Here is a 56,775-nt window from a genome sequence, read left to right on the forward strand (position 1 = left end):
CTGAAGGCGCATGACGGTTTCAAGACCGCCAAACATGAAAATCAACAGAAGGATTTTTACCGTTTCGCTTGCCATATCGACACCCGCGAAGGATTGCCGCGCCCTCAAGAGGCCCCTCTTAATATAGGAACGTAAAAGCCCGGCCCGTTCTTGCTCCAGATCAAATATTCGGCAAAAAAAAACATCGTCCCGCTGCTCACGCCACCGCCGCCTGTTTGGTTTCCTCCAGCGCCGCGGCAATCGCATCGTCGACGCGCTCGAGCCAGACGAATTCCAGCCGGTCGCGGGCGCCTTGCGGAATGTCGTCAAAATCCCGCCGGTTCCGCGCCGGCAGCATCACCCGCGTCAGGCCGGCCGCGGCGGCCGCGACCACTTTCTCCTTGATGCCGCCGACCGGCAGCACCAGGCCGCGCAGCGAGATCTCGCCGGTCATCGCGGTGTCGCTCCTCACCGTGCGATTGGTGAGCAGGGAGGCAAGCGCGGTGAACATCGCGACGCCCGCGCTCGGCCCGTCCTTCGGCGTGGCGCCGGCGGGGACGTGGACGTGGATGTCGCTCTTCTCGAACAGCGCGGGATCGATCCCGAGCTGGGCGGCGCGGCTCTTCACCAGCGTCAGCGCGGCCTGCACGCTTTCACGCATGACTTCGCCGAGCTGCCCGGTCAGGATGAAGGCACCTTTGCCGGGAACCCGCGTGGCCTCGATAAAAAGGATGTCGCCGCCGACCGGCGTCCACGCGAGCCCGGTCGCAACCCCGGGCACGCTGGTGCGCATGGCAATCTCGCCTTCGAAACGGGGCTGGCCAAGCACACCCGTGAGGTCCTTGGCCGTGATGGTGACCTTGTTCGACGAGCCCTCGGCGATCTGCACCGCGGCATGACGCAGCGCCTTGCCGATTTCCCGCTCCAGCGAACGGACGCCGGCCTCGCGGGTGTAACCCTTGATCATCAGCCGCAACGCTTCCGTTTCGATCTCGGCCTGTTCCGGCTTCAAGCCGTTGGCCTCGAGCTGACGGCGAACCAGATAGCGCCGCGCGATTTCGAGCTTTTCATCCTCGGTATAGCCCGCCAGGCTGATGATCTCCATGCGGTCCTGCAGCGGCCCCGGGATCGTGTCCAGCATGTTGGCGGTGGCGACGAACACCACGCGCGACAGATCGAAGGGAACGCCGAGGTAATTGTCGCGGAACGTCGAATTCTGCTCGGGGTCGAGGACCTCGAGCATCGCGGCCGATGGATCGCCCTGGATGCCGCGGCCCATCTTGTCGATCTCGTCGAGCATCATCACGCAGTTGCGCGCGCCAGCCTTCTTGATGCCCTGGATGATGTTGCCGGGCAGGGCGCCGATATAGGTGCGGCGGTGGCCGCGGATCTCGGCCTCGTCATGAACGCCGCCGAGGCTGACGCGGACGAACGGCCGGTCCATGGCGCGAGCGATCGACTGCCCCAGCGAGGTCTTGCCGACCCCGGGCGGTCCGACGAAGCACAGGATCGGCGCCTTGCCATGCGGCGCCAGTTTGCGGACCGCCAGATATTCGACGATCCGGCTCTTGATCTTCTCCAGGCCGAAATGATCCTCGTCGAGGATGCGTCGCGCCTCGGCGATATCGATGGTCTTTTCGGGCGGCAGCGCCCATGGCAGCTCGATCAGCCAGTCGAGATAGCTGCGGACCATGCCGGCCTCGCCGGCTGCCTCCGGCATCCGCTCGTAGCGGCGCACTTCCTTGCGCGCCTGGCTTTCCGCCTCCGAAGGCATCCCCGCCTTGGCGATCGCCTCGTTCAGCTCCGCCACCTCCTGCGCCTTGCCGTCGCCTTCGCCCAGTTGACGCTGGATGGTCGCCATCTGCTCGCGCAGGATGGCCTCGCGCTGACGTTCATCGAAGGTGGCCCTGGTCTTCTGGCCGATCTCGGCCGTCAGCCGCAGCACTTCGAGCCGCTCGGCGAGGTGCCGCGAAACCTTCTCTATGCGCTGCGCAAGGTCGATGGTCTCCAGGATCTCCTGCTTGTCCTCCGGCTTGATGTCCATATAGGCGGTCGCGAGATCGGCCAGCGCGGCCGGCGAGGTGGTCGACTGGAACGCGGCAAGCAGCTCCGGCGGCGCCTGCGGCAGTAACTGGATGGTCTCGATGGCCAGCCTTTGCAGGTTGAGGAAGCGCGCCTCGATTTCCGGCGAGCTCGTGGTGGGCTCGGGAATATGCAGCACCCGCCCCACTGGGAACGGTGTGCCCGGAAGGAAATCGAGAATGCGGGCGCGCTGAATGCCCTGGCAGATGATGTGGTGGGTTTCATCCGGCGCGGTAATGTAACGGACGATATTGGCGATCGTGCAGATGCGGTGCAGTTCGTCGGGAGCAGGATCGTTCGCCTCGGGGTTTCGCTGCAATACGATCCCGACCGGCCGCTGTTCGCGCAACGCCTGTTGCGCAGCGGCGATCGATTTCGGCCGGCCGATGGTGATGGGAGCGACGACCCCCGGAAACAGCACGGTATTACGCACGGGAACGATGATCAGGGCATCGCTCGGGATCGGCACCGACTCCGCCGGGTTGGCGGTGGACGACGACGTTGAGGCGGGCTCTTCGTTGGCTGTCGACATGACGACCCTCTTTACACAGACTTTGTCTTCACAGAGCCTTGGCCAGGCGCAATACGATGCATCCATTCACGGCGAAGCGGCTGACCGCGTAGCGTCCCGTGGGCAGTATAATGCGGCGTTCGAAGCGACCTTGTGGAAGCTCCAGCCGGTGAATCCGGGCGTTGCGCAGTTCGACGGGCAGCACCCGTTGTCCGCTCACGACAAGCGTTCCGTTTTCGATTACGGCTTCGACATGCTCCGGATCGACGCCGGGAAGCGCGACGAGAATCAGAATCTCCCGGTCGGTTTCCAGCACGTCGATCGGGGGTTCCCAGCTGGGCTCGCGGGAGCCTGCCCTCGACTGCAGGCTGAAGAACTGCTGGCGCAGCCGTTCGGCGCGCGCCAGTGAATCGATCGCCTCGGACAACATCCAGTTGACGGGGTCCTTTGTCGACATGGGCTCTCTCGCGTTTTACTCAAATTTCCGAAATGATCGCTAGGCGCCATCCTAGCGCCGATCAATGGCACCCGGTGGGTGCCGCTGGAATAGTTCTATGCTTGCGCCATCCCGTCAATCAGGCGCCAGGTCGGAATGGGAGGTGGCAGGGGGGTCACCTAGAAGGTGGGGGGAGATTCGGACCGCATTCCTGCGATAATGCCGGCGGCAATCTGCATGGTCGCGCCGATCGCCCAGCAGAAACTGATCAGGATCGCGGTTCCCGCGCCCGCCGTTTCGTCCAGAACAATGCTGGAAACCGAGATAACGGCAGCCACCGAGGCGAGAAAGGTCCCGGCCGCGCTGAGCAGCTCCACGGTATCCCAGCTGGAACCAAGTCCATGCCGCAGGAGCAGATGCATCTTGTGATCCGGGGGAACGCGAGGCAGGTCGATCCCGAGATAGAAGCCGGCGCCGCCGCATACCATCATGGCCAAGACGGTGGCGGCTGAACCGACCAGGTCGATGTTGGCCCTTCCCACATGCGCGACAACGAACAGACCGCACGAGGCCCCCCGTCAAGGCGAGCCCGATCCGTTCCAGAACGTGCGCCCATCAACTGACGGCGGAGCGCGTTTCCCATGGTTCCTTGCGCTTGTTCATGTGGTTTGGTTACCGAACCGGAACTGGGGCACCATTGACAAAGATCAAGCCCGTCCTTTCCGCGAAAGCATGGGGGGATTTCCCCGCATGCTTGACGAGCATCAAAGTGGACCGCTGGTTTCCGGCCAGTATCGCGCCTGGACGGCTTGACCGTCTTCCAGCCGGCCGGAGGGCAATTGACCCAAGCACAGACAACGAGCCGTAGCGAGGGCATGTCCTTGCGGCAGATGCTTCCCAGTGCCGTCGCAGGGTCGCTTGCCGGCGCAAGCATTCCTTCTTCGGCGGGCTCTATCAGAAAATCGTGATCCGGCGCTGAGGCGGTCGCGGGTCTAGGGTGCCCCCGCCGCCAGCCACGCCGCAATCTGGGTCCGCTCTTCGCCGGTCATCTCGGTGACGTTTCCCGGCGGCATCGCGCTCGACCACGCCGCGTTGCGTCCGATCAGGCGGGCGTTACGGCGAATATGTTCGGCATCATCGAGCAGAATGCCGCGCGGCGCGGTCACGATCGTCGCCCAGACCGGCTCGGCGCCGTGGCACATGCTGCACCGGGACAGCACGATCTCCTCGACATTGGCGTAGGTGGCCGGTGCCGCCAGCGCACTCGCTTTCGCGCCGCGGGGGCCGGCCGCGGACAGAAGCGCGATCGCGACCATGCCTGCCGCGGCGGCACCCCACACCCACCACGGCGATTTCCGTCCGGCGTGGCGCTCGTTGAAGAAATGCCGGATGATCGGGCCCAGCGCGAGCACGATTGCCACGATCAGCCAGTTGTAACGGGTCGCAAACAACAGCGGATAGTGATTGCTGATCATCAGCACGATGACCGGCAGCGTCAGGTAGTTGTTGTGAACCGAGCGCAGTTTGCTGGCCTTGCCGAGTTCCGGGTCGGGCGCCTGGCCGGCCAGCAGCGCCGCCACGATCTTTTTCTGGTTCGGGATGATCACCGCGAAGACGTTGGCGACCATGATGGTGCCGACGATCGCGCCGATCTGGTTGAACGCGCCGCGCCCGCTCAGCACGTGGGTGAAGGCGTAGGTGAGGCCGACCAGGAACAGATAGCCGCCGAAGGCGAACGGCAGCTCGTGTTTGGCGAGGCCTGTCCTGCAGGCGCCTTCGTATAGCAGCCACGCCAGCGCGAGGCTGCCGAAACTGAACAATCCGGCCTGCAGCGGCGTCAGGTCGATATTCGCCTTGTCGACCAGGAAGAGCTCGGCATCGAGATAGTAGACGACAACCATGAGAGCAAAGCCGGATAGCCAGGTCGTGTAGGCTTCCCATTTGAACCAGGTCAGTTCGTCCGGCATTTTCGCCGGCGCGACCAGGTATTTCATGATGCGGTAAAAGCCGCCGCCATGAACCTGCCACGCCTCGCCGGCAGCGCCCTCAGGCAACTCGCCGTGTGGCTTCAGGCTCAGGTCGAGATGAATGAAATAGAACGAGCTGCCGATCCATCCGATGGCAGCCACCACATGCAGCCAACGGAGGATCAGGCTCGCCCACTCCGTCAGTATGGACCCCCACATCACAGCCCCTTGCTTCCAACCGCCGTCGCAAAAACCCCGATTTTGCCCGATCGGACTTTAGGACTTGGGGTTGATCCACCGCAATGTGGAAGCTGCCACTTTTTGATGCAATTAAAGCGCAGATTTCGGCGGATCGGGTTATTCCCCAGCCAACGAAGAGCGTGAGCGCTCCGGCCCAGCACGTCGCAGGACCGGATCTGTCGACGGAAGAACGAGATCGGTCATGAAAAATCTGCCTCTCGCAAAAGTCTATCAGCTGCTGGAGCCGGGCCCGGTCGTGCTGCTGACGACGGCGCAGAAGGGGCGCGCCGACGTCATGACCATGTACTGGCACATGATGGTCGAGTTCGAGCCGCCGCTGGTCGCCTGTGTCGTCAGCAGCGCCGACTTCAGCTTTGCGGCGTTGAAGGCGACCAAAGAGTTCGTCATCGCCATTCCGGCGCTGCACCTGGCGCAGAAAGTCGTCGACGTCGGCAATAGCTCCGGCCGTGAGGTTGCGAAATTCGAAAAATTCGGCCTGACGCCGCGCAAGGCTGCACGCGTCGCAGCACCCCTGGTCGCCGAGTGTTTCGCCAATCTGGAATGCGCGGTGGTCCATACCCGCCTCGTCAACAAATATAATCTGTTCGTTCTCGAGGTGATGAAGGCGTGGAGTGACCCGAAGCAGCGAAACCCGAAAACCATCCACCACCGTGGCTACGGCAAATTCGTGGTGGATGGCTCCGTGATCAAGCTGAAGTCGAAAATGCGCTGACGGCTTCGTGCAAATCAGGCTTCACTGACCCGCGGGCGCCGACAGTCCGCCGTTCTGATAGCGCGACCAATCCTCATATCGCTGTTGTTGCGACCAGCCCGGTTGCATCGGAGCCGGCGCGGGATAATAGGCGTTGGAGTTGCGGTACTGATCGGCCGCCGGTGCAGGCGAGCGGTAAACCTTGTGCGCTTTGTGGTGCTCGGCGGCCGCGGCGATCTGGATCGTCGACGCAGCAAGCAGTGCCGAACCGAGAATTGTCAGGATTGTTCTTTGCATCGTAAATCTCCCATGGTCAGGCTTGTTGCGCAGCGGGCGAAGCCTGCTGCCTCAGTGCCTTCGTGCCCTGAGATAACGATGGGTCACCGGGATTCTTACACCTCCGACCATCACGAAACGGCGAGCAAATTTGTTGGTCAATGGTGTTTTGCGACCAAATATTCGGCAGGCGAAGGCGCGGAAGCTCTCTCGACTTCCCCCGGCCGATCCGCTTCAATGGATGCCGGACGTATCGTTACCCCTCGAGCGAAGTCGATGAACAAGCTGGTATTTGCCATTCTGGTGATCGTGGTGCCGGTGTCTTGGCCGGCTCTGGCGCAAACCAAGATCTTGCCCAAGAGCGTGACCTCGCGCGTCGACAATTGTGCGCCGATCGGCCGGACCGCGGACGGCAAGCTGGTTTACTCGATGAAGTGCGAGAACTTGCCGGTCCCGCCGGCGCCGCCGCAGGCTGAAGTCGCGCCGGCACCCGCGCCGCCGCCCGAGCCGGAAGTGCAGCGGAGCGGGATTTTCGGCTTGTCCTATGAAAGAAAGCGGCCGGACGAATAGCCGCCGCCGCAACCAAAAACGAATTATCCCGTTGCGACAGGTGGATCGGCCTTTGCCGGCGGCTGCAAAAGGCCGTAGAATTTTGCCGGTCTGGAATGTTCCTTGCTCTCCAAACGTTTCCTTCAACGCTCTGCGTTCACCATCACGGATATCCTGAATGAGCCAACTCATCGTCCACGCCGGCGATTTCACGTTCCAGGCCCGCTTCGAGGAGCAATTGGCGCCCAAGACCTGCGCGGCCTTTCGTAAAGCCATGCCGTTCGAGAGCCAGGCCATCCATGTGCGCTGGAGCGGCGAGGGGGTCTGGATGCCGCTCGGAGATCTCGATTTCGGCGTCAGTTACGAGAACCACACCAGCTATCCCGCGCCCGGCCAGATCATCCTCTATCCCGGCGGGATCAGCGAAACCGAAATTCTGCTGGCCTATGGCGGCGTGCATTTTGCGAGCAAGATGGGACAGCTCGCCGGCAATCATTTCATCACGCTGACCTCGAACCTGGAGAATTTGGCCACATTCGGCAAGACCGTGCTGTGGAAAGGCGCGCAGAAGATTCGCTTCGAGGAAGTGTAAGTGGCCGACGCCCGATATCCCCGGGATCTCCACGGCTACGGCCGCAACCCGCCCGATCCGCACTGGCCCGGCGACGCGCGGGTCGCGGTGCAGTTCGTGGTGAACTTCGAAGAGGGCGGCGAGAACAACATCCTGCATGGCGACCGGGCGTCGGAGGCGTTCCTGTCCGACGTGCTGGGCGCGCAGCCCTGGCTCGGTCAGCGCCACGCCAATATCGAATCGATGTTCGAATATGGTTCGCGTGCGGGCTTCTGGCGGCTGTGGCGGATATTTGCCGAGCGCAAGCTGCCCGCGACGGTGTTCGGCGTCGCGACCGCGCTGAAGCGCAATCCGCAGGTGGTCGCTGCGATGAAGGAGGCCGGCTGGGACATCGCCAGCCACAGCCTGCGATGGGTCGAGCACAAGGACATGTCGGAAACGGAGGAGCGCGCCGAGATCGCGGAAGCGATCCGCATCCATAGCGAGGCCACCGGTCAGCGCCCGCTCGGCTGGTACACCGGGCGCTCGTCCATCAATACGGTGAGGCTGGTGATGGAAGCGGGCGGCTTCCTCTATTCCTGCGATTCCTATGCCGACGATCTGCCGTACTGGATCAAGGGAGCGGCGGGACCGCACCTGGTCATTCCCTACAGCCTCGACGCCAACGACATGCGCTTTGTCAATCCGCAGGGGTTCGGTGGCGGCGACGAGTTTTTCACCTATCTGAAGGACAGCTTTGACGTGCTTTACGCGGAGGGCGAGACCGCGCCGAAGATGATGTCGATCGGCCTGCATTGCCGCGTCGTCGGACGTCCCGGGCGTGCGGCTTCCCTGATGCGGTTTCTCGACTACATCCAAAAGCACGAACGGGTCTGGGTGCCGACCCGGCTGCAGATTGCGCAGCACTGGCACGCCAATCTGTCCCATCTCGCCGCCGACGCCTTCGATATCGGACCGTGAGGGCGGAAATGTCGCAAAAGACGCTCGCCGATCTCAATGCCTGCAGCAAGGACGACTTCGTCGCCGCACTCGCCAATATCTTCGAATACTCGCCGTGGATCGCCGAACAGGCCGCCTCGGCGCGGCCGTTCGCCGGCGTGACATCATTGTTCGAAGCCATGAAGGCCGCGGTTGACCGCGCCGCGCCCGAGCTTCGCCTCGCTTTGATCAAGGCGCATCCCGATCTCGCCGACAAGACCCAGCGCGCCGCCGGCCTCACCGCGGAATCCGATGCCGAACAAAACAGCGTCGGCCTCGACCGGCTGTCGGACGCCGAATACCAGGCGTTCGAGCGCGTCAACAACGCCTACCGTTCGAAGTTCGGCTTTCCCTACATCGTCTGCGTCCGACGGCACACCAGGGATTCGATCCTGCGCGACTTCGAGCGCCGCTTGCCGAACGATGTGAGGTCGGAGATGCAGCGTTCGATCGCGGAGATCTGCCGGATTGCCGCGTTGCGCCTCGACCAGCTCGTGGCGGGCGATGACCGCCTGCACGTGCAAGGGCGGCTGTCGACCCATGTGCTCGACACCCACAGCGGCAAGCCGGCGGCGGGGATCAGGATCGAACTCGTCGAACTCTCCGAGCTCGGCTTGAGCCGCGTCGTGACGCGCACGATCACGAACTCGGACGGCCGCACCGATCAGCCGCTGATCGGCGGCCGACCGGTTCCGATCGGCCGCTACGAACTGAATTTCAGCGTAGGCAGGTATTTTGCCGCCCGCCAGGTGCCGATGTCGGATCCGCCGTTCCTTGATCAAATCCCGCTGCGCTTTGCCGTGAGCGAGCCCGAAGGGCATCTGCACGTGCCGCTGCTGGTGACGCCGTGGAGCTATGCGACGTATCGGGGAAGCTGAAGCTTCTCCACGTCATTGCGAGCGAAGCGAAGCAATCCATGGCAGTGAACGGCACACTGGATTGCTTCGTCGCTACCGCCCCTCGCAATGACGGCGGCATGGGTGCCGCGTCCGCGCCGGGCCTTTTCAGCCGAACTTCTCCTGCAGCAGCGGCCAAAGCCGGTCCGGCTTGAACGGCACCGCGGTGAAGCGGATGCCGGTGGCGTCGGCGAGCGCGTTGCCGAGTGCGGCGGCCACCGGATTGTAGGGACTTTCGCTCATCGATTTCGCGCCCATCGGGCCGAGCGTGTCCGTTGTGTCGGCGAAGAACACCTCGGTGCGCGGAATGTCCGCGAATGACGGCAGGTGATAGTCGCGGAATTTGGGATTGACCACGCGGCCGCCGTCGTCGATCACCATCTCCTCGTACAGCGTGGCGCCGAGCGATTGCGCCACCCCGCCTTCGACCTGTCCGCGGCACTGCATCGGGTTGGCGACGCGCCCGGCGTCGGCGGCGTGCACGCTTTTGAGGATTTTGATCTCGCCGGTGGCCTTGTTCACGGCAACCCGAAACCCCTGCACGTTGAAGGCGACCGAGCGCGGCGTGCCCGCGGAAGTGCCGGTCGCGGAGAGAAGTTGTCCCTGCGCTCGCGCGGCTTCGGCGAGCTGGGCGTAGGACACAAGCCGCTTGCCGCAGATGGCAACATCGTTTTCGAGCGTGCAGGCCCCGGGATTGGTCTTGGTCGCAGCGGACGCAAAAACGCGCAGCACCTCGGCCAGATTTTCCGCCGCCGCCTGCGTCGCCCGTCCGGCGACGAAGGTGCCGGTAGAGCCGTAGGCGCCGGTGTCGTGGCCGCCATGCGCGGTGTCGGATTGCCTGAGGCGGATCTGATCGACGGTGGTCGCGAGCGCCGTCGCGGCGATCTGGCGGTGCACCGTCGAGGTGCCGTTGCCGAACTCGGCCGTGCCGACGGTCAGCTCGAACCCGCCGTCCTCGCGCAGCGAGATTGAGGCGTCCGCGATATGGCCGTCCGGCGGCACGGTATCGATCATGGTCAGCGCGATGCCGTCGCCGGTGAGCCAGTCGGCCGGGAGCTCGGTTTTCGGCGCGTCGGCCTGCATCGCGCGCTCGACCCAATCGAGGCACTGGTCGAGCCCGTAGGAGCCATAGAGCACGTCGGTATGCGAGGTGCCCGGAGGCGAGAGCATGGGATCGCCTGATTTGACGATATTGCGGCGGCGAATCTCGAACGGGCTGATGCCCAGGCCCCTGGCCAGTTCGTCGATCGCGGCTTCCACCGCGAACAACGTTTGCGGCAGGCCATAGCCCCGGAACGCGCCGGCGGGCACGGTGTTGGTGTAGGCGACGACGGCGTCGACCTTCTTGTTCGGGCAGTTATAGACCCCGATCGACTCGCCGCAGCCATGAAACAGCACAGGTCCCGCATGATTGCCGTAGGCGCCGGTGTTGGAGAGCACGTCGAGCTGCAGCGCCGTCAGCTTTCCGTCCTTGTCGGCGCCGGCCTTGACGGAAACGCGCATGGGATGCCGGGTCGAGGTCGCGATGAACTGCTCCTCGCGGGTGAGTTCGAGTTTGACCGGCCGTCCGGTCTTCAGCGCGGCGAGCGCCAGGACATCCTCGACGAACATTTCCTGCTTGCCGCCGAAGCCGCCGCCGACGCGTTCGCAGAACACCCGCACCTTGTCGGGCGCGAGATCGAAAATCTCCGACAGCGCCCGCCGCGTCAGGAACGGCGTCTGCGTGCTGGAGCGCACATTCAGGACACCGTCGGAATCGACCCAGGCGAGCCCGCCATGGGTTTCCAGCGCGGCGTGCTGGACCCGCTGGGTGGTGAAGGTGCCCTCGTAGCTGACGGCGGAAGCGGCGAGTGCGCGCGCGACATCGCCATACTCGCCATGCGCCTCGGCCACGATGTTGCGGCGTGAATTGGTCACCCGCTGCTCCGGCGTCTTGTCGCCGTGAAGGACCGGCGCGCCGGGCGCGATCGCCTGCGCCGGATCGACCACCGCTGGAAGCACATCGTAGTCGACCTTGAGGCGGCGGCAGCCTTCTTCGGCGGCGGCCTCCGTCTCCGCGACCACGGCGGCCACCTTCTGTCCGATGAAGCGCACGACATCGTCCAGCACGCGGGTGTCGTCCGGGTCCATCCAGGCCCTCTCGTGGCGGGCAGTGGAGAACAGTCTTTGCGGCGCGTCTTCCGGTGTCAGCACCGCGCGCACGCCAGGAACCGCCAGTGCCGCGCTCTTGTCGATCGAAATAATCCTGGCGTGGGGGTGCGGCGAGCGCAGCATCTTGATGTGCAGCAGGCCTTCGATTGACGTATCGAAGGTGTAGCGCGCTTCGCCGCGCACGATTTGCGGTCCGGCGGGCGCCGGCAGGCTGCGGCCGAATGCGGCACCGGCGGCGGCGTTCTCGATATTGGTCTTGCCGTCGAGCGCGTCTTCGATCGCGCGGTAGCCGGTACAGCGGCAGAGGTTTCCCTTCAGCGACGCGCCGAGGTCCTGCCGCTGCGCCTGGTTCAGCGACGCGCAGGTCAGGATCATGCCGGCGGTGCAGAAGCCGCATTGAAATGCCTGCGCGTCGAGAAACGCCTGCTGCATCGGATGCGTGCCGCCGTCGCCGGCGAGGCCCTCGATGGTGGTGACGGCGTGGCCCTCGGCGCGGAAGGCGGGGATCAGGCAGCTGTGCACCGGCTCGCCGTCGAGCAGCACGGTGCAGGCACCGCAGTCGCCGGCGTCGCAACCCTTCTTGACGCCGAAATGCCCGAGCTCGCGCAGGAACGTTCGCAGGCACTGCCCGGCGCGCGGGCTTTGCGAGAACTCTCTGCCGTTGATCTCGAACGTCATGGTTACAGCAAGCCCTGCAGTTCGGCGCGGATTTCCTCGGCCAGCCGCAGCGTCATGTGCTTGCGCCAGGCCGGCTTGCCGTGGACGTCGTCGTGATAGAGCGCGTCGGGAATGTGATGCAGCAGCGCCTCGCGAAGTTCTTTGGTCTGGGGGATCGCGGCAAAGCACAATTGAACGGGCCGCGTCGTCGACGCCGTCACCGTCATCGTCAGATCGCCGGCGCTGCCGATGCTGCCGATCAACAGCGCGGCCGAGCGGCCGACCGGAGTCAGCGAGATCTGGCGAAACGCCGAACGCCGCTTTAGCGCGGCCAGCGGAAGATCGATCTGCCGCAGCAGATCGCCGGACGCCAGCACGTTGCGCTGGTTGCCGATCACGAAATCGGAAACGCCGATCTTCTGCTCACCGCCGCCCGTCTTCCAGATCGTGCAGACGCCGCCAAGCGCCGATGTCAGCGAGATCATCGGCCCGGCCGGCAGTGACATGCAGAGATTGCCGCCGACGGTGGCGGTCTTCCATATCTTGAACGAGGCGAGAAAGGCGCGGCAGCATTGATTGATCAAGGGCGAGGCGAGCCAGTCCGGCGGGCAGGCCAGCGCGTCGAGCTGCGCGACCGTGCAGGTGGCGGCGATCGAGAGCCCGCTGTCGCTGATGGTCAGCGCCGGCCATTTCAAGTCGCTGAGATCGATCAGCCGGGTCAGGTGGGCCTGCGGCTCGGAGAACAGCCAGGTGCCGCCTGCGAGCCAAGCATCGCCTGCCGTCCAAACGGGCAATTGCGCCCGCGAGCTCGGGCGCGCGACTTTCTCAATCGTGTTCAGATCCATGGATAGTACAGTACTTTCAACGAGATGCAACTTTCAGTAAGAAGTCTTGCAAGACCGACGCCAACTCTTCCATGGATGGGGCTGGTCCTCGAATTGCAAGGATAGCGTTCGAGTGGCGGTGTATTTTCCGATTTCTGTTCGTGGGAGTCTGTTCTTGGGAGATGGTAGGAGCATGGAGCCAGCGCGGGCAATCTGGATTAAGGATCCCCTCGGCATCCTCGCCGATGGCGCGGAGCGCGGCATCGTCGTCCAGCAGGGGAAGATCGTCGAACTGGTGCCGAAAGGCGGCCAGCCCAGGACGCCGGCGGCGTTTTTCGAGGCCGGCGACCATGTGGTGCTGCCTGGGCTGATCAATACCCACCATCATTTCTACCAAACGCTGACGCGGGCGCTGCCGGCGGCGCTCGACCGTGAATTGTTCCCATGGCTGCAGGCGCTCTATCCGGTATGGGCGCGGCTGACGCCCGAGGCGCTCGATCTCGGCGTCACGGTGGCGATGTCGGAGCTGTTGCTGTCAGGCTGCACCACCACGACCGATCACCATTATGTGTTTCCCGTAGGGCTGGAGGACGCCGTCGATATCGAGGTCGGCGTCGCCAAGCGGCTTGGCCTGCGTGTGCTGCTGACGCGCGGCTCGATGAACCGTTCGCAGCGCGACGGCGGATTGCCGCCGGACAGCGTGGTGCAGGATGAAGACACCATTCTCGCCGACAGCGAGCGCGTGGTGGCAAAACATCACCAGCGCGGCGAAGACGCCATGGTGCAGATCGCGCTGGCGCCGTGCTCGCCGTTCTCGGTGACGACCTCGCTGATGCGCGCGACCGCTGACCTGGCCGACAGGCTCGATGTCCGCCTGCATACCCATCTCGCGGAGACCGAGGACGAGAACAGATTCTGCGAGCAGATCTACGGTTGCCGGCCGCTCGATTATCTTGAGCAATGCGGCTGGCTCAACGCGCGGACCTGGCTTGCGCATGGCATTCATTTCAACGCCGCCGAGATGAAGCGGCTTGGCAAGGCCAGGACCACCATCAGCCATTGCGCCTGCAGCAATCAGTTGCTCGCGTCGGGCAGCTGTCCGATCTGCGACATGGAGGAAGCGGGCGTCGGAATAGGGCTCGGCGTCGACGGCTCGGCCTCGAACGATGCATCCAATCTGATGCAGGAGGTGCGCGCGGCATTCCTGCTGCAGCGGGCGCGCTACGGCGTCGGCCGCGTCAGCCACAAGGACGCGCTGCGCTGGGCGACAAAGGGATCGGCGGCCTGCGTCGGCCGGCCCGAGCTCGGCGAGATTGCGGTAGGGAAGGCCGCCGATCTCGCGTTGTTCAGGCTCGACGAATTGCGTTTCTCCGGCCACGGCGATCCGCTGGCGGCGCTGGTGTTGTGTGGCGCGCATCGCGCCGACCGGGTGATGGTCGGCGGCAAATGGGTGGTCGCCGACGGCACGATCCCCGGGCTCGATGTGTCAGATCTGATCCGCCGCCACAGCGCCGCGGCGCGCGCAATGCAGGCGTAGCAAGCAGGCAGGCTGGGTTGCTTCGTCGCAAGGGCTTCTCGCCATGACGAACCAAAAATAAAGGGTCCGGGCGTTGGTGCCCGGACCCTCCGGTCTTTTCGAATGCGCGGGCCTTACTTGCCTGGCATCTTGTCGTCGATGCCCTTGACGTAGAAGTTCATGCCGAGGACCTGGCCATCGGCGAGATGATCGCCGCCTTTGCATTCAACTTCCTTGCCGTCCTGGCCGACGACCGGGCATTTGAACGGCTGCAGCTTGCCGGAGGTGAGGGCGGCCTGGGTATCCTCAGCCATCTTTTTGACGTCGTCGGGCATGTTGGTGTAGGGCGCCATCTGGAACATCTTGGTCTCGAGACCGCCCCAGGTGTCCTCTTCCTTCCACTTGCCGTCGAGCTCGGCTTTGACGCGTTCGATGTAATAGGGCGCCCAGGTGTCGAGGATCGAGGTCAGCTGCGCCTTGGGTCCGAACTTGATCATTTCGGAATCCTGTCCGAACGCGAACTTGCCGCGCTCGTTGGCGACCTGCATCGGCGCCGGGCTGTCGGTGTGCTGCATGATCACGTCGGCTCCCTGGTCGAGCAGCGCCTTGGCGGCGTCGGCTTCCTTGCCTGGGTCGAACCACGAATTCACCCAGATGATCTTGACCTTGATGTTGGGATTGACCGTCTGCGCGCCGATCATGGTGGAGTTGATGCCGGAGACGACTTCCGGGATTGGGAACGAACCGATGTAACCGAGCACACCCGCCTTCGACATCTTGGCCGCGATCTGGCCCTGGATGTAGCGGCCCTGATACCAGCGCGCCGAATAGGTCGACATGTTCTTGTCGCGCTTGTAGCCCGAGCAGTGCTCGAAATGCACGTTGGGATATTTCTTGGCCACCTTCAGCGTTGGATCCATATAGCCGAACGAGGTGGTGAAGATCAGCTTGTTGCCGGCGCGAACGAGCTGTTCGATGGCGCGCTCGGCATCGGGGCCTTCAGGGACGTTTTCGAGAAAGGTGGTTTCGATCTTGTCGCCGAGTTCCTTGGCGAGCTCCGCGCGGGCAAGGTCGTGCTGATAGGTCCAGCCGAGGTCGCCGACCGGGCCGAGATAGATGAAGCCGACCTTCAATTTGTCGGCGGCCGAGGCACCACTGCTGATACCACCCGCGAGCAGCAGCGCGGCGGCGACCGCAAATAATGTTTTTCTCATCGTCAATCTCCAAACAGTCGGGGGGAACGACAGTCCAGGACGCGGCGCCCCATCGCGCACGCCCGGATATGAAATCAGCGGTCGGGCACGAACACGGTGCCCAGCGCGGCCGGCGCGGTCGAGCCGCCGGTTCTTGCGCGTGAAATCAGAACGAGAACGATGACGGTTGCGAGATAGGGCAGCGCCGACATGAACTGCGAGGGAATTCCGATGCCCGCGCCTTGCGCGTGCAACTGCAGGATCGTCACGGCGCCAAACAGGTAGGCGCCGACCACCAATCGCCCCGGACGCCAGGACGCGAACACGGTCAGCGCCAGTGCGATCCAGCCGCGTCCGGCGGTCATGCCCGGGATGAAGAACGGCGTATAGGCGAGCGGCAGATAGGCGCCGGCAAGGCCTGCGCATGCGCCGCCGAACATCACAGCGAGCATCCGGATCTTGAGCACGGGATAGCCCAGCGCATGCGCCGAAACATGATTGTCGCCGACCGCCCGCAGGATCAACCCCGCACGCGTGCGATAGAGAAACAGCCAGACGCCGATGACCAGCGCCAGCGAGAGATAGACGAAGCCGTCCTCGCCGAACAGGATCCGCCCGACCAGCGGAATGTCGGTCAGGCCCGGGATATGAAGATGCGGCGCCGGTGCAATTCGCTCGCCCACGAAACCGGCGCCGATCAGGCCGGATAGGCCGATGCCGAGGATCGTCAGCGCGAGCCCAGTGGCGACCTGGTTGACCGCCAGCCCCAGCGTCATCATGGCGAAGATCAGGGACAGCAGGGTTCCCGCGATCATGCCGCAGAGCGCGCCGAGGATGATCGAGCCGGTGAGCCAGGCGCCGCCGAAACCGCAGGCCGCGCCCACGATCATCATGCCCTCGACGCCGAGGTTGAGCACGCCGGAGCGTTCGGTTACGAGCTCCCCGGTGGCGGCGATCAGCAGCGGCGTCGATGCCGCGAGCACCGCAAGGATGATCGCCTCAGCCAGTTCCACGGGGCACCTGTCGTGATGCGAAAATAAGCCGGAAGCGGTAGAGGATGAGCGAGTCGCAGGCGAGCACGTAGAACAGCAGGATGCCCTGAAAGACCTTGGTGACGTCCAGCGGTATTTTCATTGCGATCTGGGCCTGCTCGCCGCCGATGAAGGTGAGTGCGAGGAAAAGCCCTGCAATTAATATTCCAATCGGGTTCAGCCGGCCGAGAAACGCCACGATGATCGCGGTGAAACCGTAACCCGGCGAGATGCCCGGCTGAAGGTGCCCGACCGGTCCGGCCACTTCGATAATCCCGGCCAGTCCGGCCAGTGCGCCCGAGATGGCGAAGGTTAGAAGGATCAGCTGGTTGGAATTGAAGCCGCCGAAGCGCGCCGCGCGCGGAGCGGCACCGACCACGCGAATTTCGAAGCCCTTGATGGTGCGCCCGAGCAGCACGGAAGCGGCGGCGACGACAACGAGCGCAACGATCGCGCCGAGATGCAGCCGGCCGCCTTCGATTAGAACCGGGACGGTGGCGACCGGATCGAACTCAGCGGTGGTGGGGAAATTGAACCCGGCCGGATCGCGCCAGGGACCGCGCACCAGATAGTCGAGAAAGAGATCTGCGACATAGACCAGCATCAGGCTGGTGAGGATCTCGCTGGCGCCGAACTTCACCTTGCAGATCGCCGGTATCAGGGCATAGAGCGCCCCCGCCGCCGCGCCGGCGACGAGCATGGCGGGAAGGACCCAATGGCCTGCGTCGGTGCCTTGCGTCTTTACCGCGATCCAGCTGCCGGCGACGGCGCCGATCAGGAACTGTCCTTCGGCCCCGATGTTCCAGGCGTTGGCGAGATAGCAGAGCGACAGGCCGATCGCGATCATCACGAGCGGCGTCGCCTTTACCGCGATTTCCTGCAGCGAATAGCTGTCGGTCAGGGGATCGATGAAATAGACGCCTAGCGCGGAGATCGGATTTTTCTTCAGGATCACAAACAGGATGCTCATGGTCACGATCGTCAGCGCGATGGCGATCAGCGGTGAGACCAGCGCGATCGTGTTCGATCGCTCGGCCCGCTTTTCAAGCACCAGCTGCATGCGTCGCTTCCCTCTGCTCCAGACTGCTTCCGCCCATCAACAGGCCGAGCTTCTCGCGGCTGGCATCCGTGGTGGCCAGCGGCTGCGAGAGATGGCCGTGGAACATCACGGCGATGCGGTCGGCAATCTCGGTGAGCTCGTCGAGGTCCTGGCTCGTCACCAGCACGGCGGCGCCGTTGGCCGCGAGGTCGAGCAGCGCCTGGCGGATCACCGCGGCCGCGCCGGCGTCCACGCCCCAGGTCGGCTGGCAGACCACGAGGACTGCGGGGTTACGCAGGATTTCGCGGCCGACGACGAACTTCTGCAGATTGCCGCCGGACAGGCTCGCCGCTTCAGGGTCGCGCTTGGCCTTGCGGACGTCGAATGTTTCGGTGGCGCGGTCGACCGTCGCAAGCGTCGCGGCCGTGTTGACGAAGCCGTGCTGCACCATGTTGCTGGCGGCATGGCCGGTCAAAAGCGCATTCTCCGACAGCTTCATGCGCGGCGCGGTGCCGTGGCCCAGGCGTTCTTCGGGCACGAAGGCCGCGCCCAGCTTGCGGCGCTGCGTAATGGAAAGATGGCCGGCGGCAATACCGTCGATCACCACGGTGCCGGGATCCTGCGCCAGCCGCTCGCCGGAGAGTGCGGCGAAAAACTCATCCTGGCCGTTGCCGGCGACGCCGGCGATGCCCAAGATTTCACCACCCTTCAGCTCGAGCGAGATGTGTTCGAGCCGGACGCCGTGGGGATCGTCGGGCGCGAGGCTGAGATCATTGATGACCAGACGCGGCACCGTGGTCTTGCGGCCGGCGGCGGCTTTGACTTGCATGATCTCGGCGCCGACCATCATCCGCGCCAGCGACGCGGCGGTCTCCGCTTGCGGGTTGCAGGTCGAGATCTTCTTGCCGCCGCGCAGGATGGTGGCGGTATCGCAAAGCCGCTTCACCTCTTCCAGCTTGTGGCTGATATAGAGGATCGCGCGGCCCTCGCTCTTCAGTCGCTCCAGCACCACGAACAGTTGGTCGGCTTCCTGCGGGGTCAAGACCGCGGTCGGCTCGTCGAGGATCAGGAATTTGGGATTCTGCATCAGCGCCCGGACGATCTCGATGCGCTGCCGCTCGCCCACCGAGAGCTGCCAGACCTCCCGCTTCGGATCGAGCGGAAGCCCGTAAACGTTGGACACCTGCTCAAGGCGCGCGGACATGTCCTTGAAGGATTCTTTGCCGTCGAGGCCCAGCGCCACATTCTCGGCGACGGTGAGATTGTCGAACAGCGAGAAATGCTGGAACACCATGCCGATGCCGCGCGCGCGGGCTTCCGATGGTCCGGACAGAACCATGGTCTCGCCCTGCCAGCGCATCTCGCCTTCGCTCGGCTGGATCAGTCCGTAGATGGTCTTGACCAGCGTCGATTTTCCCGCGCCGTTTTCGCCCAGCAGCGCGTGGATCTGCCGCGGCCAGATCTCGATATCAATGGCATCGTTGGCGAGAAAATCACCATAGCGCTTGGTCAAGCCGACGGTCTGAAGCAGCGGCGTCTCGCCGGAATGCAAGCCGGTAGGCGTCGAATCTAACATTCGTGCTCACGCTGATGGCGGAGGAAGTGACTGCCTCAATACTGGGCTAGTTTCAACCGCGGCGTAAGTAGGGAAAAAGCGCCAGCGTTTGCCCAACTCTGTGGCAGGCCCTTGGCACTGTCGTGCGCCGAGAGTCGCCCGGCCCGATTCCTGTCTGCCGGCTTCTGACGGCGTCGCAGCCGTCGATTTCATCTCGCCGCAAGTGACCGCCACAACGTTTCTGTTGCAAAATTGTGACGGTCGACGCAAATCGAAACCATGGAGGCAGGCCTGCTGCGAAGATAGGCAATAAATTTCGATTGTGTGCAGGCGAGTCAAAGATCGATGGGGCGCCCCCTCCGCGGCCGACTGCACCATCCCCGCGTGACGTAAAAACTCAATTAGAACAGTCAAAAGTACGTGATCCCATCACTACCTCTGATTGTATCCGGCAAATCCGCTGACGCCGCCACCGAGGCCCTAAGCGACTGACCTGCCGATCTTTCTTGATGAAACTTGCAGCAAGCCGTGTGGAAAGTTGAGGCTTCTCAGCTTTATCGAACGGGGCAAGTGTCGCCTCCAAGGCCTTGATCGTTTCGCTCGTCAACTTGGGGGTATCCAGAATGTCCTACCGTATAAAGGCAATTGCAGCCGCGGTGCTGTCACTTGCCACTCTCACACCCGTCAGCTTCGCCGCCGCGGCGGACCTGCCGGTGAAGGCCAAGGCCAAGCCAATTGCGGATTTGCCATTCTTCTTCGTGATCGATGATCGGGTCACCTATTCGTGGATGCCGAAGGGTACTGATCCGGGGAATTACACCATCAGGCCCAACGGCACGGTCAACGGCAATACCGCGAAATCGGTTTATTCGTTCACGCATTTCGATGCATGGCTCTACGGCACCAACTTCTTCACCATCTCGATGTTCAAGTCGGACCACAACGATGCGGCCAACCCATGCTTGGGCGCGCCCACGTCGACCGTGACTGTTACCGGCGGGAATTCGAATTGCGCCGGAGCTACGGAAATCTACGGACTGTTCCGCAGCACATTCGGCTTCAATGAAATCTTCAACACCAAAGCATTCAGCTACGGTCCGCTGCACAATGTTTCGCTCGAAGTTGGTATGGATGCCAACACCGAAAATAACTTCCTGTCGCCCGCCAAGCGCGACATGGTAGCCGGTCTGCAGTTCGCCTTCGACCTGCCCTACAAAGGCTACTTCAACGTTGCGCCGTTGCTGTACTACGAATTCGCGAACCACAATTCATTCGATCAATGCGGTCTGTTTGGAGCGGGCGTCCCGGGCGTGACCTGTCTTATTGACGGCAACACCTCGTTCAAGCCGACCTGGGCCGTCGAAACCAACTACTATATGGATCTGGGCTTCCTGCCCGAGAACATGCAGTTCTGGTCCATCAGCGGCCGCGCCGCCTGGTATGGCCAGAAAGGCAATCAGAACCAACCGCTCGGCGTGGCCGGCGGCGGCACACCGACTGCTGTCGAATTCAACAGCGAACCGATTCGTCTGACCTTTGACGCCAGCAAGGCGATATGGGGACCGAAGTACACGCACTTCGTCGACGTCTGGGTCGCCTATCGTTACTGGCAGAACAAGTTCGGCCTTGATCACAAGACTGCGCTTGGCGGTCCTGGCGTTTGCGTGTTGGCAGGCACTTCAATAAGCACCAACACCTGCACCGAATCGACCGTCTATACCGGCATCACGGTGAAGTTCTGACAGCCTGATATCTCCGAACGAACACGATGGCGCCGCGATGAAGCCCGCGGCGTCATCTCCCGTTTCCGGACTTGAAGCGCGCTTCGCCCAAGCGCCTTATTTGTCCCAGACACCTTCGTGCAGCGCTTCCGCCTCCTCCTCGAGTAGAGGTCCGATCACCTCGGTCGGCCGCTGGCCGCTTTTGAACACCTCGCGGCAGGGCAAATCGAGCGTGGGATTTTCCGGATGATCGCCGGTGACGGCGCGCAGCCTGTGTTCGCTCAGGCCATAGACGAGCCGGCCAATTCCCGCCCAGTAGATCGCGCCCGCGCACATCGCGCAGGGTTCGGCGGACGAATAGAGCGTGGCGCCCCTGAGCACGTCCGGACTGAGCGTCGTGCAGGCCGTTGTGGCGAGCAGGCGTTCGGCGTGCGCGGTGCCGTCGCGCGAAGGCATGTAGCCGTTCTCGGTCTCAAGCAGCACGTTGCGGTCCCGGTCGACGAGGATGGCGCCGAAGGGATGATTGCCGTGGGTCAGCGAGCGGCGCGCCACCTCGAACGACCGGCGCAGGAAAAGCTCATCGAGTTCCAGCGTCGTCATGTCCGAATAACCGTCCCTGGTTGCCTCTCGTCCGATCCATCATGCAGACGACGAATCCCGGACGCAAGCAGGCGGCTCAGTGCCCCGCCATGTGCCGGCCGATTTCCGTCAGATCTGCCTCGCTGGCGCGGGCTTCATAGACCAACTGGCCGTGGAACATCACGACCAGACGGTCCGACAATTCGAGCAGCTCGTCGAGGTCCTCGCTGACCAGCAGCACCGCGGCGCCGCGGTTGCGCGCGGCCATGATCTCGGCATGGATTTGCGCCACCGCGGCGAAGTCGAGCCCGAAGCAGGGATTGGCGGCGATCAGCACCTCGACATCGCCGCCGAGCTCGCGCGCCAGCACCGCGCGTTGCACGTTGCCGCCCGACAGCGCCGCGATCGGCGTATCCGGCGTGCGGGTCTTGATCTTGTACTGGGCGATCTTCTTCTCGGCGTCGCCGCGGAACGCGGCACGGTTGAGCCACCAGCCGCCGCTGGCGAACGGCGGTCGGTCGAACTCGCGGAACGCGATGTTGTCGGCGACGCTCATGCCGCCGACACAGGCGTTTTTCAGCGGCTCTTCCGGCAGCAGCGACATCCTGTGCCGGCGCATCTCCTCGCGGCTCGCATGGTAGTCGTCGCCGGCGACGCGGACTTCGCCGCTCTCGGCTTCGCGCTGGCCGGCCAGCACCTCGACCAGCTGGCGCTGGCCGTTGCCGGAGACGCCGGCGATGCCGACGATTTCACCGGCGCGGACGGCGAGCGAGACGTCATGGACCGCGATCGCGCCGGCGTCGTCGAGCGCGTTGAGCTTTGTCAGTTCGAGGCGGGTGTGGCCTACTTCGCCGACCCGGGCCGGCTGAATGGTCAGCTCTTCCGCGCCGATCATCATGCGCGCCATGCTGTCGGGCGTGAGCTCGGCAACCTTGCCGCGGCCGGCGAGCTTGCCGCGGCGGAGAATCGTCACCTCGTCGGCGAACGCCATCACCTCGCGGAATTTGTGGGTGATCATCAGGATCGTGAGATCGCCGCCGACGACCATGCCGCGCAGCATGCCCAGCACCTCGTCGGCTTCCCCCGGCGTCAGCACCGAGGTCGGCTCGTCCAGGATCAGAAAGCGCCGCTTCAGGTATAGCTGCTTGAGGATTTCGCATTTCTGCCGCTCGCCGGCGGAAATATCCGAGACCCTGGAATTGAGCGGCACCTGGAACGGCATCCGCGCCAGGAATTGTTCCAGTTCCCTCTTTTCCTTGGCCCAGTCGACGACGGCCGGCACGTCGTCGCGCGCCAGCACCAGGTTTTCCGCCACCGTCATCGCCGGCACCAGCGTAAAATGCTGGTAGACCATGCCGAGCCCGAGCGCGTGGGCGTCCTTGGGATTGGCGATCGCCTGTTCGCGGCCGCCGACCAGCACGTCGCCCTCGGTCGGGTGGTAGTAGCCCATGATGCATTTGACGAGCGTGCTCTTGCCGGCGCCGTTCTCGCCGAGCAGTGCATGGAACGAGCCGGGCCGCACCTTCAGTTCGACATTGTCCAGCGCCGTGAAATCGCCGAACCGCATGGTCATGGCGACGGCGTCAACACTGAGCGCACCGCTCGGCAGCGGGGTTTCGCCGATAATCACGACAGGGCCCCGATCAAATTGGCGGAGTTTGCGACGGCGCCGAACACGCCGCCCTGCATCTTGATCATCTTCAGCGCGTGCTCGTGATTGCTCCTGTCGGTGGCGGCGCAGCAATCCTCGATCAGCACGCATTCGAAGCCGCGGTCGTTGGCTTCCCGCATGGTGGTGTGGACGCAGACATCGGTGGTGATGCCGGTCAGCACGATGTTCTCGATGCCGCGCAGCCGCAGCATCAATTCCAGGTCGGTGGCGCAGAACGAGCCCTTGCCGGGCTTGTCGATAACAGGCTCGCCCGGCAGCGGCGCGAGGTCCGGGATGATCTCCCAGCCGGCCTCGCCGCGCACCAGCACGCGGCCGCAGGGGCCGGGATCGCCGATCCCGGCGCCGATCTGGCGCGACCGCCACCGCTTGTTGGCGGGCAGATCCGTGAGATCGGGGCGATGACCCTCGCGGGTGTGGATGATGTGAAAACCTTGCGCCCGCATCACCGCGAGCAGCCGCTTGATCGGTTCGATCGGCGCCCGGGTCAGCGACAGGTCGTAACCCATCTTGTCGACATAGCCGCCGACGCCGCAGAAATCGGTTTGCATGTCGATGATGATCAGCCCGGTATTCTCTGGGCGCAGATCGCCATTATAGGGCCACGCATAGGGCTCGGATTTGATGAAACGCTCGGGCATGTCCTGGTCTCGTCTATGCGCTTGTTATCATCGGGTGATCGAAAGTTCAGCCGGAGCGCCGGTCAAGGTGCGCTTTGGCGAGCAGGTGACGATCATGATCGCCAGCGTCAGGATGTAGGGCGCGGCGTTGAACAGGTGATAGCCGGAGGTCACGCCGACCGATTGCAGCGCAGGTCCGAGCGCAGCGGCGCCGCCGAAGGCCAGCGACGCCCACAGGCACAGCATCGGATCCCAGCGCGCGAAGATCACCAGCGCGACCGCGGTGATGCCTTGTCCACTGGAAAGGCCCTCGTTCCAGCTGCCGGGATAGAACAGCGACAGGAACGATCCGCCGATCCCGGCGAGGAAGCCGCCGACCATGGTGGCGCGCAGCCTTATCGCCAGCACGGAATATCCCATCGCGCGCGCGGCGTCCGAACTCTCGCCGGCGGTGCGGATCAACAGGCCCCAGCGCGTGGTGCGAAACGCCCAGTACAGGATCGGCGCCAGCGCGACGCCGATCAGGAACAAGACGTTGATGCGCAGCGCCGCCCGGACCTGCGCGATATCGCTCCACCAGCCGAAATCGATCGCGGGCAGCCGCGGCGCCGTCGGTTCGATCAGCGGTTTGCCGAGATAGAAGGCGAGCCCCGTGCCGAACAGCATCAGCGCGATGCCCACCGCGATATCGTTGACCCGCGGCAGCGAGCAAATGCCGGCATGAAGCGCTCCCAGCAGCGAACCGGTGACGCCGGCGGCGAGCACGCCGAGCCAGGGCGATCCCGTGAGATAGGAGATGCCGTAGGCGCTCATCGCGCCCATCACCAGCGTGCCTTCGAGCCCGAGATTGATGCGCCCCGAGCGCTCGGTGATGCATTCGCCGAGGCTGACGAACAGAAACGGCGTGGAGACGCGGATGGCGCCGCCGAACACCGCGAGCGGGACGGTCCAGAGGCCGATCGTTCCATCCGCCATCTCAGGATTTTCCTTTCAGAAAGCCGATCCGTCCGTATAGCGCGTCGCTCGCCAGCACGAACACGAAGATGATCCCCTGCAGCACCTGCACCGAGGCGTCGGGCAAGCCGAGCCTGCGCTGCAATAGCCCGCCGCTGGCGCTGATGCCGCCGAGCAGGATGGCGACGGGAATGACGGCCAGCGGATTTTGCCGCGCCAGGAAGGCGACGAGGATGCCGGTGAACCCGTAACCGGCGGCGAGGTTGGCATTGGTGCGGCCTTGCACCGCGGCGACCTCGACCATGCCGGCGAGGCCGGCCGAGGCGCCGGCCAGGAAGCAGATGGTCAGTATCAGCCTGCCGACACCCAGGCCCACGATCTTGGCGGCGCGAATGTTGCCGCCGGCAACGCGCGCGGCGAAACCGAACACGGTGTGATAGATCAGGATATAGGCGGCGACGGCGGCGACAATGCCGAACACCAGTCCCCAATGCACGTCAGTGCCGGGGATCGAACCGATCATGTTGGCTGCGCCGATCTCGCGGGTCGAGGGCTTGTTGAGGCTGGCGGGGTCGCGCATCGCGCCCTCGACCAGATGATTGAGGATCGCCAGCGCGATGTAGACCAGCAGCAGGCTCGAGATCGTTTCATTGACGCCGCGGTACTGACGAAGCGCGCCGGCGAGCATGATCCACAGTCCGCCGCCGATCATGCCGGCGATGACCATGGCAAGCTGCACCACCAGCGGCGGCGCCCCCTGCACCAATAGTGCGGCACTGGTGGCCGAGAGCGCGCCGATCAGAAGCGCGCCTTCGCCGCCGATGATGACCATGCCGAGCTGCGCGGGCAGCGCCGTGCACAGCGCGGTCAGGATCAGGGGTGCTGCGCGGGTCAGCGTGTTCTGCCAGGAGAACCAGGTGCCGAACGCGCCCTGATACATGTAGAAATAGAGATCGAGCGGGTTCTTGCCGAATAGCGCCACGAATACGCCGAACACCCCGAGCGCGCCGACCAGCGCCGCGCCCGGAATGAGGATGTATTCGATGGTCCCGCCGTAGCGCTGCAGGAATCCGGGATCTGCGGCCGGAGAAATTGCAGCGGTTTCGACGGGATCCGCGACTTCTGATGTCACGAAGTCGCTCCGATCACGCCTTCCACCAGATAATCTATCTTTTCGAGTTCGGGATCCTTCTGGCCGCGGTCGGTTCCGGCCGCGATCACTGTCTTGCCCTTGTTGTCCAGGATCGGGCCCTTGAAGATCACGTAATCGCCGGCCGTGAGTTTGGCCTTGATGTCGTCGGCATGCTTGCGCGCTTCCGCCGAGACCGCTTCGCCGTAGGGCGAGACCTTGACGATCTCTTCCTTGAGACCGCCGCGGTAGAAATTCGGGATTTCCTGACCTGAGGCGATCATCTTGACGAATTTCGGATACAGCGCTTCCCAGTTCCACTCGGCGCCGGTCAGGTAAGCTTTCGGCGCCAAGGGCGACTGGTTGACGTGATAGCCGCACACCATGGCGCCGCGGCGCGCCGCGTTTTCGACCATGGTCTTGGGTCCGTCGACGTGGCAGGTCAGGACGTCGACGCCCTGATCGATCAGGCTGTTGGTCGCCTCGGCTTCCTTGACCGGCATCGACCAGTCGCCGGTGAAGATCACCTGCGTGGTCGCCTTCGGGTTGGCGAGCCGGGCACCGAGCGTGAAGGCGTTGATGTTGCGCAGCACCTGCGGGATCGGCTTGGCGGCGACGAAGCCGAGCTTGCCGGACTTGGTGGAATAGCCGGCGACGATGCCGGAGATGTACTGCGCCTCGTCGATGTAGCCGAAATAGCTGCCGGCGTTCTTCGGATCCTTCTCCGTCCACAGGCCGCCGCAATGCTCGAAGCGCAGCTTCGGATATTTGTTCGCCATCTTGATCATGTGCGGATTGTAGTATCCGAACGAGGTCGGAAAGAGCAGCGTCGCGCCGTCGAGACTGATCATCGACTCCATGGTCTTCTCGACCGCGTCGGTCTCCGGTACCTTTTCTTCCTCGACCACCTTGAGGCCGGGGATCTTCTTCAGTGCCGCGGCACCCTGCGCGTGGGCCTGGTTGTAGCCGTAGTCGTCGCGCGATCCGACATAGATGAAGCCGATCGTGGTGTCCGCGGCCAGGGCGGAACGGGCGCCGAGCGCGCTGCCGAGCGTCAGCGCCGCGCTGCCTTGCAAGAGATGCCGTCGTGAAATCCTGCCGAAATCCATTGGTTGCTCCCTTTGGCGGACGGGCCGCCGCACATTTCGCGGCTTCGCCCGAAGCGGCGGAGCCCAAAGGGATTGTCGCAATCTTCATGCCAGAGCCCTTTTGATGAGCAATGGTCATCTAATGCGCTGAATTATCGGAAATATTTGTGCCTTCATTCGTCGGTTTAAAACTTGTGCAAAAGCCATATAGATTAAAATTTAGGCGATATTCCTTGATTGTATGCAATTGAGTTAAGCAGTCGTTACCGCCGAATGGCCCCTCACAACCGTCAAGCCCGGCGGCAAAACAGGCTTGTTTGCCGGCTGGCCAAGCAGGCTTAGGCTGTGATCTGCGACATGCTTGGGTGCTTCGCGCGTTCGCTGGCACCGAACTTGTATCGACCGTCCCTGGAATCGCGTGGCTTTGTCATTGGAAGAGCATGAGTGAGATGAATGCGGAAAGCGCCGGCCTCCAACACTCTTCTCTTGGCGATGAGATCGTCGGCCGGATCAACGAGCTGGCGGCGATCTCCGAGACGCCGGAGCATCTGACACGCATTTTTCTGACCAAAGAGCATCGCGTGGCGGCCGATCTGCTGCTGGACTGGATGCGGGCGGCAGGAATGCGCGCGCAACTCGATGCCATCGGCAATGTCTGCGGCCGCTATGAAGGCGAGCGGCCGGGTTTGCCGTGCCTGATGCTGGGGTCGCATTACGACACCGTCCGCGACGCCGGCAAATGGGACGGTCCGCTCGGGCTGATCACGGCGATTTCCTGCGTCGCCGATTTGAACAAGCGCGGGCGGCGATTGCCGTTCGCGGTCGAGGTGACCGGCTTCGCCGACGAGGAAGGCGTGCGCTTTGCCTCCACGCTATTGGGCAGCCGCGCGGTTGCCGGCACCTTCGTGGAGAGCGTGCTCGGCGCAAAAGACAGCAACGGGATTTCGATGCGCGACGCGCTCGTTCAATTCGGGCTCGATCCCGACCATATCGGCGCGGCGGCGAGGGCGCCCAGCGAATTGCTGGCCTATGTCGAACTCCACATCGAGCAGGGGCCCGTGCTGGAAGGCCTCAAGCTGCCGGTCGGGGTGGTGTCCGCGATCGCGGGCGCCACGCGCCTTGCGGCAAGCCTCACCGGCATGGCCGGGCATGCCGGCACCGTACCGATGCCGCTGCGGCGCGATGCGCTGACGGGCGCGGCCGAATGCATTGTCGAGATCGAGGAATTCTGCCGCACCGACGAGGACGGGCTGGTCGGCACCGTCGGCTACATCCATGCGATGCCAGGTGCTACCAACGTCATTCCCGGGCAGGTGGCGTTCACCATCGATATCCGCGCGCCGACGGATGCGCATCGCAAGCTTGCGGTGGCCGATATCGTCCGCAGGATCGAAAATATCGCAAGACGGCGCAAGCTGACACTGCAGCTGGACGTCACCCACGAGAACCGCACCGTGCCCTGTGCGCCGTGGCTCAAGCGCCAGGTCGCCGCCGCCGCAGCCGCCGAGGGCTTTCGCGTGTTCGAACTGCCGAGCGGGGCAGGGCATGACGGCATGGCGATGATCGACATCTCCGATGTCGCCATGGTGTTCGTGCGCTGCAAGGGCGGCATCAGCCATCATCCCGACGAGCATGTCGCGGTAGGCGACGCCGACGCCGGCGCGCGCGTGCTGTTGCGGCTGATCGAGAATTTTCACCCGAAGGGAGCGGCCGAATAACGGGTCGCGATTCACCTTGCGGAACTGTCCGTGAGACGCGATGAATGGCGTTCGCCGGGAGAAACTCATCCGATGCTTGCAGGACCAGGAAGGGCGTTGCTGTTCGACATCGACGGCACGCTGGCCGACACCGACGCGCTGCATGTGGAGGCGTTCAATCATGTCTTCGGCCCTCGCGGTCATGTCTTCGATCGCGCGCGCGCCGCGAAGGAGCTGATGGGTTTTTCCACGGCCTCGCTCGCCGAGAGGTTCCTGCCGGACGAAACGCTGGAGCGTCAGTCGGCCATCATGGCCGAGAAGGAGGCCCTGTTTCGCAAGCTCGTTTCGGGCAAGGTTCAGCCGATGCCGGGATTGATGACGCTGCTTGCATTCGCCGATCGCGCCGGTATTCCCATGGTCGCCGTGACCAATGCGCCACGCCTGAACGCCGAGCTGCTGATCTCCGGACTAGGGATCATGGATCGCTTCAAGGCCATTGTAATCGGCGACGAGCTTGCCCACGGCAAGCCGCATCCGCTGCCATACCTCGAAGGCCTTCGCGCGGTAAACGCCGACGCCGGATTGTCGGTGGCGTTTGAGGATTCCCGCTCCGGCATCGCGTCGGCGTCCGCTGCCGGCATTGCGACGGTGGGAATTCGGAGCAGCCTAAGCCATGCCGAACTGGCCGCAGCGGGTGCGCTCCTGACGGTCGCGTCCTTTGATGACCCCGAATTGATGAAATTGATAGCGGCGACGATGGGGTGGTGACGCAGCTCCCCCGGACGCTTCCGGTACGTCCCTTGATCTTGCGCGATGTCCGTGGTATCTGCGTCTCATGATTAGATCAGTGCGCATCGCCAACCGTAAACACATGTCCCGCCTTTGCTGGGCCGTGGAAGGAGTCGTGCGCTAGGAATTCGACGACGCGATCTTTTCACCAGGCCCCGCCGGCATCGGACGGGGCCTTTTGTTTGGCCACGCTCCCTGCCGGCGCAACAGCAGGAGCATCCGATGCCACCCCAACAGACGAACCTCACATCCGAGACCGGGCGCGATGCCGCAGGGCTCGGCCTCGACCTCTCCATCGCGTTGGTGAAAGACGCGATGGGCGAAGCTTTGGCCGCGGCGCGCCCCGATGGCTCCATCGTAGCGCCGAGAGACGCCTTGTCGGAAAAGGATACTGTTGGACCACCGGCCGCATCGACGCTGAGCGTCTTGAGCTTGCTACGCATTCCGCGCCATGTCCGGTTTCACTCCGATAGCTACCGAATAGCGGACATCGCTTGCCGGTCCGTTCCGTGCCATGAACAGACACGGCCCTTTGTTCGATCACCTCGTCAGCGCGGGCGAGCATTAGCTGTCGCGCCTGCACGAGACTAAGCATTCTTGGCTTCGTCGGTAACAATAAGCGTCAGATCGTGCTGCCGGATCGGCAGCAACTCACTAACTTCGATCTCTAGGACTGAAACCAGGAGCGCCGATCGCGGCGAGGTGCTTGATTGTCCGCCGCAGCACCTCGAACAGGACAGCAGTCGACCAACCGAACATCAGGATGCCGTTCATCGCAGTCATCGGCCCTTTCAGCCGCCATTCCTGTACCGGCGTGATGTCACCGTAGCCAAGCGTGGTGTAATTGACGAAGGCAAAATAGAGCAAATCGCTGCCGGCAGGCGCCGCGCCTACGATGCCGTACACCGATGCCCAGACGAAAACCTCGAGCATGTGCGCGACCATCAGGACAACCGCGGTCGCAACCATGACGGCCATCAGGTGCAGTTTCGGCCGCGCCGTGTGCCGCAAGCCCGCCGTGCGGGCGATGCCGATGGCGCCAACGGTCACCAAAGCATGGATCATGATGTTGATCACGCTGACGATGGAGCCGACCAGGAGTTGAAACGTCATCGCCCGTCTCACCTAAATGGAACCGCAAGATGCTAGCAGGCGCCCTTGCGGCCATGCAACGACTTCAGCGCTTTGGGGTAGACATGCCCGTTGCGGCTTTCTTCGTGGTCTCGCCCATGCTCTTCGTCTGGTCGGTCCGCGACCGCGTTTCTGATCTCGGCCCATGGTGCATTGGCGTGGCAGTTCGTGCGTTTCGCCACAATCGATTGAACGAGCAAACAGGACAGGGCTGACGGACGGCAAGGAAAAAGGAGGAGTCGGCTTCACCCCGTCCCCTGGCCCGCCGGCGGGACCACGTACAGCGTCAGCGCAAAGACCGCGTAGATAAAGATGAGCAGGGCGCCGACAAACCAGGCCGAGCGCCCGCTGCTCGTAATGAAGCTCGCGGTCACGGTCGCAATCATCACCATAGTGACAGCGCCCGGCCAGAACTGCAGGCTCATCGGCGACGGTCCGACGACATAGCTGAGCAGCACGAGCGCGGGTGCGACGAACAGCGCGATCTGGGAGGCGCTGCCGAGCGCGATGCTGACACTCATGTCGAGGCGGTCCTTGCGCGCCGCAGAAAAGGCCACGGCAAACTCGGCGGCGGCGCCGACCAGTGAGACGATGATGAAGCCGACAAAGGCCGGGCTCATTCCGAAAGTTTCCGCCGCCTTCTGGACGGACTCCACAAAAATCTCACTCACCAGTGCAACCAGCACGGTGACGGCGACCAGTGTGCCGACCGCAAGGCCAATCGGCCAATGTTCCTCGCTCTCGCCATGTTCGGCGCTCGCGAACAATTCCTTGTGGGTCTTGAGCGAGAACAGCAGGCCGAGCGCATAGGCGATGATGAGCAGGATGGCGAGACCGACGCTGAGCTTCCGCATAATGGCCTCGCCCTGCGCAAGATCCAGGTCGGCGACCGCGGACGGGGAGAGCAGAGCGACAGTGGCCATCAGCAGGAGACCGGAGTAGAGCCGCGCGCCGGCCCGGTTGTATTCCTGGACGTGATAGCGTAGGCCGCCGAGCAGCAGACAGGCGCCGAGCATGAACAGAGCGTTGGTGACAATCGCGCCGGCAATCGACGCTTTCACGAGCATGTACTGGCCAGCGTGCAACGCGGTGATCGCAATGATCAGTTCCGTCAGGTTTCCCAGCGTCGCATTGAGAAGGCCGCCGACAGCATCGCCGGTCTTGGCGGCAACCGCTTCGGTTGCGTGGCTGAGCAGGGCGGCCAACGGCACGATGGCGAGTACCGAAAGCACGAAGAGCAGCGTATGGGAATGCGGCGCAACCGTCTCCGCGATCAGCACAGCCGGCACGAAGATCAGCATCCAGAGCAGCGGGGTGTGCCGGATTTGCTTCAGGAAGAGTTTCATGGCGGGCGCCGTCTCCATGGGGGATGCGATGGCGCAAAATCCGACCTCGCCGCGGTACCGGTATTGATCTGGGTCAACACAGACCCCCCTGGCCGGGAAGGGGCTTGCAGCCGTTTTTTCGCCATCCCCACAGAAAATGTCGTCGCGAAGGCGGGTTGAGTTTACGCGCTAACGCGCCGTGGAGCTGCACAGACAGCAAACGCCTTGAACTGGCGGGGCTGAATTGCCAATCCCACTCCCACGCATCATCCATGACAAATTGTTTCATCAGGGGTGCAAATCGTCGGACGTCCGAGTTGGGTCAAAAGGCGAAATACTCGCTGCGAGTAGATGTTTTCCGCTTTGGCCCCCCAACGGACATCGCTCAATAGAGTCGGCATGTCCGTTTCGTGCCAAACGCAGACATTAGTCACGTCGTATTCGCGTGACATCGCGAGTAAGAAGCGCGGTCAGGATCAAGTGAAGGACCACCGCCGGCCACAGCAGGACGCCGGTCAAACCACGTGCGAAACCGAGGTAGGCAAGAAACACTGTGACCAACGCGCCGTAGGTCAACATCCCGACGAGCGGCGGACCTGGCCAGCAGGCGATCCCTAAGCCGATCAGGGCGATGCCGGCAACGCGCGCGACTGGTATTGCGACGCCCGTAAGCTGTTCACCCAGCAACAGCTGCACAACCAGCGACGGAGCAATCAGCAACGCCAATCCGGGTGGTGGCTTCGGCGACAGCGGCGAAAGTCAGCGTATTCTTCATCGTTCCGCCACTGCGTTGCGAGGCACCCGCCTACGATTGGGGCTGTTAAGGCTTGGCTTCCTGCTCCGGCGAGAAGGGTTCGAGCTTGAAGGTCAGCTTGTCGATCTTGCCGGTGAACTTGAAGGGAGTGTCGTAACGATACTCCACCAGTGCGACACCGGTGCGCGTGTCCTGGCCGACGTCGAAGGTTTCGTCCTCCGGGAACATGATCGGGGTGGTGTGTTCCAGCGTATTCCTCGCCACCTCCTTACCGTCCACCGACAATACGCCCGTGCCGCCCTTGCCCAAACCCGGCCCGTCCGCCTTGAATTCAAACACGATGGTGTGCTTGCCGGCTCCTAATTCGGTGCCCTCCCACGTCGTACGCTTGAGGTCGAGCAGGTTATAGAGGAACACTACCTTGCCCCGGCCGACGCCGAAGTCGCCCTTGCTTAGGAACAGGCCATAGCCGCCGAAGCGCCCGCCCTCCGTGACGATCATGCCTTCCGCGCCGCCGTCAGGAATCGTAACCTCGGCCGTGATGGTGTAGGATTTGTCCAGGATGTCCGGGGCCGCGCTGGCCGGAGTGCCGGAGAGTTCGCCCGAATAGGTGAAGACGGTTCGTCCCGCCGTGAGGCTCGGGCGCGGCGTAATGAAGCGCGCGAGCGTCGAGTTGTCGAGCGGCAGCACGTTGTACTTCTTCGCCTCGGCGTAAAAGAGGCCCTGCATCTCCCTAAGCTTATCCGGCATCCTGGTGGCCAGGTCGTTATACTCGGTGGGGTCCTCCTGGACGTTGTAAAGCTCCCAATTATACCCTGTGATCACATCGGGAGGCGTCTTGGAGCTTAGCTCCCACGGGAGAGTCACCGGCGTCGTCGCCGCCACCCACCCGTTGTTGTAGATGGCCCGATTGCCAAGCATCTCGAAATATTGCGTCGCGTGTCGCGTGGGCGCGGCGGCGTTCGCGTTGTCCCACGTGTACATCATGCTCACACCTTCGATTGGGATCTGCTTGATCCCGTTGATCGTATCTGGCTGCGGAATGCCAGTCGCTTCGAGGATGGTCGGGACGACGTCGATCACGTGAGCGAACTGGCGGCGAATGCCGCCCAGATCAGTGATGTGGCCGGGCCAGGAAATCGCCATGCCCTGCGCCGTCCCACCGAAGTGCGATGCCACCTGCTTCGTCCACTTGAACGGTGTGTCCATCGCCCACGCCCACTCCGCCGCATAGTGTGGGAATGTCCGTTCCGATCCCCAGAACGGATACCAGAGAAACTGGTCCTTCACCGGTACTTCAACGCCATTGAAAGTGGTGAACTCGTTCGGGGTGCCGTTGAGTATGCCTTCGGCGCTCGCGCCGTTGTCGCCACCAATATAGATAATCAGGGTGTTGTTAAGCTCGCCGAGGTCTTCAACGGCCTGGATGACCCGGCCAATCTCATGGTCGGCATAGGCGAGGTAAGCTCCATAGACATCCGCTTGCTTGATGAAGAGCTTCTTCTCGTCCCAACTGAGGGAGTCCCACTGCGGCAGCTCTTTCGGCCACGGCGTCAGCTTAGCGTTTTCGGGCATAACGCCCAATCGCTTCTGGTTGGCGAAGATGGTCTCGCGCACTTTGTTCCACCCGTCATCGAAAAGGTGCATGTCGCTGATCTTCTTGATCCATTCCGGCGTCGGATGGTGAGGCGCATGGGTAGCGCCGGGTACGTAGTAGACAAAGAACGGTTTGTCGGGCGCGATCTCCTTGAGCTGCTTGATCTGCTGGATGGCGTCGTCGGCCATCGCCGTCTCCAGGTTCCAGCCGGGATTGCCCTCGAAGGGATAGATCGCAGTTGTGTTGCGGAACAGGTTCGGCTGCCACTGGCTGGCATCGCCGCCGACAAAGCCGTAGAAATAATCGAAGCCCATGCCATTGGGCCACTGATTGAACGGCCCGGCTTGGCTCGCCTGGTAAAATGGCGTGTTGTGGTCCTTGCCGAACCACGAGGTTGCGTACCCGTTTTCCTTCAAGATGGTACCGATGGTGCCTTTCTCGATTGGGATAATGGAGTCGTAACCCGGGAAGCCCGTCGCTGCTTCGCCGACCACCCCGTAGCCGACCGAGTGATGGTTGCGTCCCGTGATAATCGCTGCCCTCGTCGGCGAGCAGAGCGCCGCAGAGTGGAAATTCGTGTAGCGCAGTCCCTGTGCGGCGATGCGATCCATCGTAGGCGTGGGTATAACGCCGCCGAAGGTACCCGGTGCACCGAAACCCTGATCGTCCGTCATGATCAGCAGCACGTTGGGCGCGCCCTTCGGCGGCACGACGCGCGGGGCCCACCAAGCCTTGGACTCCGAGGCTTTCTCTTTAATCACCCCGCCGAATTTCGGATCGGGCGGCGGAAGTTGTTTGCCGGTGATGGTAGTGGTGGCTTCAGGCGAACCCGGGACACCTGTGACCTGCTGCGCCGATGTCGGGACGCAACCAAGGGCGAGAAGGCTTGCGCCTGCAAGCATGCTGTGGCTGATTTTCATGGAAAGCTCCCGTAGCCTTAAAGGGACCCACGAACCCTCCACCATGGCCCGATAGAGAGGGACGGCCTATGCAAAAACGGCCAGAGCAAAAAATAAAGGAGCCTTTCGTGCAATGTCCGGTTGGGGTCAAAATGCGAAATACTCCGAGCGAGCAGATGTTTTCCGCTTTGCCCCCAACACCAGACATTGCGTGATGCAGTCGGCACTTCGCATTTGTGCCAGAAGCGGACATCTGACAATACGGCGGTGAGGTCTACTAACCAGGGCGTCGATGCGCTGGGCAACGCCATCCGACCGCCTGATACTTGGATTCAATCCCGATGGCCGAGACCGGGCATGAGTGTCTCTTGAGTTCATACAACCCAGGCTCGGAAAATTTTACGCGGCACCAGCGAAGGCGTCGCGGCTTTACAAGCCGCGCCCGAACGTGTTTGAGCGCTCGGTCGCCAGATTGGCATCTATCTAGGCGTCGGAACCGACGCCTTAAACAACGCGTTTGCCAGCCTGGGCCGCGATCGGCCTCTGCACAAAATACATCACGATGAGGGAAATCACCGCCGTTGCAACGACGACGTATCCCAGCCGGTCGAAATGCCGGAGCGAACCGTCGGAATTTTGTGCGATGAGCGCGGCGGCGAGCACGGAGCCGAGCCCGCCGGAGAGCTGTTGCAGGGAAGCGCCGACCGCGCTGAAGGAGCCGCGTTGTGCGGGCTCGGGGATTGCGGAAATCAATGCCTGCGACGGGATCATGCGCGAAAAGATGCCGACGAACATCATGACGTTGACCAGGATCGCGACCGTCAGACTGACCTGACCGAGATGCGTGTAGATCAGCACCATGACGATGGACATGGCGCTGCCGAAGGCGAACGTGGGGAATTTGCCAAAAGCATCGCTCGCGCGTCCCACTAACGGTCCGATGAAAATGCTAAACAGGCCGGAGACGAGATAGATCGTCGGCAGATGAACGATATCGATGCCGAGATTATGCACGGTGTAGGCGCTGCCGAACGGCATCAGCATGTAGCCGCCGGTCGCCAGCAGCGTCGTCACCGCGAATGCCATCCAATAGCGTGGCTGTGCGACCGTTGCGATCAGATGCCGGAACGCGTTTTTGTCCCGCTTCAGCAAGAGATGGCCGCTCACCGGTTTCATCAAAAACAGCACGGCGACCATCCCGGCGATCGACAGGCCGACCAATGCGCCGAACGCGACGTGCCAGTTCCAATGGTTGGAGAGAAAAAGACCGGCCGGGATGCCAAGCACTTGGCTTGCGGCGAAGGCGGTTTGCACGAAGCCCATGACGCGGCCGCGCAAGTGCAGCGCAAAGAGATCGGTGACGATGGCGAGCACAACGGAGCCGATCACACCGCCGAACAAGCCGGTAACGATCCGCCCCAGCAGCAGCACATGATAGTTGGGAGCGATCGCGCAAAGCGCCGTTCCAAGGGTAAAGCCGACATAAAAAAACAAAAGCAGCCTCTTGCGATCGAACTGATCGGCAAAGCCGGCCGCCAGGATGCCGGAAATTCCCGCGCTGAATGCGTAGGCCGAGACCGCCACCCCGAACTGTGCGGCAGAAATATTGAGCGCCGGCATGATGATGGCGCCGAGTGGCGACATGATCATGAAATCGATGATGATCGTGAACTGGACAAGCGCCAGCAGCGCAACGAGGATTGACTGGTAGCGCGAAAAGCCGCGGGATGGCTCTTGCCGCTCATCGATCGGCTCCGTCAGGGTTTGTTCGGTCATGACATTCATTCAGGAGGGGAGAAGGGTGAGGACGTGCGGTGTGCCGCCCGGCGCCGATCACTATCTATTCTGGCTCTGCGCTATTTCGATGGCTTGACAAGCAGTTTAATGCCTGATCGACGTGATGCGTCGGTTCAGACTGCGGGAGGTTCTATCGCCACATCCCTCGCATGCGAGCACTGATATCCAGCGTTGGCCCTTGGCTGGCCGCGCGAGCTGCAGTGTCGGCCGATATGACCAGCCACTTCGTCCGCTCGAACAGACCGAGTAACTTTTCGGGAATGAAGCACGTCCTGGAGGCATAGAGGTGACGATCGCCCTGCGCGTGCTGGTCTTGGACGGAGAAGCGCTGTGAACTTTAACGGTGAAAATGAGATCAAAAGCAGGCGGCTGGCAACGCCGGTTTGATGACCCGATACGGCTGCCCGATGGCCGCGAGCTGAAGACGCTGCGTGACGCCGACATTACATCGCGGCGCTGCCCAAGGCGACGCACCGAAAGCCGGAGTGGGAGCTGGCGATCGCATTGCTGCTGAGCGCCGCCGAGAACGGCGGCGTCGTCATGATGGCGCGGACCGCGGTGACGCAGGCGTTGACCGGCCGGAAGGTGGCGATGCCGGAGCTGCGCTTCGTCGATGGCACGGTCTTCCTGGGGGCCCCTGAAAGGTCGCGCAAACGCCGCCGCTGTTCTGATCCTGTGTGACATCACACGCCAATCGCCGAAGCGTGATTGCGCTACCCCCGCGCGAGGGGAATGCCAACGCCTAACTGTCAGTCACGTCAATGGACAGCACGCGCATGGATTGCGCGCCAGTGACAGGAGGATAGCAATGACCAGTTTCAAAGTTTTGGGCGCGACGCTCGTTCTTTCCGCGCTCCTTGCGACGCCCGCCTCGGCATGGGAGGCGATCTCGGAGCCCGCCGCGGCCGCAGCCAAGGACCCGACCTTCTCCATCTACTCGAACGATGGCCGTGGATTCTCGCGTACAATGGCCTCGCAGGCACCACTCGGCGACGCGTCGGGACTGCATATGTCGGTGCGGCCGCATCGCGGAAATCACACCGCCGGCGTCAAGCGCTACTGAACACGGACTTCGAATTGCCAGTAACGGAAGTCGCGGCCTGCGGCGGGATGTCTGCTTTGCCCCGGTGAGCGGACATCGTGAGGCTGCCTCGGCATGTCCGAAAAGTGCCAGAAGGAGACGTCTGCGAGACCACGCTTCTAGGTTCGACGCGAAGAGGATCCATCGAAACGATAGGCCAATCGGAGCATCCTGGCTCTAACCGCCTGCACTTTCAGCACAACGCTAATTACCCAGTTCGGTGCTCCCATGTGGCGTAGCGTTTCAACGTTCCCCCGCTCCCAACGTTGCCAACTGTTCGTGTTGGAAAAGTAGTCATGCTCGCCAATACACCACTCCAATGTGCGCGCAATTTCCTCCCGCAACGGTTCGGCTTGCGGTAGCTTGCCAACAAAGTTCAGTTCTCGCCGAAGACAAATCGCCTCGATCCGAGAACGCACTTTTTCATTATAGCTGATGCCCCACCGCTCCAGCCTTGCATGGGTCGCTTCATGAACGATGCAGGATGCGATGCGTTCGAGCGAGGTCGTTTCAAGGAGAACAAAGCGCTCATCGAGTTTGCAAGCGTTCAGCGACCGCTCGTAGCTTGCGCGAGCATTTGGGAGTAAGTCCACCCATATTCGTTCGAGGTTACTGATGATGCGAGAATAGTGAAGTGGATCATGGTCTTTGATCAGTCGGAGTGCATCTTCGACGCGGCATAACCCGGGCTGCGGTTTGCATTCCATGCTCCCAACCCAGAGTCCATCAACCTCTCGGCTCGTTGATAGCCAGAGGCCAATCCTATCGACGATAGTTGCCTTCCGATCCGACTTCTTTGCGAAGGATACACCGCGCAAATTCCGTCGGGTTTTCAAATGCGGCAAGCGTCAACTCCCCTCTCACAGGCTTAACTCGGCCTCTTGCCGACATCCTTTAGGCGAGCGCTTCTTGCGGGTTAGTTAGAAGTTTATTTCAAATAGTATTGATCATCGGATTTCTGGCAAGTGATCATCTAATCAATAGCCGCTTTGGGTCAAACTGAGACCTTGGACCGCGTTCGGAATTGGTCCGTTCGTCCCCTGACAACTGACATCGCAAGACCGGCCCGGCAGGTCCGTTCCGTGCCACAAAGAGACGAAAATCGAGGAAAATCCGCGATTCTGAAGCGGACATTTCGCGGCCCGGGAACAAAAAAGTTGCGGCTGCGCGCACGAAGTAGCCGACGATAATCTGCAGCAACGAATGCCGGCGGTTGCCTATCGCTACACATTTGGTGGCGGTGTTGCCAGCGCATTCCAATGAGCGGACGCCTCCCGCCGGCGCGCCGGCACACAGACAGTTATCCAATTAGAAAACTATTGTTGACAGATGCCCGTCGCGCATCTATTGTTAGCTATATGGCTAACCATCCTCCTTATCTCGACAACGTGTTCAGCGCGCTCGCCGATCCAACGCGGCGCGCAATCATTGCGCGGCTCTCGCAAGGCGAGGCTTCCGTGGGCGAACTCGCTCAGCCATTCGACATGGCTCTGCCGAGCCTGATGAAACACATACGTGTGTTGGAAACCGGTGGCCTCGTCGAGTCGGAGAAGCATGGCCGCGTCCGCACATGCCGCCTGATGCCAGGCGCCATGAAGGGGGCCGAGAACTGGCTCGCCGAGCAGCGCGCCATCTGGGAAGCCCGCCTTGACCGGCTCGAGTCTTATGTTGCGACGCTTGAGAAGAAGCCGCCAAGGAGAAGGCGTCGTGACTGATGCACCACACTACATCCTCAAGAGCACAGGAAATCGCCATGACCTCAACTCCGGACGCCGCCCTCGCACGCTGGGATATCGAGCGCGAGATCGTTCTCTCGCGTGTCATCAAGGCAAAGCGTGATATCGTCTTTGCTGCCTGGACAGAACCGGAGCATTTGCCAAACTGGTTCGGGCCGGCGGGGTTCAAGATCGAAACCAAGGAGATCGACATTCGCGTCGGTGGCGTGTGGCGCTTCGACATGCTTGCCCCAAACGGCCAGCGATTTACGAATCGAATGCGCTTTCGGCGCATCGAGCCGCCGCACCTGATCGAGATTGATCACGGTTCGGACATGGATGACGATCCAGCCCGTTTTCGCTCCACGATTACGTTCGATGAGCAGAGCGACGGCAAGACCGTGATCACGCTGCGGCAACTGCATCCGACCAAAGCACAGCGCGACAGGACGATCGGCTTCGGCGCCGTCGAGTTCGGCTACCAGACCCTGGATAAATTGGCTCGGCATGTCGAGACAGCGACAGGCTGATGACTTCGAATGGAACCCTGCAAGACGGGTGTGATGAGCGCCATGATGTCCGGTTCCGAAAGCGCTGGCGATGTCTCTTGCGGGTCAAACGCGTCTCTTTGGCCGTCGGCTAGCCACTTCCGGTCAGGTCCAAACTCCGGACATGTCGCTGCGCCTCTCGCGCCTTAGCTCAGTACTTACCCAGGGTCGCAATGTAGGCCGGTTCGGCGGCTTTCAGGGCCTTCCGCGAGTTGGCGGACAGGGTGATGGTCACCAAAAAAATGACCCGACGGGCAAATCACTTCTGATTTTCCGAAGTCGTGTCAAGCCCAGGAATCAAAAATATTCTGCTTTCGCCGTCGGGCAAATCAGTGGTTTGAATCCGCCCGTCTCACCCGACAAGAGGGGCGGCTCGCGATCGTCACGAAACGCGCGGTGGGATGCGATGGACGCGGATGTGCCGACGACGAACGGCATTGAAGCGTACGGCGAAGTCGTGTGGTCCTGACGCCTCGACGCTGGCGTCAAGCTTTTGCGGAAGTATCCGTGAAAGTGACGGTGGCAAGAAAGCCCGATCACCGGGGAGAGCGCGATATAAACCGTAAAACCGTTGCGCAGGGAAAGCCGGGATGCCTCCGCTGAACCTGTATGCTCGTGTGCACTTTGTTTTGTGCACTTCGCACACGAGACCGCGGATGCAGCGCGCACCCGGCTTTCCCTGCGCCCTCTCTGATCGAGGGCGAGGACTTTCAGCAAAGCTCGGGCCCATCGTGTCGCGAGAATGCGAACACACGTCCAGTTGTCATCCAGTATTTCCGGAGACACCGATGATAGAATCGAGAAGCCGCAGGGGCGCGCGCGCTCAGAACCGTTCGTTGCCCGGCCTAACCCGCCGTCACGTCCACCAGTTCCTCCCCGTCGAGAACCCGAATTGCCTTGGCGCGGTCGAGATCGCCTTCCCAGGCGGCAACGACCACGGTGGCGACGCAGTTGCCGATCAGGTTGCCGAGCGCCCGCGCCATGCCGATGAACCAGTCGACCGACAGCACCAGCACCAGCCCGATCGCGGGAATGGAGGGCACCGCATTCAAGGTCGCCGCCAGGATCACGATGGCGGAGCCGGGAACGCCGTGGGCGCCTTTCGAGGTGACCAGCGATACGCCGAGTACCAGCAGGAGATCGCCGAACGACAACGGCGTGTTGGTGGCCTGCGCGATGAACACCACCGCCAGCGTCAGGTAGATAGAGAACGCATCGAGGTTGAAGGAGTAGCCGGTGGGAATCACGAGCCCAACCACGGAATCCTTGACCCCGAGGCGCTCGAGCTTGCGCATGATCTGCGGCAGCACCGCGTCCGACGACGCGGTCGCCAGCACGATGGTCAATTCCTCGCGCAGATAGCCAAGGAATTTGAGGATGTTCAGCCCGGCCAGCGCCATCACGGAGCCGAGCACGCCGAGCACGAAGATCGCCACCGCGAGATAGAACAGCACCACCAGCGAAATCAGCTGCTTCAGCGAGCCGACGCCGTATTGCCCGACGGTATAGGCGACCGCGCCGAGCACGCCGAGCGGGGCGAGGCGCACGATCAGTCCCATCATCCGGAACAGGATGGTCGATACCGCATCGATGAAGGCGCCGACGCGCTCGCCCTTTTCGCCGCCGACCAGCGCAAGGCTGACCCCGAACAAGATGGCAAAGAACAACACCTGCAGCACGTCGTTGCGCGACAGCGCGTCGATCGATGTGGTCGGAACGATGTTGAGGAGGAAGCTGCCGATGCCGCCGCCCTTCAGCTTGTGGGCATTGTCGGCATAGGTATTGAGCGCCTTGGCATCCAGCGACGACGGATCGATGTTCATGCCGTGGCCCGGGCCAAAGAGATAGGCGAGCAGGAGGCCGACGACGAGCGCCACCGTGGTCATGACCTCGAAATAGACCAGCGCCTTGACGCCGACCCGCCCGACCTTCTTGAGGTCGCCGGCGCCGGCAATGCCATGCACTACCACGCAGAACACGATCGGCGCCACGATCATCGAAATCAGTTTCAGGAAAGCGTCGCTGAAGATCTTGAGGCCGATGGCGAAATTGGGCACCGCCATTCCCAGCACGATCCCCAGGAGAAGGGCGACCAATACCTGGACAAACAGCGATGAATACAGCGGCTTTCGCGCAATTTCCGCAGACGTGGTGATGGTGGCCATCGAATGCTCCCCTTCATTCAGTGGCTCTGAACCGAGCAACAACCATGCCACGATGCCGGGTCTGCGCAAATCCAATGCATGAAAAAATCAGCCCAGCTAATGAGCAATTGCACGTCATAAAAGCTGCGCTCAGGGAATGAGCAAACCCGCGTGCAAAATACAACTTACTGAAAATACGAATGATTTTCTGTCGTACGGTTGCATACAGCCATTGTACACAATGGCACGCGCTTTGCTTCGTTCGGTTCCGAGAGTTCTCTCGCGCGGGGTGCGAACGTCATGGCGAACTCAAGACAGCCGTCCAGCGGTACCGTGGCTGCGGAGCCAGAACCGATCGATCTCGACTGGTCGAACACCGCACTTCTCATCATCGACATGCAGCGCGACTTTATGGAGCCGGGCGGCTTCGGCGAAACGCTCGGCAATGACGTTTCGCAGTTGGCGCGCGCGGTGAAACCGATCGCATCCGTGCTGGACGCGGCGCGCGATCTCGGGATGCTGGTCGTGCATACCCGCGAGGGCCATCTGCCCGACCTGTCCGACGCGCCGCCGGCCAAGATCGAACGTGGTGCGCCGTCCTTGCGTATCGGCGATCCCGGTCCGATGGGACGGATCCTGATCCGCGGCGAGGCCGGCCACGACATCATTCCCGCGCTCTATCCGCTCGACAGCGAGATCGTCATCGACAAACCCGGCAAGGGCGCCTTCTACGCCACCGAGCTCGGTGACGTGCTGCAGAAATACGGCATCGAGAATCTCCTGGTGTGCGGTGTGACCACCGAGGTCTGCGTCAACACTACCGTGCGCGAGGCCAACGACCGCGGCTATCGCTGCGTGGTGCTGGCCGACGGCTGCGCTTCCTATTTCCCGGAATTCCACGAAATGGGCCTGAAAATGATCAAGGCCCAAGGTGGCATCTTCGGCTGGGTCTCCAACTCGGCCGCGGTTCTCAAGGCAATGACAACGGAGACTACAAACAGTTTGGCAGCGGGAGCATCGCGATGAGCACGAGCATGACGGGGACTGTCGGAAAGCCTGACTTCAAGCCGGTATTGTGGACGCCCGGCGACTGGAACGCGTTCTTTGGATTCGGTACCAATATTCTGGTCAACATGCTGGTGCTCACCGGCCTGTTGCGGTTCGTGCTGAAGATGCCGGATTCGCTGGTGTTCGGCCGCATCCTGCCGGCGCTCGGCCTGATGATGTGCCTCTCCACCTTCTATTATGCATGGCTGGCCTACCGGCTGGCGCAGAAGACCGGCCGAACCGATGTCTGCGCGCTGCCTTCGGGCGTCAGCGTGCCGCACATGTTCATCGTCACCTTCGTGATCATGCTGCCCGTCACCCTCAAGACCGGCGATCCCATGAAAGGCTGGTCGGCGGGCCTGGTCTGGGTGTTCTTCCAGAGTTTCATTCTCATGATTGGCGGCTTCATCGCACCGGTCATACGGAGGATCACCCCGCGGGCGGCGCTGCTCGGCACGCTCGCCGGCGTCTCCGTGACCTTCATCTCGATGCGGCCGGCGCTTGAAATGTACATGACGCCTCAGATCGGTCTGGTCTGCTTCGCCATCATCCTGGTGAGCTGGTTCGGCGGCGTGAAATATTTCAAGGGAATTCCGGCGGGCCTCGTCGCCATCGCGGTAGGCATGATCATCGCATGGGGATCGAATCTGTTCGGTCTCGGGCTCGGCGGGCTGAGTGTCAAGGGCGTCGGCGACGCCTTTGCGAGCTTCGGCTTCTCGGTGCCGATCCCGGCGGTCGGCCATGTCTTCTCTGGCTTCGAGTTCCTCGGCGTCATCCTGGTGACGGCGATCCCGTTCGGCATCTACGATCTCGTCGAGGCGATGGACAATGTCGAGAGCGCGGAAGCTGCGGGCGATGAATATCCGACCACGCGCGTCCTGACCGCCGACGGCGTCGTCAGCCTGATCGGCTGCCTGATGGGCAATCCCTTCATCAACGCGGTCTATATCGGCCATCCCGGCTGGAAAGCGATGGGCGGGCGGATCGGCTATTCGGCGGCGACCGGCATCATGGTGGTCGTGCTGTCGTGGTTCGGCATCATCTCGGTGCTGCTGGCGCTGGTGCCGGTGGTCGCGATCTCGCCGATCCTGCTCTACATCGGCATGCTGATCGGCGCGCAGGCGTTCCAGACCACGCCGATCAAGCATGCGCCGGCGATCGTGCTGGCGCTGACGCCGCATCTGGCCGCCTGGGCCAAGCTGCAGATCGACACCATGCTCGGATCGACACTGAACGCCGCGCAGGCAGCCGGTCTTGCCGCCGACAAGGTGGGCGACGTCAAGATGGCGGCGATCGCGGCCCTGCCGCAACAGGGCGTGCTCTATCATGGGTTAGAGGTGATGGGCGGCGGGTCGATCCTCGCCGGCCTCATCCTTGGCGCGATCGGCGTGTTCGTGATTGAGCGCGATTTTGTCAAAGCTTCCGCCTTCGCCTTTGCCGGCGCGGTGATGACCTATTTCGGCTTCATGCATGGCGAAGCCGTCGGCATCGGCGGCGGATTCGGCGTGACGCCTTCGGTCGCGCTGGCCTATGCGGTCGTGGCGGCCGGACTGTTCGCGCTCAGCAAGCTGGAGACGAGCGCGCACTACGTCGCGCATCCGGATATGCCGATGGCGGCGCCGGCCGAATAGCCAGGAAAGAGCAAACCCGGCGTCGGGTCCGCCGGCGCCGGGTTTGCCAAAACTTGAGACGTTGGGTCGCGAGGTCCAATGGACGCGCCGGTTATGCCACGAGGTCCAGGAGTCGCGGCGAGCCGCGCAGCAGCACGCTGCGGCCCGTCGGCGTCAGGGCAGGACGGCCATCGATCATTTCGGCCAGTTGCAGCGCGACGAGGCTCCCGACGACGGATCGATTGAGCACGCGCGCGTTTGGCGCGAACGCACGCAGCGCCTTCAACATCTCCCATTGATCCGGCGTGAGATCGTAGTCGAGTTCCGCGTTCATATTGCCTCGAATAATTCCAGAAGTTTGCACCAAGAGCTTTGCGGCCAATACGTTTCGCACGTGTCTTACGAAGTGAGCGTGAACGCCATGCGACTACAATGAGTCCGGATTTCGATGAACAGGTATTTTGGAAATACGTCTGTGGGAACCGGTGGAAATCGCTGTTTTTACCATGGCCGTGGCTTCGAAATCGCCGGTAACGCATCTGTCACAACAACGTGTCATTGGAGGCTATCGATGCCCCGAATCAGGCGGCAACGACAATTGATGCCGTTGCCCGATTGGACAGACACTGGAAGCCCTTGTGCCGCAAAAGACGTCCGGCGGCGGCTCCCGACTGAGAGGCCTGGGCGTCGTCGTCGGCATTGCCATCGCGGGAGCAGCGATCTTCGCGCTGACGCATGCGCTCAAACACGTCAACTACGACGAAGTCCTCGCCATCGTGGCGCGCACCGACATCCGCGTGCTTGTCCTGGCGCTGATGCTGGTGGTGTTCTCCTACGGCAGTTTGACGATCTACGATCTGCTTGCGCTGCGTACCATCGGTCGCACTGACGTTCCCTACCGGATCGCGGCGCTGGCAAGCTTCACCAGCTATCCGATTGCCCACGGCGTCGGCGCGGTGGCGCTGGTCTCGCCGGTCATCCGCTATCGGATCTATGCCAGCAACGGTCTTGGTGCGCTCGACGTGGCGAATATCTGCTTTTTGACCGGGCTGACATTCTGGCTGGGTAATCTGACCGCGCTTGGGCTCAGCCTGTTTTACGAACCCGCGACCATCGGCCTGGTGGATTATCTGCCGCCGCAGGTCAACCGCGTGCTGGCGGCCGCGGTGCTGCTGGGCGTCGCCGGCTTTCTGGTCTGGAGCTGGCGCGCGCCGAGACGGCTCGGAACGCGCAAGTGGCCGGTCCGGCTTCCGTCCGGGCCGATGGTGTTGCTGCAGATCGTGCTTGGGATCTTCGATCTCGGCGCCGCGGCGCTTGCGATGTATGTGCTGATCCCGGCCGGGATGAATATCGACATCTTCCGCCTGACCGCGGTCTTCATCGCGGCAACCCTGCTCGGTTTCGCAAGCCATGCGCCGGCGGGCCTGGGCGTGTTCGATGCCGCGATCCTGCTCGGGCTCGGCGGCGAAGACCAGGAGCCGCTGATCGCGGCGCTCCTGATGTTCCGCTTCCTGTATCACTTCCTGCCCTTCGTGATCGCGCTCAGCCTGTTCGGTGGCGTCGAAGCGTGGCGGGGGTTACGCAGGAAGCGCTAACCGCGCTTCGCTTTTCACACCGGCGAATTGAGCTTGAGCCCGACCATCCCCGCCACGATCAAGGTGAGGCATAACAGCCGGACCGGGTCGGCCGGCTCGCTGAAAACCAGGATACCGACCAGGATGCTGCCGACGGCGCCGATCCCGGTCCACACCACATAGGCGGTGCCGAACGGCAGCGATCTCAGCGCAACCGCCATCAGGGCGAAGCTGAGCGCGATCGCGAGAACCGTTGCTGCCGTCGGCCAGAACCGGGTGAGACCATCGGAATATTTCAACCCGAAAGCCCAGGCGATTTCGAGCAATCCCGCCGCAACAAGTGCCAGCCACCCGCTCACGGCGTTTTGGGCTCCGCCGGCAGCGCCAGCACGGCGTATTGCGCATAACCGCGGAACGGGCGTTCGAACGCGAGATCCGCGCCGTCGCCTTTGGCCAACGCCGCCAGCGCGTTCTCGAGATCGTCGCGCGGCGTGACGTCGAACATCGCAAGCCACCGCAACAACAGCGCGCGGGCGATGTCGGGCAATCGCTCCTGATTGCCGAAATCGACCACGTGCAGGCGGCCGCCTCGTGTCAGGCGCCTTCTGGCCGCGTGCAGCACGCTGCGCCAGTCCGGGATCATCGAGAGGCTGTAAGAGATCATCACGTGATCGAAGGAGGGGACCCCGAATAAAAGCTGTGGATCGAACGCGGTTCCATCGCCATGGGCGACGCGAATGCGGCCGGTCATGCCGCGCCGCGAGATCGCGGCGATCGCCGACGTCAGCATTTCCGTCGATACATCGATGCCGAAAAATCGCGCGTCGGGATAAAGTCGGGCCGCTTGCAGCAGGTTTCTGCCGGTGCCGCAGCCGATTTCCAGCACGTTCGCACCGGGGGCGGGCTTGAGGCCTGAGATCAATTGGTCGCGGCCGAGCAGGTAATACCGCCGCGTGCCGTCATAGATATGGCGCTGCCGGCGATACATCCGGTTCATCCGGCTGGTGGCCTCGTCCGGCCACGCGACCTCGGCGTCGATCTCGGGGGAATAGAGAGACATTCGCGCACCTCCTGTTCACCTGTCTCTATTTCCATCGGATGTTCGCGCGACAGAGGTGTGACAGGTGCGCTCGCTTCCCACGATGATCCCGTAATTCTACCGAGATCCCGCGTTGTCATAACGCCTTCCGCTGTCGCAAAACTGCAGTGAGCCGGCGATACCTTGATGAGATTGTTGATTCGAGGGATGGATGAACACGCAATTGATCGCGGACGCGGTTCGCAACAGCAGGGATGAAACTGAGGCGACCGTCTGGGACAGGTTGTTCGCATTCTGGTTCCGCCGCCTAGTCTACACCCAGATCTGGGAGGATCCGGAAGCCGATCTTGCCGCGCTGCAATTGCCGCTCGGCTCGACCATCGTCACGATCTCTTCCGGCGGCTGCAACGCGCTGTCCTATCTCACCGCGCAACCGGCCCAGGTCTATGCCGTCGACCTCAACGAGGCGCATCTTTCGCTGCTCAAGCTCAAGCTTGCCGGGCTTCGCGCATTTTCCGGTTACGCCGAGTTCTGGCAGTTCTTCGGCGAGGCCGCTTCTCCCGCCAACGCGCAGCTTTATCGCGAGCGGCTGTGGCTGATGCTGGACGCCGATGCGCGCGCCTATTGGGACAAGCGCAACGTGATCGGCCGTCCGCGGCATGCCTATTTCACCGACGGATTTTACCGCCACGGCATGCTCGGCCGCTTCATCGGTCTTGCGCATCTGCTGGCGAAGTTCGCCCGGATCGATCTCACTGCGTTGCTGACCGGCAAGGCGGATGACCCCGCGCGCTTGCAGGCGCTGGATCGCCTGGACCGGCTGTTTCATTCGCGCCTGGCGCGTCTGCTCACGGGTACGCCGGCGTTGTTGTTCAGTCTCGGCATTCCGCCGCAGCAGCGGGCGCTGCTCGGCGCGGACGCCCCGATCAACGAGGTGCTGCATGAGCGGTTGTTGCGCCTGATCAACGGTCATCCCAACGACACCAATTATTTCGCCTGGCAGGCGCTGCATCGCAGCTATTCCGGCCCCGGCGATCGCTGCCTGCCGCCTTATCTGCAACGCCGCCAGTTCAACCGCATGCGCGACGGCGCCGGCCTGATCATCCCGGTGCACGCCAATCTCCGTCAGTTCCTGGAAAATCTGCCGGCCCGCGAGGTCGATGCCGTGATCCTCCTGGACTCGCAGGACTGGATGGCGGCGGACGAGATCACAGCACTCTGGAACGCCATCGATCGCACCGGCAGCGACGAGGTGCGCGTGATCTTCCGCACTGCCGGCACCGAGTCTCCTTTGGAGAGCGCGGAACTTGCTCCCTTGCGGGAAATCTGGCGGCGCGACGACGAGCGAAGCGCGATCGGCTTCGCCCAGGACCGCTCGGGAATCTACGGCGGCTTCCACTGCTACGTTCGGCGCTGACACGCGCCGCACGAGGGAGTGAAACTGCCGAACGCGTGCGTATCACGACCAGCGGCGAAGAATCACGCTCGCGTTGACGCCGCCGAAACCGAAGCCATTCGAGATAGCGTGCGTGATCGGCATGCTCTGGGCTTCATGGCCGACCAGATCGACGCCGTCGGCAAGCGGATCGGGATTCTCGAGATTGAGCGTCGGCGGAGCGATCTGGTCGCGAAGGGCGAGAGCGGTGAAGATCGCCTCCAGTCCGCCGGCGGCGCCGAGCAGATGCCCGGTGGCTGACTTTGTCGCGCTGACCGCGATTTTCCTGTCGCTGCCGAAAACGGTCTTGATGGCTTGCAGTTCGCCGCTGTCTCCGACCGGCGTCGAAGTTGAGTGGGCATTCAAGTGCTGGACATCGCCTGCCGCCAGGCCCGCCTGCCGCAGCGCCAGTCGCATCGCACGGGCGGCCCCTTCGCCGTCCTCGGGTCCCGATGTCAGGTGGTAGGCATCGGCAGTGGTGCCGTAGCCCACGATCTCGGCAATCGGTTGGGCCTGCCGGGCCAGCGCGTGCTGCAGTTCCTCGATCACGAGAATCCCTGCGCCTTCGCCCATGACAAAGCCGTCGCGGTCGCGGTCGAACGGGCGCGATGCGCGTGCTGGCATATCGTTGAATCCGGTCGAAAGCGCGCGCGCCGCGGCAAAGCCTCCCAGGCTGACCAGATCGATGCACGCTTCCGCGCCCCCGCAAATTGCAATGTCCGCATCGCCGGCCCGGATCAAGCGCGCGGCATCTCCGATCGCCTGGACGCTGGCCGCGCAGGCCGTGACCGGCGCGCCGAGCGGTCCCTTGTAGCCGTAACGAATCGAGATATGTCCGGCCGCCAGGTTGACCAGGAAGGATGGCACCGTGAACGGCGACAGACGCCGGATGCCGCGGTGGTCCGTCGTGCGCACCGCCTCGACAATCGCCGGGAATCCGCCGATGCCCGAGGCGATTACCGTTGCGGTTCGCTCGAGCGATTGGGCATCGGTTGGAGCCCATCCGGCTTGCGCGATCGCCTCCGCTGCGGCGACGATCGCAAACAGAATGAAGCGGTCCATCTTGCGCTGGTCCTTGCGCGCCACGACCGCATCCGGATCAAAGCCGCCGTCCGGGTCGTTGCTCTTGTCGGGTACCAGTCCGACCACTCTGGCGGCAAGGTCCGCGCTGATCGACGCGGGTATTGCGCGCAGGCCCGATCGCGCCGCGAGCCGGCGCGACCAGATCAATTCCACGCCGCAGCCGAGCGGCGACACCGCTCCCATGCCTGTCACGACGATCCTGCGCATGTGGGTGCCTATGTCGGAGGGGAATCTGGCCGCAGGGCCCGCATCGAACCCAGCCGCCGAAGCATGTCGGGACTCGCCTTCGGGCCGGGAACGAGCACGACATTATCCGGCGTAACCGGCGTCAGCGTGCCGGCGGCGACGATGATCGGTTCAACCGCGCGCGACGACGCCCGATCCGCCATCAGCAGCGACTTGCCTTTCGGCGACAGGTGTTTGTTGCCCCAGGCGAACATCGCCACCACCACCGGAAAGAAGTCGCGGCCCTTCGGGGTGAGTACATATTCATACCAATTCGGCCTCTTGTGATAGAGGCGGCGTTCGAACATGCCCTGCGCGGTGAGGTGTTTCAGGCGCCGGGCCAGAATGTTCGGCGCAATACCGAGGCTCCTCTGGAATTTCTCGAAACGGGTACAGCCCTGAAAGGCATCGCGCAGGATCAGAATGCTCCACCATTCGCCGACGGACTCCAATGTCCTGGCGGCTGGGCATTCCGAGCTAGGTTTTTTCCGCGGCTGCATGACGTTATCAAGCTAGGATAGGTACTTTCATTTTGCAAGTACCTGTCCCGCCTCCACGTGCCGTACGCCGCTCAGCTCAAGGACGTACCGCCGGCGTTTCGATCGGCATCCCGCGGGCGCGCGACATCAAATATAGTTCGAGCTCGACCAGCTCCGGCGCACCGTACTCATAGGGCTGGGCGCGAATGCCGGTGATGCAGCCGCGCAGCCGGCGTTGCAGCGAGCCGAGCGACTGCCACTCCAGCCGATAGAGCGGATAACCGGTCGGATGTCCTTGCGTGATGGCGGAGCCGGCAAGATGCTTGTCCCAATTGTCGTCATGGCAATTGGCGCAACCGAGATTGACTTGGCCCTGCCGTTGCATGAACAACTCGCGGCCTTTGGTGATGAAAGGCGCAAGCTGCGGATCGTCGCCGGCCACGATCGGCATGTCGCGCGATTGCTGCGCGACGAAGGCGGTGAGCGCCAATAGCTCGCGGCTTTCGTAGGCGAGCGGCGTGGCCTGTTGATGGTTCGCCCGGCACAGATTGATGCGCCGCTCCAGATCCACGGGACGGCCGAGCGCCTTGTCGAAGGCGGGATAGCGCGCCGCGACGCCCTTCATGCTGGCGCGCGCGTCGTCGTGGCAGTCGGCGCAGGCCTTGCCGGCGGAGCCAGCTTTATTATTCCATAGCGCCTCACCGTCGAGCACAAAGAGCATGCCGGGATTGGCGGTGTCGTCGTTCTGCATCGCCTGGGTTTCCGGAGTCATGAAGCTGAATCCGGAGCGGCGCTCGCTTGCCGGGATTTCGGCGGCGCGAACCAAAGAGGACGCGACCAGCAGCGCGGCCACGATGATGGCGCGGGCAGGGCTCATTCGACGATGATCGAGGCTGAGGCGGTCTCGGAAAATCCCTTGTCACCGATCCACTCGAAATCGAATTTGCCGCTCTCGGTCGCGACCGTGAAGAAGGTGATGAAGGGATTGGCGGCAATCGCCGGAAACAGATCGGCGCGGAAGATCTCGCCGCCGTTGTAGCGGCAGGTAAAGCTCGTGATGATGTTGCGCGGAACGGCTTCGCCGGTCGAGGTATGGCGATAGCCGGTCTCCATGATATGCGACATCAGCGTCTTGATCTCGATGATCTCGCCGCGTTTCGCCTTTTTCGGAATGTTGATCAGCGCGGGGGTCATCAGATCACCTCTTCGGTGCAGGCGGCGAGCGTCACCACGACGTCGGCCGTGGCGGACCAGAACGAGCCGTCGGACAAATGTGCGATGGCGACGATCTTCTGGCTGTCGGCGAGGCGGATGCGGGTCGAAACTTGCGCGCGTCCGGCGCGCGGGCCGAGATAGAAATTGCCGATGTTCGGCTGCGGGTTCTTCTCGTTGAAGACGTGGATGCTCTTGACGTAGTCTTCCGGCGTCATCGGGCTTGTGACGCTGACGGTCATTGGCACGGTGTTGCCGTTCTCGACCAGCGGCGGAATGTCGAGTTTTACCTTTCCCGTGCGCACCACGGCGCTGCCGACAACATTGCGGATCGCGGCGGCGAGCATCGCCGGTGTCGCGTCCGCCGGCCGCAGGGAGACGACGGGAACCGCGCCCAGTGCGGCCGCGCTGCCGGCGAGGCCGAGGAACCGGCGGCGCGTGGAATTTTCATGCTGCTGCATTACTGGTCCGTTCCTATTCACGCAGGCTTGTGAGATATGCCACGATATCCTCGATTTGTTCCGCCGACAGGATCGGCTTGCCGCGCCATGCCGCGCCTACGCGCAGCAGTCCCTCGACGCGATAATAGGACGGCATGATGGTCGCGGGATTGAGGCTGGAGGCATCGACCAGCCGCAACCGGAGCTGGCCTTCGGACCAGCGGCTTCCGGCTCCTTTGAGGTTTGGCGCGAGATCGCCCTGAAACCTCGTTTCCGGGAACGGGCCGGAGTGGCAGAGGATGCAGGTGCTGGCGCGATCCAGCACCAGCGCGCGTCCGCGCGCCGCGTCGCCCGGCATACCCGTCAGCGATTTCGGAATCGCGTCGCCGGCGATGACATAACTCCGCAATCCCGCATCCTCCGCCGCGCAGGGCAGGGCGAATGTAGCGGCGGCGAGCCACGCACCGGCCATTACTGTCGCCGATCTAGCCAAAGGCATCCACCGTGATGGTGCTGTACCAGGATTTCGCCTCGTCGGCTTCCCGCGCGCGCACCTCGCGCGGCGCATCGATCGGACTGGTGGTGACTGGCTCAGCTTCTGCGAACATCCCCTCCCGGGCCAGATAGACGCCCGATTGCGAGAAGGCGTAGCCGGGCGCGACCGTATTATAGCAGGCGCCGACCAGCCGCGGCATATCAGGCGATTTGCCGGCGGTCAGCCTAGCAATCGCTTCGGCGCAGGTCTTGCCTTGCGCGTTCGCGGCGGAAGCGGATTTCGGGATGGTGCCGCCGAAGCAGGCGTCGCCGATGACATGAATATCGGGCACGAGTCTGGAGGCAAAGGTCACGGGATCGATCGGACACCAGCCGGTGTTGTCGACCGCACCCGCAGTGTCGGCGATGCGGCCGGCCCATTGCGGCGGAATCACATTGGCGACCTGGGCTGTGTAATTGCCGAAATCGGTGACGATGGTGTTGGTGGTGGGATCAACCGAAGTGACCCGGCCACCTTGCGACAGCGATATGCGTTCGATCATGCCGGGATAGAGGTCCCTCCAGGCATTCTCGAACAGGCGCTGTTGCGGAAACGCGTCCTTGGCGTCGAGGATCAGGATCTTGGAGCGTGGCTTCTTGGTTTTCAGATAATGCGCGATCAGGCTGGCGCGCTCGTACGGCGCCGGCGGACAGCGCGACGGGCTCGCGGGCACCGCGAGCGCGACGAGGCCGCCGTCGTCCATAGCCGCCAACTGTTTGCGCAGCAGCGCGGTCTGTGCGCCGGCCTTCCAGGCATGCGGCATCCTCATCATGGCGGCTTCGTCGTAGCCGGGCAGGGCATCGAGGCGCAGGTCAATGCCCGGCGATAGCACGAGGCGGTCGTAGGTGAGCGACGTGCCGTCGGCGAGCCCGACCGTGCGGGCTTTCGCATCGACCTTCGTAGCGGCCTGCGCGATCACGGTCACGCCTTCCGCCGCGATCCTGTCATAGGAAAATTGCTGCGCCTCGAGGTTCCTCAAGCCCGCGATGACTTCGTTGCTGAACGGACAGGCCACGAAAATCCGGTTCGGTTCGATCAACGTCACCTCGAGCTTCACATCGATGCGTTTCAGCGCCCGCGCGCAGCTCGCCCCGCCGAAGCCGCCGCCGATCACCACGATGCGGGCGGCGGATTGCGCGCGCGACGGGCAGGGCAAGGCGAATGCCGCTGCCGACGCCGCGACGCCGCCAACGACGTTTCTCCGCGTCATCAGCCGCAGCGCGTCCATGAAAATCATTCCAGCATGGCGCGGCGGCCGTTCCGGGCCGCCGCGCCGGGGTCAGGCGAAGGTGATGTTCTGGTCGCGCAGCGGCACCTGGCGGATGCGTTTGCCGGTCGCAGCGAAATAGGCGTTGAGCACCGCCGGTCCCGCCACACAGATGGTCGGCTCGCCGACGCCGCCCCAGAAGCCGCCGCTCGGCATCACGATCGATTCCACCTTCGGCATCTCGGATATCCGCATGGAATTGTAGCTGTCGAAATTGGTCTGCTCGATGGCGCCGTCCTTGACCGTGCATCCGCCATAGAACAGCCCGGTCAGCCCGAACACGAAGGAACCCGCGATCTGGCGCTCGATCTGCGCGGGATTGACGGCATAACCGGGATCGGTGGCCGCGACGATGCGATGCACCTTGATCTTGGTGCCGTCGGTCACCGAGATTTCCGCCGCTGCGGCCACGTAGCTGCCATAACCCATATACTGGGCGAGGCCGCGGTAAACACCTTGCGGCGCCGTCCTGTCCCATCCGATCTTGTCGGCCACCGCATCGAGCACGGCAAGGTTCTTCGGATGATCGGCCAACAGCTTGCGCCGGAACACGAGCGGATCCTGCCCCGCAGCATGCGCCAGTTCATCCATGAAGCATTCTACATAGAGCGCGTTCTGGTTGACATTCACGCCGCGCCAGAAGCCCGGGATGATGTGCGGATTGCGCATCGAATGTTCGATCAGGAGATTGGGAACGCTATAGCCGAACGCGGCATCGCCCTTCGGGGCAAGGCCTGCGAACGTCGCGGGATCCATGCCGTTGATCATGGCCTCGGGGCGCAATGCCGCGAGGATCGACTGGCCGGATATCCGCATGTGCAGCCCGACCAGGTTGTTGTCGGCATCGAACGCGCCGGTCATCTTGCATTGCGTGATCGGATGATAGCGGCCGTGCTGCATGTCCTCTTCGCGCGACCACAACAGCTTGACCGGCGTGCCCGGCATCTGCTTGGCAATCGCAACCGCCTGGCGGACATAGTCGGTCTGGCCGCGACGCCCAAAACCGCCGCCGAGCATCTGCTTGTGAACGTCGACCTTGTTCGCCGGCAGGCCGGATTCCTCCAGCGCCGCGGCGAACGCCGCCTCGCCATTCTGCGTGCCGCACCAGACTTCGCATTTGTCTGTCGTGTAGAGCGCGGTGGCGTTCAGCGGCTCCATCGCCGCGTGGTTCTGGTAGGGATAATTGTAGACCGCCTCGACTTTCTTGACGGCGCCGGCGATCGAGCCCGGGGCATCGCCGACCTTGTTGCCGACGAAGGCCGGTCCGGAATCAAGGCCCTCGGCCAGCCATTTCGCAATCGAAGCCGAATTGACCTTGGCGTTGGGGCCCTCGTCCCAGACGACCGGCAGAGCGTCGAGCGCGGTCTTGGCGTGCCACCAGGTATCGGCAATGACGGCCACCGCGCTGTCGTCGACCCGCACCACTTTCTTGACGCCCTTCATGCCCGCGATCTTCGCTTCATCAAAACTCGTGAGCTTGCCGCCGGTGACCGGGCAATCCTTGATCGCGGCGTTGAGCATGCCTGGAAGTTTGATGTCGATGCCGTAGACCGTCGTGCCGGTGGTCTTGTCGGGGGTGTCGAGGCGCTTGACGCCCTTGCCGACGAGCCTCCAGTCCTTCGGATCCTTCAGCTTGACGTCGGCCGGCGGCTCCAGTTTGGCGGCGGCTTCGACCACCTTGCCATAGGTCGTGGTGCGTCCCGACGGCGTGTGGGTGATGACGCTGTTGGCGGCGGTGCATTCGGACGCCGGCACCTTCCATTCATTGGCCGCGGCCTGGATCAGCATCACGCGCGCCATCGCGCCGCCCTTGCGAACGTAGTCCTGCGAGGCGCGGATGCCGCGGCTGCCGCCGGTCGAAAAATCGCCCCACACCCGCTTGCGCGCCACGCTCTCGCCCGGCGTCGGGAATTCCGTGGTGACCTTCGACCAGTCGCATTCGAGTTCTTCGGCGACCAGTTGCGCAAGGCCGGTGAGGGTCCCCTGGCCCATTTCCGATCGTGCGATCCGGATCACGACGGTGTCGTCGGGCCGGATCACGACCCAGGCGTTGATTTCGGGCGAGCCGTCGGCCGCGCGCACCAGGCCGGGGCCGCCGAAGGGAAGATCGAGACCGACAGCGAGGCCGACGCCGGTTGCGGCGGTACCGATGACGAAGGCGCGGCGGTTGAGCTTGACGTGCTGGTTCATGGCCGCCTCCTCAAGCGTTCGCGATGGCGTGGATCGCCTCGCGCACCTGCTGGAAGGTGCCGCAGCGGCAGATATTGGTGATGGTTTCGTCGATGTCCTGGTCGGTCGGCTTCGGTTTGTCCTTGAGCAGGGCCGCCACCGCCATGATCATGCCGCTCTGGCAATAGCCGCATTGCGGCACGTCGTTGGCGATCCAGGCCTGCTGCACCTTGTGCAGGGCGCCTTCGCCCGCCAGCCCC

General features: G+C 63.0%; 54 protein-coding genes (2 of these 54 cut by a window edge). 17 read left to right on the forward strand and 37 right to left on the reverse strand.

The genetic code is table 11. The features are described 5' to 3' along the window. Window positions 1-135, forward strand: the final stretch of a protein-coding gene (locus B5525_RS44155) for a hypothetical protein (RefSeq protein WP_154073343.1). Its footprint begins 180 nt before the window's first position; only the last 135 of its 315 coding nucleotides appear in the window; its start codon lies beyond the left edge, outside the window; the stop codon is at window positions 133-135. 61 nt (window positions 136-196) lie between these two features. On the opposite strand, the gene lon is transcribed toward B5525_RS44155, so the two are convergent. The 4 genes from lon to B5525_RS20735 form a co-directional block, all read right to left on the reverse strand. Continuing rightward, window positions 197-2,593 carry an endopeptidase La gene (gene lon, locus B5525_RS20720; protein ID WP_079567651.1) on the reverse strand — a complete coding sequence of 799 codons (2,397 nt, stop codon included), beginning with the start codon at window positions 2,591-2,593 and terminating at the stop codon, window positions 197-199. Between the two features lie 28 nt (window positions 2,594-2,621). Next, a complete protein-coding gene (locus tag B5525_RS20725) occupies window positions 2,622-3,029 on the reverse strand; it encodes an Hsp20/alpha crystallin family protein (RefSeq protein WP_079567652.1) in 408 nt (135 codons plus the stop codon). 158 nt (window positions 3,030-3,187) lie between these two features. Beyond that, window positions 3,188-3,430, reverse strand: a complete 243-nt coding sequence (locus B5525_RS46430; RefSeq protein ID WP_244567978.1) for a hypothetical protein — start codon at window positions 3,428-3,430, stop codon at window positions 3,188-3,190. Window positions 3,431-4,000: 570 nt separating this feature from the next. Beyond that, window positions 4,001-5,194 carry a urate hydroxylase PuuD gene (locus B5525_RS20735; protein ID WP_079567653.1) on the reverse strand — a complete coding sequence of 398 codons (1,194 nt, stop codon included), beginning with the start codon at window positions 5,192-5,194 and terminating at the stop codon, window positions 4,001-4,003. 223 nt (window positions 5,195-5,417) lie between these two features. On the opposite strand from B5525_RS20735, the gene B5525_RS20740 reads away from it, so the two are divergent. Continuing rightward, window positions 5,418-5,948, forward strand: coding sequence for a flavin reductase family protein (locus B5525_RS20740; RefSeq protein ID WP_079567654.1), 531 nt, complete (start codon window positions 5,418-5,420; stop codon window positions 5,946-5,948). Between the two features lie 21 nt (window positions 5,949-5,969). On the opposite strand, the gene B5525_RS20745 is transcribed toward B5525_RS20740, so the two are convergent. Further along, window positions 5,970-6,224 carry a hypothetical protein gene (locus tag B5525_RS20745; RefSeq protein ID WP_079567655.1) on the reverse strand — a complete coding sequence of 85 codons (255 nt, stop codon included), beginning with the start codon at window positions 6,222-6,224 and terminating at the stop codon, window positions 5,970-5,972. A gap of 255 nt (window positions 6,225-6,479) precedes the next feature. On the opposite strand from B5525_RS20745, the gene B5525_RS20750 reads away from it, so the two are divergent. From B5525_RS20750 to uraD, 4 genes are all read left to right on the forward strand, one after another. Further along, the gene (locus tag B5525_RS20750; RefSeq protein ID WP_154073344.1) at window positions 6,480-6,773 is read left to right on the forward strand and encodes a hypothetical protein; all 294 of its coding nucleotides are present in this window, start codon (window positions 6,480-6,482) and stop codon (window positions 6,771-6,773) included. Window positions 6,774-6,930: 157 nt separating this feature from the next. Then, window positions 6,931-7,344 carry a DUF3830 family protein gene (locus B5525_RS20755; RefSeq protein ID WP_079567656.1) on the forward strand — a complete coding sequence of 138 codons (414 nt, stop codon included), beginning with the start codon at window positions 6,931-6,933 and terminating at the stop codon, window positions 7,342-7,344. Beyond that, window positions 7,345-8,283: an allantoinase PuuE gene (gene puuE, locus B5525_RS20760; RefSeq protein WP_079567657.1), complete on the forward strand. Its 939-nt coding sequence runs from the start codon at window positions 7,345-7,347 to the stop codon at window positions 8,281-8,283. Window positions 8,284-8,291: 8 nt separating this feature from the next. Next, the gene (gene uraD / locus B5525_RS20765) at window positions 8,292-9,179 is read left to right on the forward strand and encodes a 2-oxo-4-hydroxy-4-carboxy-5-ureidoimidazoline decarboxylase (RefSeq protein ID WP_079567658.1); all 888 of its coding nucleotides are present in this window, start codon (window positions 8,292-8,294) and stop codon (window positions 9,177-9,179) included. A 126-nt stretch (window positions 9,180-9,305) separates the two neighbouring features. On the opposite strand, the gene B5525_RS20770 is transcribed toward uraD, so the two are convergent. Both B5525_RS20770 and B5525_RS20775 read right to left on the reverse strand, forming a co-directional pair. After that, window positions 9,306-12,026, reverse strand: a complete 2,721-nt coding sequence (locus tag B5525_RS20770; RefSeq protein ID WP_079567659.1) for a molybdopterin-dependent oxidoreductase — start codon at window positions 12,024-12,026, stop codon at window positions 9,306-9,308. A gap of 2 nt (window positions 12,027-12,028) precedes the next feature. Beyond that, entirely contained in the window at window positions 12,029-12,850 is an 822-nt protein-coding gene (locus B5525_RS20775; RefSeq protein ID WP_079567660.1) for an FAD binding domain-containing protein, read from the reverse strand. A gap of 172 nt (window positions 12,851-13,022) precedes the next feature. Between B5525_RS20775 and B5525_RS20780 the strand changes: the two genes are divergently transcribed. After that, on the forward strand, window positions 13,023-14,366 hold the full coding sequence (locus B5525_RS20780; protein WP_079567661.1) for an 8-oxoguanine deaminase: 1,344 nt from the start codon (window positions 13,023-13,025) through the stop codon (window positions 14,364-14,366). 113 nt (window positions 14,367-14,479) lie between these two features. Here B5525_RS20780 and B5525_RS20785 read toward each other — a convergent pair whose 3' ends face one another. From B5525_RS20785 to B5525_RS20800, 4 genes are all read right to left on the reverse strand, one after another. Further along, window positions 14,480-15,559, reverse strand: coding sequence for a BMP family ABC transporter substrate-binding protein (locus B5525_RS20785; RefSeq protein WP_079567662.1), 1,080 nt, complete (start codon window positions 15,557-15,559; stop codon window positions 14,480-14,482). A gap of 74 nt (window positions 15,560-15,633) precedes the next feature. Continuing rightward, the gene (locus tag B5525_RS20790) at window positions 15,634-16,551 is read right to left on the reverse strand and encodes an ABC transporter permease (protein WP_079567663.1); all 918 of its coding nucleotides are present in this window, start codon (window positions 16,549-16,551) and stop codon (window positions 15,634-15,636) included. Further along, entirely contained in the window at window positions 16,538-17,629 is a 1,092-nt protein-coding gene (locus tag B5525_RS20795; protein ID WP_079567664.1) for an ABC transporter permease, read from the reverse strand. Before B5525_RS20795 ends, B5525_RS20790 begins: the two co-directional genes overlap by 14 nt. Continuing rightward, window positions 17,613-19,184, reverse strand: coding sequence for an ABC transporter ATP-binding protein (locus B5525_RS20800; protein WP_079567665.1), 1,572 nt, complete (start codon window positions 19,182-19,184; stop codon window positions 17,613-17,615). The genes B5525_RS20795 and B5525_RS20800 overlap by 17 nt, the downstream gene beginning before the upstream one ends. Window positions 19,185-19,786: 602 nt before the next feature. Here B5525_RS20800 and B5525_RS20805 point away from each other — a divergent pair. Beyond that, entirely contained in the window at window positions 19,787-20,905 is a 1,119-nt protein-coding gene (locus tag B5525_RS20805; RefSeq protein ID WP_079567666.1) for a hypothetical protein, read from the forward strand. A 96-nt stretch (window positions 20,906-21,001) separates the two neighbouring features. On the opposite strand, the gene B5525_RS20810 is transcribed toward B5525_RS20805, so the two are convergent. From B5525_RS20810 to B5525_RS20835, 6 genes are all read right to left on the reverse strand, one after another. After that, entirely contained in the window at window positions 21,002-21,484 is a 483-nt protein-coding gene (locus B5525_RS20810) for a nucleoside deaminase (protein ID WP_079567667.1), read from the reverse strand. A 76-nt stretch (window positions 21,485-21,560) separates the two neighbouring features. Further along, complete coding sequence (locus tag B5525_RS20815; protein WP_079567668.1) at window positions 21,561-23,093, reverse strand: ABC transporter ATP-binding protein; 1,533 nt, start codon at window positions 23,091-23,093, stop codon at window positions 21,561-21,563. Then, a complete protein-coding gene (locus B5525_RS20820; RefSeq protein WP_079567669.1) occupies window positions 23,090-23,773 on the reverse strand; it encodes a cysteine hydrolase family protein in 684 nt (227 codons plus the stop codon). The genes B5525_RS20815 and B5525_RS20820 overlap by 4 nt, the downstream gene beginning before the upstream one ends. A gap of 27 nt (window positions 23,774-23,800) precedes the next feature. Further along, window positions 23,801-24,727 carry an ABC transporter permease gene (locus tag B5525_RS20825; RefSeq protein ID WP_079567670.1) on the reverse strand — a complete coding sequence of 309 codons (927 nt, stop codon included), beginning with the start codon at window positions 24,725-24,727 and terminating at the stop codon, window positions 23,801-23,803. Between the two features lies 1 nt (window position 24,728). Then, on the reverse strand, window positions 24,729-25,838 hold the full coding sequence (locus tag B5525_RS20830; protein WP_079567671.1) for an ABC transporter permease: 1,110 nt from the start codon (window positions 25,836-25,838) through the stop codon (window positions 24,729-24,731). Beyond that, the gene (locus B5525_RS20835) at window positions 25,835-26,944 is read right to left on the reverse strand and encodes a BMP family ABC transporter substrate-binding protein (RefSeq protein WP_079567672.1); all 1,110 of its coding nucleotides are present in this window, start codon (window positions 26,942-26,944) and stop codon (window positions 25,835-25,837) included. The genes B5525_RS20830 and B5525_RS20835 overlap by 4 nt, the downstream gene beginning before the upstream one ends. A gap of 419 nt (window positions 26,945-27,363) precedes the next feature. Here B5525_RS20835 and B5525_RS20840 point away from each other — a divergent pair, with 419 nt between their 5' ends. Beyond that, the gene (locus B5525_RS20840) at window positions 27,364-28,641 is read left to right on the forward strand and encodes an allantoate amidohydrolase (RefSeq protein WP_425305281.1); all 1,278 of its coding nucleotides are present in this window, start codon (window positions 27,364-27,366) and stop codon (window positions 28,639-28,641) included. Between the two features lie 72 nt (window positions 28,642-28,713). Further along, window positions 28,714-29,388, forward strand: a complete 675-nt coding sequence (locus tag B5525_RS20845; RefSeq protein ID WP_079567674.1) for an HAD family hydrolase — start codon at window positions 28,714-28,716, stop codon at window positions 29,386-29,388. A 675-nt stretch (window positions 29,389-30,063) separates the two neighbouring features. On the opposite strand, the gene B5525_RS20850 is transcribed toward B5525_RS20845, so the two are convergent. From B5525_RS20850 to B5525_RS44165, 6 genes are all read right to left on the reverse strand, one after another. Beyond that, complete coding sequence (locus B5525_RS20850) at window positions 30,064-30,522, reverse strand: potassium channel family protein (RefSeq protein WP_079567675.1); 459 nt, start codon at window positions 30,520-30,522, stop codon at window positions 30,064-30,066. A gap of 263 nt (window positions 30,523-30,785) precedes the next feature. Continuing rightward, window positions 30,786-31,886, reverse strand: a complete 1,101-nt coding sequence (cax, locus tag B5525_RS20855; RefSeq protein ID WP_079573617.1) for a calcium/proton exchanger — start codon at window positions 31,884-31,886, stop codon at window positions 30,786-30,788. Between the two features lie 405 nt (window positions 31,887-32,291). Next, complete coding sequence (locus tag B5525_RS20860; protein ID WP_244567979.1) at window positions 32,292-32,585, reverse strand: hypothetical protein; 294 nt, start codon at window positions 32,583-32,585, stop codon at window positions 32,292-32,294. A gap of 100 nt (window positions 32,586-32,685) precedes the next feature. Beyond that, the gene (locus B5525_RS20865) at window positions 32,686-35,136 is read right to left on the reverse strand and encodes an arylsulfatase (RefSeq protein ID WP_079567676.1); all 2,451 of its coding nucleotides are present in this window, start codon (window positions 35,134-35,136) and stop codon (window positions 32,686-32,688) included. A gap of 483 nt (window positions 35,137-35,619) precedes the next feature. Then, on the reverse strand, window positions 35,620-36,891 hold the full coding sequence (locus tag B5525_RS20870) for an MFS transporter (protein WP_079573619.1): 1,272 nt from the start codon (window positions 36,889-36,891) through the stop codon (window positions 35,620-35,622). Between the two features lie 464 nt (window positions 36,892-37,355). Beyond that, window positions 37,356-37,532, reverse strand: coding sequence for a hypothetical protein (locus B5525_RS44165; RefSeq protein ID WP_154073346.1), 177 nt, complete (start codon window positions 37,530-37,532; stop codon window positions 37,356-37,358). A 188-nt stretch (window positions 37,533-37,720) separates the two neighbouring features. On the opposite strand from B5525_RS44165, the gene B5525_RS20880 reads away from it, so the two are divergent. Further along, window positions 37,721-37,975, forward strand: a complete 255-nt coding sequence (locus tag B5525_RS20880) for a hypothetical protein (RefSeq protein WP_079567677.1) — start codon at window positions 37,721-37,723, stop codon at window positions 37,973-37,975. A 137-nt stretch (window positions 37,976-38,112) separates the two neighbouring features. On the opposite strand, the gene B5525_RS20885 is transcribed toward B5525_RS20880, so the two are convergent. Then, window positions 38,113-38,700 (reverse strand): hypothetical protein, encoded by a 588-nt coding sequence (locus tag B5525_RS20885; RefSeq protein WP_154073347.1) that lies wholly within the window; start codon window positions 38,698-38,700, stop codon window positions 38,113-38,115. Between the two features lie 651 nt (window positions 38,701-39,351). On the opposite strand from B5525_RS20885, the gene B5525_RS20890 reads away from it, so the two are divergent. Together B5525_RS20890 and B5525_RS20895 are read left to right on the forward strand one after the other, a co-directional pair. Then, complete coding sequence (locus tag B5525_RS20890) at window positions 39,352-39,708, forward strand: ArsR/SmtB family transcription factor (RefSeq protein ID WP_079567679.1); 357 nt, start codon at window positions 39,352-39,354, stop codon at window positions 39,706-39,708. 38 nt (window positions 39,709-39,746) lie between these two features. Next, window positions 39,747-40,238, forward strand: coding sequence for an SRPBCC family protein (locus B5525_RS20895; RefSeq protein ID WP_079567680.1), 492 nt, complete (start codon window positions 39,747-39,749; stop codon window positions 40,236-40,238). An 863-nt stretch (window positions 40,239-41,101) separates the two neighbouring features. On the opposite strand, the gene B5525_RS20900 is transcribed toward B5525_RS20895, so the two are convergent. After that, a complete protein-coding gene (locus B5525_RS20900; protein ID WP_079567681.1) occupies window positions 41,102-42,421 on the reverse strand; it encodes a dicarboxylate/amino acid:cation symporter in 1,320 nt (439 codons plus the stop codon). 279 nt (window positions 42,422-42,700) lie between these two features. On the opposite strand from B5525_RS20900, the gene B5525_RS20905 reads away from it, so the two are divergent. Beyond that, entirely contained in the window at window positions 42,701-43,426 is a 726-nt protein-coding gene (locus B5525_RS20905; RefSeq protein WP_079567682.1) for a cysteine hydrolase family protein, read from the forward strand. Continuing rightward, a complete protein-coding gene (locus tag B5525_RS20910) occupies window positions 43,423-45,078 on the forward strand; it encodes a regulator (protein ID WP_079567683.1) in 1,656 nt (551 codons plus the stop codon). Before B5525_RS20905 ends, B5525_RS20910 begins: the two co-directional genes overlap by 4 nt. A 91-nt stretch (window positions 45,079-45,169) precedes the next feature. On the opposite strand, the gene B5525_RS20915 is transcribed toward B5525_RS20910, so the two are convergent. Next, a complete protein-coding gene (locus B5525_RS20915; protein WP_079567684.1) occupies window positions 45,170-45,391 on the reverse strand; it encodes a hypothetical protein in 222 nt (73 codons plus the stop codon). Between the two features lie 304 nt (window positions 45,392-45,695). On the opposite strand from B5525_RS20915, the gene B5525_RS20920 reads away from it, so the two are divergent. Next, window positions 45,696-46,652: a UPF0104 family protein gene (locus tag B5525_RS20920; protein WP_244567981.1), complete on the forward strand. Its 957-nt coding sequence runs from the start codon at window positions 45,696-45,698 to the stop codon at window positions 46,650-46,652. A 14-nt stretch (window positions 46,653-46,666) separates the two neighbouring features. Here B5525_RS20920 and B5525_RS20925 read toward each other — a convergent pair whose 3' ends face one another. Next, on the reverse strand, window positions 46,667-46,990 hold the full coding sequence (locus tag B5525_RS20925) for a DMT family transporter (RefSeq protein ID WP_079567685.1): 324 nt from the start codon (window positions 46,988-46,990) through the stop codon (window positions 46,667-46,669). After that, window positions 46,987-47,691: a class I SAM-dependent methyltransferase gene (locus B5525_RS20930; protein ID WP_079567686.1), complete on the reverse strand. Its 705-nt coding sequence runs from the start codon at window positions 47,689-47,691 to the stop codon at window positions 46,987-46,989. The genes B5525_RS20925 and B5525_RS20930 overlap by 4 nt, the downstream gene beginning before the upstream one ends. Window positions 47,692-47,881: 190 nt before the next feature. Between B5525_RS20930 and B5525_RS20935 the strand changes: the two genes are divergently transcribed. Next, window positions 47,882-49,087 carry a DUF3419 family protein gene (locus B5525_RS20935; protein ID WP_079567687.1) on the forward strand — a complete coding sequence of 402 codons (1,206 nt, stop codon included), beginning with the start codon at window positions 47,882-47,884 and terminating at the stop codon, window positions 49,085-49,087. A gap of 42 nt (window positions 49,088-49,129) precedes the next feature. Here B5525_RS20935 and fabF read toward each other — a convergent pair whose 3' ends face one another. The 9 genes from fabF to B5525_RS20980 form a co-directional block, all read right to left on the reverse strand. Next, window positions 49,130-50,395, reverse strand: coding sequence for a beta-ketoacyl-ACP synthase II (gene fabF / locus B5525_RS20940; RefSeq protein WP_079567688.1), 1,266 nt, complete (start codon window positions 50,393-50,395; stop codon window positions 49,130-49,132). A gap of 8 nt (window positions 50,396-50,403) precedes the next feature. Further along, window positions 50,404-50,913 carry a winged helix-turn-helix transcriptional regulator gene (locus B5525_RS20945; RefSeq protein WP_079567689.1) on the reverse strand — a complete coding sequence of 170 codons (510 nt, stop codon included), beginning with the start codon at window positions 50,911-50,913 and terminating at the stop codon, window positions 50,404-50,406. Between the two features lie 76 nt (window positions 50,914-50,989). Then, window positions 50,990-51,769, reverse strand: coding sequence for a sulfur oxidation c-type cytochrome SoxA (soxA, locus tag B5525_RS20950; RefSeq protein ID WP_079567690.1), 780 nt, complete (start codon window positions 51,767-51,769; stop codon window positions 50,990-50,992). After that, on the reverse strand, window positions 51,766-52,086 hold the full coding sequence (gene soxZ / locus B5525_RS20955; RefSeq protein WP_079567691.1) for a thiosulfate oxidation carrier complex protein SoxZ: 321 nt from the start codon (window positions 52,084-52,086) through the stop codon (window positions 51,766-51,768). The genes soxA and soxZ overlap by 4 nt, the downstream gene beginning before the upstream one ends. Then, window positions 52,086-52,565, reverse strand: a complete 480-nt coding sequence (locus tag B5525_RS20960) for a SoxY-related AACIE arm protein (RefSeq protein WP_079567692.1) — start codon at window positions 52,563-52,565, stop codon at window positions 52,086-52,088. Before B5525_RS20960 ends, soxZ begins: the two co-directional genes overlap by 1 nt. 13 nt (window positions 52,566-52,578) lie before the next feature. Continuing rightward, window positions 52,579-53,016, reverse strand: coding sequence for a sulfur oxidation c-type cytochrome SoxX (gene soxX, locus B5525_RS20965; protein ID WP_079567693.1), 438 nt, complete (start codon window positions 53,014-53,016; stop codon window positions 52,579-52,581). 13 nt (window positions 53,017-53,029) lie between these two features. Continuing rightward, entirely contained in the window at window positions 53,030-54,307 is a 1,278-nt protein-coding gene (locus B5525_RS20970) for an NAD(P)/FAD-dependent oxidoreductase (protein ID WP_079573623.1), read from the reverse strand. 51 nt (window positions 54,308-54,358) lie between these two features. After that, a complete protein-coding gene (locus B5525_RS20975) occupies window positions 54,359-56,536 on the reverse strand; it encodes a xanthine dehydrogenase family protein molybdopterin-binding subunit (protein WP_079567694.1) in 2,178 nt (725 codons plus the stop codon). Between the two features lie 10 nt (window positions 56,537-56,546). Continuing rightward, window positions 56,547-56,775, reverse strand: partial view of a (2Fe-2S)-binding protein gene (locus tag B5525_RS20980; RefSeq protein ID WP_079567695.1) — the 3' portion only. It continues 221 nt past the right edge of the window; the window shows 229 of its 450 coding nt (coding positions 222-450); the start codon falls outside the window, past its right edge — the gene reads right to left on this strand; its stop codon occupies window positions 56,547-56,549.

This window comes from Bradyrhizobium erythrophlei (genome assembly GCF_900129505.1).
GTDB lineage: Bacteria > Pseudomonadota > Alphaproteobacteria > Rhizobiales > Xanthobacteraceae > Bradyrhizobium > Bradyrhizobium erythrophlei_D.

Coding starts and splice junctions, on each gene's coding strand:
- B5525_RS20745 (WP_079567655.1), bottom strand. CDS start 6,224: ATGCAAAGAACAATCCTGACAATTCTCGGTTCGGCACTGCTTGCTGCG.
- B5525_RS20915 (WP_079567684.1), bottom strand. CDS start 45,391: ATGAACGCGGAACTCGACTACGATCTCACGCCGGATCAATGGGAGATG.
- B5525_RS20780 (WP_079567661.1), top strand. CDS start 13,023: ATGGAGCCAGCGCGGGCAATCTGGATTAAGGATCCCCTCGGCATCCTC.
- B5525_RS20900 (WP_079567681.1), bottom strand. CDS start 42,421: ATGGCCACCATCACCACGTCTGCGGAAATTGCGCGAAAGCCGCTGTAT.
- soxZ (WP_079567691.1), bottom strand. CDS start 52,086: ATGACCCCCGCGCTGATCAACATTCCGAAAAAGGCGAAACGCGGCGAG.
- B5525_RS20845 (WP_079567674.1), top strand. CDS start 28,714: ATGCTTGCAGGACCAGGAAGGGCGTTGCTGTTCGACATCGACGGCACG.
- B5525_RS20960 (WP_079567692.1), bottom strand. CDS start 52,565: ATGCAGCAGCATGAAAATTCCACGCGCCGCCGGTTCCTCGGCCTCGCC.
- B5525_RS20805 (WP_079567666.1), top strand. CDS start 19,787: ATGTCCTACCGTATAAAGGCAATTGCAGCCGCGGTGCTGTCACTTGCC.
- B5525_RS20785 (WP_079567662.1), bottom strand. CDS start 15,559: ATGAGAAAAACATTATTTGCGGTCGCCGCCGCGCTGCTGCTCGCGGGT.
- B5525_RS20800 (WP_079567665.1), bottom strand. CDS start 19,184: ATGTTAGATTCGACGCCTACCGGCTTGCATTCCGGCGAGACGCCGCTG.
- B5525_RS20750 (WP_154073344.1), top strand. CDS start 6,480: ATGAACAAGCTGGTATTTGCCATTCTGGTGATCGTGGTGCCGGTGTCT.
- B5525_RS20735 (WP_079567653.1), bottom strand. CDS start 5,194: ATGTGGGGGTCCATACTGACGGAGTGGGCGAGCCTGATCCTCCGTTGG.
- B5525_RS20755 (WP_079567656.1), top strand. CDS start 6,931: ATGAGCCAACTCATCGTCCACGCCGGCGATTTCACGTTCCAGGCCCGC.
- B5525_RS20890 (WP_079567679.1), top strand. CDS start 39,352: ATGGCTAACCATCCTCCTTATCTCGACAACGTGTTCAGCGCGCTCGCC.
- B5525_RS46430 (WP_244567978.1), bottom strand. CDS start 3,430: ATGCATCTGCTCCTGCGGCATGGACTTGGTTCCAGCTGGGATACCGTG.
- B5525_RS20740 (WP_079567654.1), top strand. CDS start 5,418: ATGAAAAATCTGCCTCTCGCAAAAGTCTATCAGCTGCTGGAGCCGGGC.
- B5525_RS20970 (WP_079573623.1), bottom strand. CDS start 54,307: ATGGACGCGCTGCGGCTGATGACGCGGAGAAACGTCGTTGGCGGCGTC.
- B5525_RS20725 (WP_079567652.1), bottom strand. CDS start 3,029: ATGTCGACAAAGGACCCCGTCAACTGGATGTTGTCCGAGGCGATCGAT.
- lon (WP_079567651.1), bottom strand. CDS start 2,593: ATGTCGACAGCCAACGAAGAGCCCGCCTCAACGTCGTCGTCCACCGCC.
- B5525_RS20880 (WP_079567677.1), top strand. CDS start 37,721: ATGACCAGTTTCAAAGTTTTGGGCGCGACGCTCGTTCTTTCCGCGCTC.
- B5525_RS20885 (WP_154073347.1), bottom strand. CDS start 38,700: ATGGAATGCAAACCGCAGCCCGGGTTATGCCGCGTCGAAGATGCACTC.
- B5525_RS20975 (WP_079567694.1), bottom strand. CDS start 56,536: ATGAACCAGCACGTCAAGCTCAACCGCCGCGCCTTCGTCATCGGTACC.
- B5525_RS20770 (WP_079567659.1), bottom strand. CDS start 12,026: ATGACGTTCGAGATCAACGGCAGAGAGTTCTCGCAAAGCCCGCGCGCC.
- B5525_RS20820 (WP_079567669.1), bottom strand. CDS start 23,773: ATGCCCGAGCGTTTCATCAAATCCGAGCCCTATGCGTGGCCCTATAAT.
- B5525_RS20945 (WP_079567689.1), bottom strand. CDS start 50,913: ATGCAGCCGCGGAAAAAACCTAGCTCGGAATGCCCAGCCGCCAGGACA.
- B5525_RS20895 (WP_079567680.1), top strand. CDS start 39,747: ATGACCTCAACTCCGGACGCCGCCCTCGCACGCTGGGATATCGAGCGC.
- soxA (WP_079567690.1), bottom strand. CDS start 51,769: ATGAGCCCTGCCCGCGCCATCATCGTGGCCGCGCTGCTGGTCGCGTCC.
- B5525_RS20905 (WP_079567682.1), top strand. CDS start 42,701: ATGGCGAACTCAAGACAGCCGTCCAGCGGTACCGTGGCTGCGGAGCCA.
- cax (WP_079573617.1), bottom strand. CDS start 31,886: ATGAAACTCTTCCTGAAGCAAATCCGGCACACCCCGCTGCTCTGGATG.
- B5525_RS20840 (WP_425305281.1), top strand. CDS start 27,364: ATGAGTGAGATGAATGCGGAAAGCGCCGGCCTCCAACACTCTTCTCTT.
- B5525_RS20870 (WP_079573619.1), bottom strand. CDS start 36,891: ATGACCGAACAAACCCTGACGGAGCCGATCGATGAGCGGCAAGAGCCA.
- B5525_RS20935 (WP_079567687.1), top strand. CDS start 47,882: ATGAACACGCAATTGATCGCGGACGCGGTTCGCAACAGCAGGGATGAA.
- B5525_RS20850 (WP_079567675.1), bottom strand. CDS start 30,522: ATGACGTTTCAACTCCTGGTCGGCTCCATCGTCAGCGTGATCAACATC.
- fabF (WP_079567688.1), bottom strand. CDS start 50,395: ATGCGCAGGATCGTCGTGACAGGCATGGGAGCGGTGTCGCCGCTCGGC.
- B5525_RS20795 (WP_079567664.1), bottom strand. CDS start 17,629: ATGCAGCTGGTGCTTGAAAAGCGGGCCGAGCGATCGAACACGATCGCG.
- B5525_RS20775 (WP_079567660.1), bottom strand. CDS start 12,850: ATGGATCTGAACACGATTGAGAAAGTCGCGCGCCCGAGCTCGCGGGCG.
- B5525_RS20865 (WP_079567676.1), bottom strand. CDS start 35,136: ATGAAAATCAGCCACAGCATGCTTGCAGGCGCAAGCCTTCTCGCCCTT.
- B5525_RS20825 (WP_079567670.1), bottom strand. CDS start 24,727: ATGGCGGATGGAACGATCGGCCTCTGGACCGTCCCGCTCGCGGTGTTC.
- uraD (WP_079567658.1), top strand. CDS start 8,292: ATGTCGCAAAAGACGCTCGCCGATCTCAATGCCTGCAGCAAGGACGAC.
- B5525_RS20835 (WP_079567672.1), bottom strand. CDS start 26,944: ATGGATTTCGGCAGGATTTCACGACGGCATCTCTTGCAAGGCAGCGCG.
- B5525_RS20930 (WP_079567686.1), bottom strand. CDS start 47,691: ATGTCTCTCTATTCCCCCGAGATCGACGCCGAGGTCGCGTGGCCGGAC.
- B5525_RS20810 (WP_079567667.1), bottom strand. CDS start 21,484: ATGACGACGCTGGAACTCGATGAGCTTTTCCTGCGCCGGTCGTTCGAG.
- soxX (WP_079567693.1), bottom strand. CDS start 53,016: ATGGCCGGTGCGTGGCTCGCCGCCGCTACATTCGCCCTGCCCTGCGCG.
- B5525_RS20910 (WP_079567683.1), top strand. CDS start 43,423: ATGAGCACGAGCATGACGGGGACTGTCGGAAAGCCTGACTTCAAGCCG.